The sequence below is a fragment of the Ramlibacter ginsenosidimutans genome (assembly GCF_016654015.1).
In the GTDB taxonomy this organism is placed as follows: Bacteria; Pseudomonadota; Gammaproteobacteria; order Burkholderiales; family Burkholderiaceae_C; genus Ramlibacter; species Ramlibacter ginsenosidimutans.
On record NZ_JAEPWM010000002.1, the window covers coordinates 663477 to 706482 of the forward strand.

At 69.2% G+C, this 43006-nt stretch carries 52 protein-coding genes; 28 read left to right on the forward strand and 24 right to left on the reverse strand.

The genetic code is table 11. The annotated features are described in order from the left end of the window. The first annotated feature begins 106 nt into the window (after window positions 1-106). The 3 genes from urtC (at window position 107) to urtE (ending at window position 2906) form a co-directional block, all read left to right on the forward strand. Window positions 107-1195, forward strand: a complete 1089-nt coding sequence (gene urtC / locus JJB11_RS09215) for an urea ABC transporter permease subunit UrtC (RefSeq protein ID WP_201964719.1) — start codon at window positions 107-109, stop codon at window positions 1193-1195. Then, the gene (gene urtD / locus JJB11_RS09220) at window positions 1192-2067 is read left to right on the forward strand and encodes an urea ABC transporter ATP-binding protein UrtD (RefSeq protein ID WP_201168819.1); all 876 of its coding nucleotides are present in this window, start codon (window positions 1192-1194) and stop codon (window positions 2065-2067) included. Before urtC ends, urtD begins: the two co-directional genes overlap by 4 nt. A 146-nt stretch (window positions 2068-2213) precedes the next feature. Further along, window positions 2214-2906: an urea ABC transporter ATP-binding subunit UrtE gene (gene urtE, locus JJB11_RS09225; protein ID WP_201168824.1), complete on the forward strand. Its 693-nt coding sequence runs from the start codon at window positions 2214-2216 to the stop codon at window positions 2904-2906. 201 nt (window positions 2907-3107) lie between these two features. On the opposite strand, the gene JJB11_RS09230 is transcribed toward urtE, so the two are convergent. The 6 genes from JJB11_RS09230 to JJB11_RS09255 all read right to left on the reverse strand — a co-directional run bounded on the left by JJB11_RS09230 (window position 3108) and on the right by JJB11_RS09255 (window position 7639). Further along, complete coding sequence (locus JJB11_RS09230; protein WP_201168826.1) at window positions 3108-3383, reverse strand: hypothetical protein; 276 nt, start codon at window positions 3381-3383, stop codon at window positions 3108-3110. A 108-nt stretch (window positions 3384-3491) separates the two neighbouring features. After that, a complete protein-coding gene (locus tag JJB11_RS09235; RefSeq protein WP_201168829.1) occupies window positions 3492-3989 on the reverse strand; it encodes a hypothetical protein in 498 nt (165 codons plus the stop codon). A 139-nt stretch (window positions 3990-4128) separates the two neighbouring features. Then, window positions 4129-4959, reverse strand: coding sequence for an urease accessory protein UreD (locus JJB11_RS09240; protein WP_201168841.1), 831 nt, complete (start codon window positions 4957-4959; stop codon window positions 4129-4131). A 15-nt stretch (window positions 4960-4974) separates the two neighbouring features. Further along, on the reverse strand, window positions 4975-5727 hold the full coding sequence (locus tag JJB11_RS09245) for an ABC transporter permease (protein ID WP_201169189.1): 753 nt from the start codon (window positions 5725-5727) through the stop codon (window positions 4975-4977). 14 nt (window positions 5728-5741) lie between these two features. Beyond that, window positions 5742-6611, reverse strand: a complete 870-nt coding sequence (locus JJB11_RS09250; RefSeq protein WP_201168843.1) for an ATP-binding cassette domain-containing protein — start codon at window positions 6609-6611, stop codon at window positions 5742-5744. After that, window positions 6608-7639 carry an ABC transporter substrate-binding protein gene (locus JJB11_RS09255; protein ID WP_201168859.1) on the reverse strand — a complete coding sequence of 344 codons (1032 nt, stop codon included), beginning with the start codon at window positions 7637-7639 and terminating at the stop codon, window positions 6608-6610. The genes JJB11_RS09250 and JJB11_RS09255 overlap by 4 nt, the downstream gene beginning before the upstream one ends. Before the next feature lie 333 nt (window positions 7640-7972). Here JJB11_RS09255 and JJB11_RS09260 point away from each other — a divergent pair, with 333 nt between their 5' ends. Continuing rightward, window positions 7973-8239 (forward strand): GlsB/YeaQ/YmgE family stress response membrane protein, encoded by a 267-nt coding sequence (locus JJB11_RS09260; RefSeq protein ID WP_201168861.1) that lies wholly within the window; start codon window positions 7973-7975, stop codon window positions 8237-8239. A gap of 266 nt (window positions 8240-8505) precedes the next feature. Here JJB11_RS09260 and JJB11_RS09265 read toward each other — a convergent pair whose 3' ends face one another. After that, window positions 8506-10806, reverse strand: coding sequence for an NADP-dependent malic enzyme (locus JJB11_RS09265; protein WP_201168863.1), 2301 nt, complete (start codon window positions 10804-10806; stop codon window positions 8506-8508). Window positions 10807-11103: 297 nt separating this feature from the next. Between JJB11_RS09265 and JJB11_RS09270 the strand changes: the two genes are divergently transcribed. Further along, complete coding sequence (locus tag JJB11_RS09270; protein ID WP_201168876.1) at window positions 11104-11445, forward strand: DUF2917 domain-containing protein; 342 nt, start codon at window positions 11104-11106, stop codon at window positions 11443-11445. Here the strand turns inward: JJB11_RS09270 and JJB11_RS09275 are convergent, their stop codons facing one another. After that, window positions 11446-12585 (reverse strand): YeeE/YedE family protein, encoded by a 1140-nt coding sequence (locus JJB11_RS09275; protein ID WP_201168879.1) that lies wholly within the window; start codon window positions 12583-12585, stop codon window positions 11446-11448. It abuts the gene before it with no gap. A gap of 480 nt (window positions 12586-13065) precedes the next feature. On the opposite strand from JJB11_RS09275, the gene JJB11_RS09280 reads away from it, so the two are divergent. The 12 genes from JJB11_RS09280 to JJB11_RS09335 all read left to right on the forward strand — a co-directional run bounded on the left by JJB11_RS09280 (window position 13066) and on the right by JJB11_RS09335 (window position 23447). Next, window positions 13066-13494, forward strand: a complete 429-nt coding sequence (locus tag JJB11_RS09280; protein WP_201168882.1) for a DsrE family protein — start codon at window positions 13066-13068, stop codon at window positions 13492-13494. Between the two features lie 70 nt (window positions 13495-13564). Then, window positions 13565-13906, forward strand: coding sequence for an ArsR/SmtB family transcription factor (locus tag JJB11_RS09285; protein ID WP_201168885.1), 342 nt, complete (start codon window positions 13565-13567; stop codon window positions 13904-13906). A 133-nt stretch (window positions 13907-14039) separates the two neighbouring features. Next, window positions 14040-14978 (forward strand): MBL fold metallo-hydrolase, encoded by a 939-nt coding sequence (locus JJB11_RS09290; protein ID WP_201169192.1) that lies wholly within the window; start codon window positions 14040-14042, stop codon window positions 14976-14978. Continuing rightward, window positions 14975-15442, forward strand: coding sequence for a thioredoxin domain-containing protein (locus JJB11_RS09295; RefSeq protein WP_201964723.1), 468 nt, complete (start codon window positions 14975-14977; stop codon window positions 15440-15442). Before JJB11_RS09290 ends, JJB11_RS09295 begins: the two co-directional genes overlap by 4 nt. Before the next feature lie 229 nt (window positions 15443-15671). Continuing rightward, a complete protein-coding gene (soxC, locus tag JJB11_RS09300; protein WP_201169198.1) occupies window positions 15672-16976 on the forward strand; it encodes a sulfite dehydrogenase in 1305 nt (434 codons plus the stop codon). Beyond that, window positions 16960-18057 (forward strand): c-type cytochrome, encoded by a 1098-nt coding sequence (locus JJB11_RS09305; RefSeq protein ID WP_201168888.1) that lies wholly within the window; start codon window positions 16960-16962, stop codon window positions 18055-18057. Before soxC ends, JJB11_RS09305 begins: the two co-directional genes overlap by 17 nt. Window positions 18058-18145: 88 nt before the next feature. Then, complete coding sequence (soxY, locus tag JJB11_RS09310; protein ID WP_201168892.1) at window positions 18146-18601, forward strand: thiosulfate oxidation carrier protein SoxY; 456 nt, start codon at window positions 18146-18148, stop codon at window positions 18599-18601. A gap of 41 nt (window positions 18602-18642) precedes the next feature. Further along, a complete protein-coding gene (gene soxZ / locus JJB11_RS09315; RefSeq protein WP_201168895.1) occupies window positions 18643-18954 on the forward strand; it encodes a thiosulfate oxidation carrier complex protein SoxZ in 312 nt (103 codons plus the stop codon). A gap of 58 nt (window positions 18955-19012) precedes the next feature. Continuing rightward, window positions 19013-19816 carry a sulfur oxidation c-type cytochrome SoxA gene (soxA, locus tag JJB11_RS09320; protein WP_201168898.1) on the forward strand — a complete coding sequence of 268 codons (804 nt, stop codon included), beginning with the start codon at window positions 19013-19015 and terminating at the stop codon, window positions 19814-19816. Between the two features lie 14 nt (window positions 19817-19830). After that, a complete protein-coding gene (gene soxX / locus JJB11_RS09325) occupies window positions 19831-20502 on the forward strand; it encodes a sulfur oxidation c-type cytochrome SoxX (RefSeq protein ID WP_201168901.1) in 672 nt (223 codons plus the stop codon). Window positions 20503-20563: 61 nt separating this feature from the next. Continuing rightward, window positions 20564-22297 (forward strand): thiosulfohydrolase SoxB, encoded by a 1734-nt coding sequence (gene soxB / locus JJB11_RS09330; protein ID WP_201168905.1) that lies wholly within the window; start codon window positions 20564-20566, stop codon window positions 22295-22297. A 31-nt stretch (window positions 22298-22328) separates the two neighbouring features. Next, window positions 22329-23447 carry a YeeE/YedE thiosulfate transporter family protein gene (locus JJB11_RS09335; protein WP_201168907.1) on the forward strand — a complete coding sequence of 373 codons (1119 nt, stop codon included), beginning with the start codon at window positions 22329-22331 and terminating at the stop codon, window positions 23445-23447. Between the two features lie 62 nt (window positions 23448-23509). Here the strand turns inward: JJB11_RS09335 and JJB11_RS09340 are convergent, their stop codons facing one another. From JJB11_RS09340 to JJB11_RS09350, 3 genes are read right to left on the reverse strand one after another with little or no spacing between them, the layout of a single operon-like run. Then, complete coding sequence (locus JJB11_RS09340) at window positions 23510-24184, reverse strand: DUF4286 family protein (protein ID WP_201168910.1); 675 nt, start codon at window positions 24182-24184, stop codon at window positions 23510-23512. A gap of 20 nt (window positions 24185-24204) precedes the next feature. Continuing rightward, window positions 24205-24525, reverse strand: a complete 321-nt coding sequence (locus JJB11_RS09345) for a hypothetical protein (protein WP_201168912.1) — start codon at window positions 24523-24525, stop codon at window positions 24205-24207. After that, window positions 24525-24746 carry a DUF433 domain-containing protein gene (locus tag JJB11_RS09350; RefSeq protein ID WP_201168914.1) on the reverse strand — a complete coding sequence of 74 codons (222 nt, stop codon included), beginning with the start codon at window positions 24744-24746 and terminating at the stop codon, window positions 24525-24527. The genes JJB11_RS09345 and JJB11_RS09350 overlap by 1 nt, the downstream gene beginning before the upstream one ends. A gap of 121 nt (window positions 24747-24867) precedes the next feature. Between JJB11_RS09350 and JJB11_RS09355 the strand changes: the two genes are divergently transcribed. Together JJB11_RS09355 and JJB11_RS09360 are read left to right on the forward strand one after the other, a co-directional pair. Further along, entirely contained in the window at window positions 24868-25761 is an 894-nt protein-coding gene (locus tag JJB11_RS09355) for an RNA polymerase sigma-70 factor (protein WP_201168916.1), read from the forward strand. A gap of 75 nt (window positions 25762-25836) precedes the next feature. Then, window positions 25837-26301, forward strand: a complete 465-nt coding sequence (locus tag JJB11_RS09360; protein WP_201168918.1) for a carboxymuconolactone decarboxylase family protein — start codon at window positions 25837-25839, stop codon at window positions 26299-26301. 224 nt (window positions 26302-26525) lie between these two features. Here JJB11_RS09360 and JJB11_RS09365 read toward each other — a convergent pair whose 3' ends face one another. The 3 genes from JJB11_RS09365 to JJB11_RS09375 all read right to left on the reverse strand — a co-directional run bounded on the left by JJB11_RS09365 (window position 26526) and on the right by JJB11_RS09375 (window position 28243). After that, window positions 26526-26993 (reverse strand): DUF3237 domain-containing protein, encoded by a 468-nt coding sequence (locus JJB11_RS09365; protein WP_201168920.1) that lies wholly within the window; start codon window positions 26991-26993, stop codon window positions 26526-26528. Window positions 26994-27045: 52 nt separating this feature from the next. Continuing rightward, on the reverse strand, window positions 27046-27882 hold the full coding sequence (locus tag JJB11_RS09370; RefSeq protein WP_201168922.1) for an isocitrate lyase/PEP mutase family protein: 837 nt from the start codon (window positions 27880-27882) through the stop codon (window positions 27046-27048). 85 nt (window positions 27883-27967) lie between these two features. Beyond that, complete coding sequence (locus JJB11_RS09375; protein ID WP_201168924.1) at window positions 27968-28243, reverse strand: hypothetical protein; 276 nt, start codon at window positions 28241-28243, stop codon at window positions 27968-27970. A gap of 134 nt (window positions 28244-28377) precedes the next feature. On the opposite strand from JJB11_RS09375, the gene JJB11_RS09380 reads away from it, so the two are divergent. Beyond that, a complete protein-coding gene (locus tag JJB11_RS09380; RefSeq protein ID WP_201168928.1) occupies window positions 28378-29370 on the forward strand; it encodes a zinc-binding dehydrogenase in 993 nt (330 codons plus the stop codon). Window positions 29371-29468: 98 nt separating this feature from the next. Continuing rightward, the gene (locus tag JJB11_RS09385) at window positions 29469-29903 is read left to right on the forward strand and encodes a hemerythrin domain-containing protein (RefSeq protein ID WP_201168931.1); all 435 of its coding nucleotides are present in this window, start codon (window positions 29469-29471) and stop codon (window positions 29901-29903) included. A 15-nt stretch (window positions 29904-29918) separates the two neighbouring features. Here JJB11_RS09385 and JJB11_RS09390 read toward each other — a convergent pair whose 3' ends face one another. The 3 genes from JJB11_RS09390 to JJB11_RS09400 are packed head-to-tail and all read right to left on the reverse strand — an operon-like array spanning window position 29919 to window position 31355. Beyond that, entirely contained in the window at window positions 29919-30317 is a 399-nt protein-coding gene (locus tag JJB11_RS09390) for a phage holin family protein (RefSeq protein ID WP_201168934.1), read from the reverse strand. 52 nt (window positions 30318-30369) lie between these two features. Further along, window positions 30370-30735 (reverse strand): hypothetical protein, encoded by a 366-nt coding sequence (locus JJB11_RS09395; RefSeq protein ID WP_201168937.1) that lies wholly within the window; start codon window positions 30733-30735, stop codon window positions 30370-30372. Next, window positions 30735-31355, reverse strand: coding sequence for a M15 family metallopeptidase (locus JJB11_RS09400; RefSeq protein WP_201964725.1), 621 nt, complete (start codon window positions 31353-31355; stop codon window positions 30735-30737). The genes JJB11_RS09395 and JJB11_RS09400 overlap by 1 nt, the downstream gene beginning before the upstream one ends. Window positions 31356-31460: 105 nt before the next feature. On the opposite strand from JJB11_RS09400, the gene JJB11_RS09405 reads away from it, so the two are divergent. Continuing rightward, on the forward strand, window positions 31461-31757 hold the full coding sequence (locus JJB11_RS09405; RefSeq protein WP_201168939.1) for a hypothetical protein: 297 nt from the start codon (window positions 31461-31463) through the stop codon (window positions 31755-31757). 18 nt (window positions 31758-31775) lie between these two features. Further along, on the forward strand, window positions 31776-32534 hold the full coding sequence (locus tag JJB11_RS09410) for an RNA pseudouridine synthase (RefSeq protein WP_201169214.1): 759 nt from the start codon (window positions 31776-31778) through the stop codon (window positions 32532-32534). 16 nt (window positions 32535-32550) lie between these two features. Here JJB11_RS09410 and JJB11_RS09415 read toward each other — a convergent pair whose 3' ends face one another. Next, the gene (locus JJB11_RS09415; RefSeq protein WP_201168942.1) at window positions 32551-33027 is read right to left on the reverse strand and encodes a BON domain-containing protein; all 477 of its coding nucleotides are present in this window, start codon (window positions 33025-33027) and stop codon (window positions 32551-32553) included. 231 nt (window positions 33028-33258) lie between these two features. Next, on the reverse strand, window positions 33259-34350 hold the full coding sequence (locus JJB11_RS09420) for an AbrB family transcriptional regulator (RefSeq protein ID WP_201168945.1): 1092 nt from the start codon (window positions 34348-34350) through the stop codon (window positions 33259-33261). Between the two features lie 120 nt (window positions 34351-34470). Between JJB11_RS09420 and JJB11_RS09425 the strand changes: the two genes are divergently transcribed. Then, a complete protein-coding gene (locus JJB11_RS09425) occupies window positions 34471-34851 on the forward strand; it encodes a nuclear transport factor 2 family protein (protein ID WP_201168949.1) in 381 nt (126 codons plus the stop codon). 6 nt (window positions 34852-34857) lie between these two features. On the opposite strand, the gene JJB11_RS09430 is transcribed toward JJB11_RS09425, so the two are convergent. From JJB11_RS09430 to JJB11_RS09440, 3 genes are all read right to left on the reverse strand, one after another. Next, window positions 34858-35439 carry a CBS domain-containing protein gene (locus JJB11_RS09430; RefSeq protein ID WP_201168957.1) on the reverse strand — a complete coding sequence of 194 codons (582 nt, stop codon included), beginning with the start codon at window positions 35437-35439 and terminating at the stop codon, window positions 34858-34860. Between the two features lie 289 nt (window positions 35440-35728). Further along, the gene (locus JJB11_RS09435) at window positions 35729-35956 is read right to left on the reverse strand and encodes a hypothetical protein (RefSeq protein WP_201168960.1); all 228 of its coding nucleotides are present in this window, start codon (window positions 35954-35956) and stop codon (window positions 35729-35731) included. Between the two features lie 43 nt (window positions 35957-35999). Continuing rightward, on the reverse strand, window positions 36000-36395 hold the full coding sequence (locus JJB11_RS09440) for a response regulator (protein ID WP_201168962.1): 396 nt from the start codon (window positions 36393-36395) through the stop codon (window positions 36000-36002). A 280-nt stretch (window positions 36396-36675) separates the two neighbouring features. On the opposite strand from JJB11_RS09440, the gene JJB11_RS09445 reads away from it, so the two are divergent. The 4 genes from JJB11_RS09445 (at window position 36676) to dbpA (ending at window position 40782) form a co-directional block, all read left to right on the forward strand. Further along, window positions 36676-37512 (forward strand): phytanoyl-CoA dioxygenase family protein, encoded by an 837-nt coding sequence (locus tag JJB11_RS09445; RefSeq protein ID WP_201168976.1) that lies wholly within the window; start codon window positions 36676-36678, stop codon window positions 37510-37512. A 74-nt stretch (window positions 37513-37586) separates the two neighbouring features. Then, window positions 37587-38675, forward strand: a complete 1089-nt coding sequence (locus JJB11_RS09450; protein WP_201168979.1) for a mandelate racemase/muconate lactonizing enzyme family protein — start codon at window positions 37587-37589, stop codon at window positions 38673-38675. A gap of 24 nt (window positions 38676-38699) precedes the next feature. Then, window positions 38700-39347, forward strand: a complete 648-nt coding sequence (locus JJB11_RS09455; protein ID WP_201168980.1) for an RraA family protein — start codon at window positions 38700-38702, stop codon at window positions 39345-39347. 40 nt (window positions 39348-39387) lie between these two features. After that, complete coding sequence (dbpA, locus tag JJB11_RS09460; protein ID WP_201168982.1) at window positions 39388-40782, forward strand: ATP-dependent RNA helicase DbpA; 1395 nt, start codon at window positions 39388-39390, stop codon at window positions 40780-40782. A 174-nt stretch (window positions 40783-40956) separates the two neighbouring features. Here dbpA and JJB11_RS09465 read toward each other — a convergent pair whose 3' ends face one another. After that, the gene (locus JJB11_RS09465) at window positions 40957-41952 is read right to left on the reverse strand and encodes an aldo/keto reductase (RefSeq protein WP_201168984.1); all 996 of its coding nucleotides are present in this window, start codon (window positions 41950-41952) and stop codon (window positions 40957-40959) included. Window positions 41953-42010: 58 nt separating this feature from the next. Then, window positions 42011-42790 carry a hypothetical protein gene (locus JJB11_RS09470; protein WP_201168986.1) on the reverse strand — a complete coding sequence of 260 codons (780 nt, stop codon included), beginning with the start codon at window positions 42788-42790 and terminating at the stop codon, window positions 42011-42013. Window positions 42791-43006 lie beyond the last annotated feature (216 nt).

Consider the following 43006-nt stretch of genomic DNA (forward strand, 5'->3'; position numbering starts at 1 on the left):
GGAACCCTCCCCCTCTGGGGGAGGGCAGGGTGGGGGCGCTTCGGCGCTCGCTGCGGGCGGGAGCGCCCCCACCCCAACCCTCCCCCAGAGGGGGAGAGAGGAAGTCGTGCTCCCGAAGCGCGCGTCCCTGCTCACCAGGACCGGCTGGACCGCTTTCCTCCTCGCCCTGCTCGCCGTCTGCGCGCTCGCTCCGGTGCTCAATCTCGTCGTGCCCGCGGCGAGCCCGTTCCACATGAGCGACTACGCGGTGGCACTCGTCGGCAAGATCATGTGCTACGCGATCTGCGCGCTGGCCATGGACCTGATCTGGGGCTACACGGGCATCCTGTCGCTCGGGCACGGCCTGTTCTTCGCGCTCGGCGGCTATGCGATGGGCATGTACCTGATGCGGCAGATCGGCCGCGACGGCAACTACCACAGCGACCTGCCGGACTTCATGGTGTTCCTGGACTGGAAGGCGCTGCCCTGGCACTGGACCTTCTCCGACAGCTTCCTCGCCACCTGCATCCTGATCGTCGCGGTGCCGGCGCTGGTCGCCTTCGTGTTCGGCTACTTCGCCTTCCGCTCGCGCATCAAGGGCGTGTATTTCTCGATCATCACGCAGGCCCTCACCTTCGCGGCCATGCTGCTGTTCTTCCGCAACGAGACCGGCTTCGGCGGCAACAACGGCTTCACCGACTTCAAGCGCATCGTGGGCATCGCGATCGCGACGCCGCAGACGCGCATGACGCTCTTCGTCGCGACCGGCGTCGTGCTGCTGGCCTTCTTCCTGCTGGCGCGCTTCCTGGTCGCCAGCAAGTTCGGTCGCGTGCTGCAGGCGATCCGCGATGCCGAGTCGCGCGTCATGTTCTGCGGCTACTCGCCGGTCGGCTACAAGCTCGCGATCTGGACACTCAGCGCCGTGATGTGCGGCGTCGCCGGCGCGCTCTACGTGCCGCAGGTCGGCATCATCAATCCCGGCGAGATGAGCCCGGCCAACTCGATCGAGATCGCGATCTGGGCCGCGGTCGGCGGCCGCGCCACGCTGGTGGGCCCCATCGTCGGCGCCTTCATCGTGAACGGCGCCAAGAGCTGGCTCACGGTGACGGCGCCGGAGTTCTGGCTGTACTTCCTGGGCGGCCTGTTCATCGCGGTCACGCTGTTCCTGCCGGAAGGCGTCGTCGGCCTGGTGAAGAAGCTGGGGAAGAAGGCATGACGCCGGAGCTGATGGAAGAAGGCGCGCGGCGCGTGTCCGCCTATGCGGCGCTGGCCGCGCGCGACAAGACCGAGTCGGGCGGACGCGCCGCCGCGGGCGGCCGGCCCGTGGTGCCCGGCGAAGTGGACGTGGCGCACGGTCGCATCCTGTACCTGGACGACGTGAGCGTGAGCTTCGACGGCTTTCGCGCCATCAACAAGCTCTCGCTGGACATCGCGCCCGGCGAGCTGCGCTGCATCATCGGCCCCAACGGCGCGGGCAAGACCACGATGATGGACATCATCACGGGCAAGACCCGGCCGGACGCGGGCAGCGTCTTCTTCGGCAGCACGATCGACCTGCTGCGCTACAAGGAAGCCGAGATCGCCGGGATGGGCATCGGCCGCAAGTTCCAGAAGCCCACGGTGTTCGAGCAGCTCACGGTGTTCGAGAACCTGGAGCTGGCGCTGAAGACCGACAAGCGCGTGCCGGCGTCGGTCTTCTTCCAGGCCTCCTCGGAGGACCGCGACCGCCTCGCGCAGGTGCTGCGCACGATCCACCTCGCCGACAGCGTGAACCGCCAAGCCGGCAACCTGAGCCACGGCCAGAAGCAGTGGCTGGAGATCGGGATGCTGCTGATGCAGGACCCGAAGCTGCTGCTGCTCGACGAGCCGGTCGCCGGCATGACCGACGAAGAAACCGAACGCACGGCCGAACTGTTCCTGTCGCTCAAGGGCAAGCACTCGCTGATGGTGGTGGAGCACGACATGAGCTTCATCCAGGCCATCTCCGAGAAAGTCACCGTGCTGCACGAAGGCTCCGTGCTCGCGGAGGGCACGCTGCAGCAGGTACAGGGCGATGAGCGCGTGATCGAGGTGTACCTCGGGCGTTGAACGAGCAAGGGAACGCAGAGTGCGCAGAGGTTACGCAGAGGACGCAGAAGAAACCATGAAAGGATGTTCCTCTGCGTCCTCTGCGAAACCTTTGCGTCCTCTGCGTTCTCCTGCCCCATCACCGCCCAAGCTTCACAAGGCCACCCATGCTGACCATCAAGAACATCAACCAGTACTATGGCGGCTCGCACATCCTGCGGGACGTGAGCCTCGAGGCGAAGACCGGTGAGGTGACGGTGATCCTCGGGCGCAATGGCGTGGGCAAGACGACCTTGCTCAAGTCGCTGATGGGGCTCGTCCCGATCAAGGACGGCAGCATCGCCCTGGAAGGCCAGGCGATCCAGGGGCTCACACCTTACCAGCGAGCCCGCGCAGGCATCGGGTTCGTGCCGCAAGGCCGCGAGATCTTCGCGCGGCTGTCGGTGGAGGAGAACCTGCGCATGAGCCTCGCGACGCAGCCGGCGGGCACGCCCATTCCCGCGGAACTGTTCGAGCTCTTTCCCGTGCTGAAGCAGATGCTGCACCGGCGCGGCGGCGATCTCTCCGGCGGACAGCAGCAGCAGCTCGCCATTGCGCGCGCGCTCGCTGCGAAGCCCAGGCTCCTCGTGCTGGACGAGCCGACCGAAGGCATCCAGCCCAGCATCATCAAGGACATCGGCCGCGTGATCCGCATGCTGGCCGACCGCGGCAGCATGGCCATCCTGCTGGTGGAGCAGTACTACGACTTCGCGCAGGAGCTCGCGGATGCGTATGCGGTGATGCAGCGCGGCGAGGTCATCGCGCGCGGCCGCGGCAAGGACATGGAAGCGGACGGCGTGCGGCAGCTGGTGGCCATCTGAGCCCCGACGGCGGCTTCCTACCGCAGCAAGCTCCTCCGCCCGTCATGGCCGGCGAGGGGACTCCCCTAAGGTGGAGGCAGTTGTTCACCAAGGGAGAAAACCATGCCTGTCATCCTCTGGCTCCTGGGCGTTCCGCTCGTTGTCGTGGTCCTGCTGATGCTGTTCCACGTCATCTGAGGCGCCGCAGCCAACCCGGCCCGATCAGGCCTTGCGCGGCGACTGCTGCACGGGCCGATCGGGCTTTTCCTTGACCTCGCGCAGCTGTTCGACGTTGCGCCCCGCCACGTCACCCTCGTTGCCCGCCTCGGCCTCCGGCAGCGCGTCGGCTCCCTGTTCGACGTCACCGCGGTTCGTGTAGGGCTGCCGGCCCTCGCCGCCGTCCCAGCTCACCTCGTTGCGGTAGCCATGCCTGGCCTCGCCGTCGCCCTGCGCCTCGCCGGGTCCCTTCTTGCGTCCTTCGTCTTTCGTCGTGTCCATGTGCGTTCTCCATCAAAGCGAAACGACCCGCCCGAGCTTCGCAGCTCGCGCGGGTCGTCGCGGTAGGACGAGCGCCAGTCCGCAGCGGCGGCTGGCGGAAGAGGCCGTTCAGTTCGCCGGCACCAGGATCAGCGGGTTGTCGGTCTTGGGTTCGATGATCACGGAGTCCTTGCCGGGTGGCAGCACCACGGTCTCGGACTCGCGCACCAGGCCGCCGCCGGCGACGGAGCCCTGCACGTTGCCGTAACCCAGCACACGCGCTTCGCAGGCCGCCTTGTCCTCGCCGGACTGGAACACCTCGCAGCGATTCATCGCGTTCGCCTCCAGGTTGTTGCCCTGGGTCTCGAGCACGCCGCGCTGCTTGTCGGCGCGGGCATTGCGCGCTTCCTTCAGGCAGGTGTCACGGTCTTGCTGGGTCTTGCCGCTCATGCAAGCCTGCACTTCCGACTGGTAGTTGCCGCTGCTGTCGATAGCCGACGCACCGGGGAACGCCGCGTCGCTGGTACCTGCAGCGAAGGCGACCTGCGCGGTGGCGGCACCGACGGCCAGCAAGGCGGCGGCGCCGAAGGACATCAGGCTCGTGAGCGACCGGTCCGTCTTGATCATGATCTGGCTCCTTGGAATCCGTTGAACTGGGATCAGTGTGGGCGAGCGGGCACCTGCGGGCTGCCGGAGAGAGACGCTGCAGGGGGATCCCGGCCTCCCAAGGCCGGGTAGGACGTGACCTAGATGCGCGTAGCCCGCGCTAGATGGTCCAGCCGCGCGGCTCGTCCGCAGGTAGTTGCCAGGCCAGCGGGCGCCAGGCGCGGCGCACCGCACGCAACAACTGCAGAGCCGGCTCGACCAGCGGGGCGAGCACGCGGACCACGACCACGCGCGCGGCGGGTGCGGTTGCGCCGGCGCTGGTGGCCAGCGGGTGCCCTTCGATGGCGGCGCGCGCAGCATCCAGCAGAGCTTCCCGCCGGGCACGCGGGATCTCCTCGCCACTGGCGAAGAAGAGGCTCGCGAGGCAGCGATGCCCCGCGAGGCCCAGCGGTCCGTCGAGCAGCCGCGCATCCCCTGCCGCGATGCGGCCGCGCTCCAGCCAGGCGTCCTGCAGTTCGATGTGCTGCAGCACATTGCCGCGAACGAAGGGCAGCCGCGCCTGCGGCAAGCCCAGCGCGGCGACATCCCAGCCGATCAGCTCGGCGCCGCGGTCCAGCTGCATGCGCAGCCGGTTCTCCGCCTGGCAGCCGCTGTAGTAGAGCGCTTCCAGCGGCAGCCACTCGAGGCGCGCGCCGCCCTCCACGTGGATGCGCACGTCCTGCACGGCCGCTGCGCCCTCGCTGCGGTAGAAGCGCGACGCGCCCGGCGTGGTGACCAGGCCGTGACTGCCTGCGCCCGCACGGACCTCGACCTGCAGCGTGTCCCCCGCCACGAGGCCGCCCGGCGGATGGACCAGCACGTTGTGGCAGACGCCATCGCCCTCGGGCCAGAGGCTTTGCAGGATGCGCAGCGGCCCGTCGTGGCGGAAGCGCGCGACGCTGCGCTCGCCTTCACGCGTGTAGTGGAGCGACAGGCGCGCGTGCCAGGACATGGCGGGTGTGTCGGGCTACTGCGCCTGCGAGCCGCGATGCGCCCAGCCGGTCGTGCGCTTCTCGATCGCGCTGAACAACTCGTACATCGCCATCGCCATGATGCTGATCACCACCAGGCCCGCGAAGGCCAGGGGCAGGCGCTGCTGGCTGCCCGCGGTCTGGATGAGGTTGCCGATGCCGCTGTCGCCGGCCGTCATCTCCGCCAGCACCGTGCCCACGAAGGCGAGCGTGATGGCGATCTTGAGCGAGCCGTAGAAGTACGGCATCGACCGCGGCAGCCCGACCTTCAGCAGCACGTCCCAGCGGCGCGCACCCAGCACGCGCAGCACGTCCTCGAGCTCCGGCTCCAGCGTCGCCAGTCCCGTGGCGATGTTCACCATGATCGGGAAGAAGGAGATCAGGAAGGCCGTGATGATGCCGGGGCCGAGCCCGATGCCGAACCAGACCACCAGGATGGGCACGATGGCCGCCTTGGGCACCGCGTTGAAGCCCACCATGAGCGGATACACGGCCGCATACGCGACGCGCGAGGACCCGATGAGGAAGCCGAGCAGCACGCCCACCACGATCGCGATGGCGAAGCCCACCATCGTCACCCAGAACGTGGCCCAGGAAGCGACGAGCAGCGGACCGCGGAATTCCACCATCTGCTGCGCGATCTGCCACGGGCTGGGAAACAGGTAGTCTGGAATGCCGAAGGCCAGCACGATCACCTGCCAGAGGATCAGGACCGCGAGCAACAGCAGCACGGGTGCCCAGCGTTCCATGCGGCGCCGGCTGTTCACTGCGCCACCTCCGCGCCGGAATCTTGGCCGCCCACGCTCCCGGCGGGCGACCCGTCGGAGCTGCGGCGGATCGCGCCGATGTGTCCGCGCAACTCGTGCACGATGTCCGTGAACTCGCGCGTGTAGGTGATTTCCAGCTCGCGCGGACGCGGCAATGCGATGTCGCGGCGCACGACGAAACGTCCCGGGCTCTTGCTCATCACGTACACCTTGTCGGCCAGAAACACCGACTCGCGCAGGTCGTGCGTGACCAGGACGACGTTGAAGCGCTGCTCGGCCCAGAGGTCCCGCAGCGTGCACCACAGCTCTTCGCGCGTGAAGGCATCGAGCGCGCCGAACGGTTCGTCGAGCAGCAGCATCTTGGGCTCGTGGATCAGCGCGCGACAGATGCTCGCGCGCTGCTGCATGCCGCCGGAAAGCTGCCAGGGGAACTTGTCCTCGTAGCCGGCGAGGCCCACCTTCGCGAGCAGGACGCGGGCGCGCTCGGCATATTCGCGCCGCTTCTGCTTGAACTGCTGCCGGTACGGCTCGACGATCTCCAGCGGCAGCAGCACGTTGTCCAGCGTCGTGCGCCAGGGCAGCAGCGACGGCGCCTGGAAGGCCATGCCCGAGATCTTCAGGGGACCGTTCACGGGCTGCCCGTCGATCAGGATGCGGCCGCGCGACGGCGGCCGCAAGCCGGTGGCCAGTTTCATGAAGGTGGACTTGCCGCAGCCCGACGGCCCCACGATCGCGATGAACTCTCCCTGCTGCACCTGCAGGTCGATCGCCTCCACCGCGAAGTGACCCTCGCGCAGGAACTGGTCGTTGTAGGCGAGCCAGACGTCGCGGAAGTCGATGAAGGCCGTGGCGGCAGGCGCGCTCACTTCTTGGTCGGCAGCACGTTGAGGTCCGCCTTCGCGGGCAGGAAGGAGCCGTTCCACACCGCGTCGGGGTTCACGCGCGTCTTCGTCCCGAAGGCGTCGGAGACCTGCGAGGCCATCAGCGACAGGCGCGCGGGGTTCACCTGGCCGAAGCCCTCGGCGTAAGCGTCGGGACTGGCCACGACGTCGTTGATCGCCATCTTCAGCCGGCGGTCTTCCAGCTTGGTGTCGATGATGCCGTCACGCTGCTTCAGGTACTGCACGGCGTCGCCGGGTTGCGCCAGCACCTCCTTCGCGCCGCGGGCGAACGCGGTGAGGAACGCCTTGATCGCTTGCGGGTTCTCCTTGATCAACTTCGGGCTCGCGATGATCACGTTGCCATACAGCTTCACGCCGTACTGCGGGTACATGAAGGTGACCACGTCCTGTGGCTTCACGCCGCGCGCCTCCAGGTTCAGCAGCGACGTGAAGGAGAAGCCGGTGATCGCGTCGACGTCCCCGCGAGCCAGCATGGTCTCGCGCAGCGGCGGGTCCATGGACACCCAGGTGACGGGGCCGATCTGGTTCGCCTTCTGGAAGATGGGGAAGCCGCGGCGTCCGGCGTCGAACACGGGCGCGCCGAGCTTCCTGCCCTGCAAGTCCTTGGGCGTCCTGATGCCGGACTTGCGCAGCGCCATCACCGCGGCCGGCGTGTTGTTGTAGACCATCATCACGCCCACCGGCTTGTTGGCCGCATCGGGGTTGTTGGCGTGGAACTCCATCAGCGCCGCCATGTCGGCGAAGCCCATGTCGTAGGCGCCGCTGGCCACCCGCTGCACGGCGGCGCCGGAGCCGGTGCCGGCATCGACCTGCACGTCGAGACCGGCCTGCCGGAAGTAGCCCTTCGCCGCGGGGAGCAGGAACAAGGCGGCGGGTCCCTCGAAGCGCCAATCGAGCTGGAACTTGACCGGCGTCGTGCCCTGCGCGCGCGCGGCAAGGCTGGGCGCGAGTGCCAGCGTGGTCATGGCCTGCAGGAAGGACCTCTTGTGCATTGCGTACTCCGGAGTGCTCGTGAATGAAGACCGGCCAGCCAAGCAAGTTTGGTGCCGCAGAGCAGAAGTATCACTCAACCGTCGGCACGACCTGCCCGACCGGAAGCCCGCAATCCGGCATAGCGCGCTGCCGGGCTGCGCGCGTGGGGCTTTGTCCGACGCTCCCACAAGCCGGCCCCGCACCCTCTCGCTTTACGGGCGACTACGCCCGCGCTTGAACCGCTTGCCCATAGTGAGCAGCACCGGCCCTCCCGAGGGCAGGTGGACGTGGCCCAGGTTGGGTCGCGGCCCGACCTTCAACAACACGCCGTTCGCGGCAATAGGAGTGCAACTATGGGTTTTCTGATTTGGTTGATCATTGGCGGTATCGTTGGCTGGTTGGCGAGCCTCGTGATGCGTACTGACGGCCAGCAGGGCATCCTGCTGAACGTGGTCGTGGGTATCGTGGGCGCCTTCCTCGGTGGCTGGCTCATCTCCCCGCTGGTGGGCGTGGGCACCATCAACCAGGGCATCAGCATCGGCTCGATCGTGGTTTCCCTGGTCGGCGCGATCATCCTGCTGGCCATCGTGAACCTGTTCCGCCGCGGCCGCGTGCGCTAAACGGAACCACAAGAATCGAATTCGCGGACCCTCGGGCCCGCACCACTGGAGCGCCTCTGGCGCTCCTTTTCTTTTTGGGACATCAAACCGGCATCAAACCGGAATACCGGACGCAGAGGTCGCGAAAGAGGGAAAGGGCGCAGAAGACATCCGTCAAAGGTAAAACCGCAGAAGGACGTCACCCCTTTGATGGCTGTTCTTTTGCGTCCTCTGCGCAACCTTTGCGTCCTCTGCGTCCGGCTGTTGGGTTTGATGGTCGTGCGCTCTCACGCGTCCCCGCCCCGCGCTGAAGTCGCTGCGACCAGCGCGGTCATGTTCACCACGCGGCGGACGGTGGCTGAGGGGGTGAGCACGTGCACGGGCGCCTTGGCGCCCAGCAGCATCGGGCCCACCGTGATGCCCGAGCCGCCGGTGGTCTTCAGCACGTTGAACAGGATGTTGGCGGCGTCGAGGTTGGGGCAGATCAGCAGGTTGGCTTCGCCGGTGAGCGTGCTGTCCATCAGGCTGTCGCGGCGCACCTTCTCCGACAGCGCGGCGTCGCCTTGCAGCTCGCCGTCGCACTCCACGTCCGGCGCCATGCGCATGAAGAGCTCGCGCGCCTGCCGCATCTTGAGCGCCGAGCCGCGCCGGGACGAGCCGTAGTTGCTGTGCGACAGGAAGGCTACCTTCGGCGGCAGGCCGAAGCGCTGCACCTCGGTCGCCGCCATGCGGGCGATGCGGGCCAGCAGCTCCGCGTCCGGGTCTTCGTTGACATAGGTGTCCGCGATGAAGAGCGTGCGTTCCGGCAGCAGCAAGGCATTGAGCGTCGCGAAATGTTCCCCGTCCCGCGCGCCGATGACATCGTGCACGTGGCCCAGGTGCTGCTCGAAGCGGCCGACCAGCCCGCACAGCATCGCGTCGGCATCGCCCAGGTGCAAGGCCAGCGCGCCGATCAGCGTGTTCGAGCGGCGCACCGCGGCCTTCGCCGCTTCCGGCGTGACGCCGTTGCGCCCCATCAGGCGGTGGTAGGTCTCCCAGTACTGGCGGAAGCGCGCGTCGCTCTCGGGATTCACGCAGGTCACGTCGGCGCCGAGGCGGATGCGCAGGCCGGCCTTGGCGATACGGGTCTCGATGACGCTCGGCCGGCCGATCAGGATCGGCTGCGCCAGTTTCTCGTCCACCACAAGTTGCGCGGCACGCAGCACCCGGTCGTCCTCGCCCTCGGCAAAGACCACGCGCTGCGGCGGCGACTGGCGCGCAGCCACGAACACCGGCCGCATGATCATGCCGGTCTGGTAGACGAAGCGCGTGAGGCCCTGGCCGTAGGCGTCGAAGTCCGTGATCGGGCGCGTGGCGACGCCCGACTCCGCCGCCGCCCGCGCCACCGCCGGTGCGATGCGCAGGATGAGGCGTGCGTCGAAGGGCGTGGGGATGATGTAGTCGGGGCCGAAGGCGAGCTCCTTGCCGGCGTAGGCATTCGCCACTTCCTCGCTGATGTCGGCCTTGGCGAGCTGCGCGATCTCGCGCACGGCGGCGAGCTTCATCGCCTCGGTGATCTTGGTGGCGCCGCAGTCCAGTGCGCCGCGGAAGATGTACGGGAAGCACAGGACGTTGTTCACCTGGTTGGGATAGTCCGAGCGACCCGTGGCGATGATGCAGTCGGGCCGCGCCTGCCGCGCGAGCTCGGGCCGGATCTCCGGTTCCGGATTGGCCAGGGCGAGGATGATCGGCTTGTCGGCCATGCTCTTGACCATCTCCACGCTCAGCACGCCCGCGGTGGAGCAGCCCAGGAACACATCCGCGTTCTTCACGACATCGGCGAGCGTGCGCGCCGAGGTGTCCTGCGCGTACTTCGCCTTGGACGGATCGAGCCCGCCGGGCCGGCCCTGGTAGACGACGCCCTTCGAGTCGACCACATGGATGTTCCTGGGCTGCACCCCGAGCCCCACCATCAGGTCCAGGCAGGCGATCGCCGCGGCGCCGGCACCCGAGGCCACCAGCCGCACCTCGCCGATCTTCTTGCCCACCAGTTCGAGGCCGTTCAGCAGCGCCGCGCCCGAGATGATGGCCGTGCCGTGCTGGTCGTCGTGGAAGACGGGGATGTTCAGGCGTTCGCGCAGCTTGCGCTCGATGTAGAAGCACTCGGGCGCCTTGATGTCCTCGAGGTTGATGCCGCCCAGCGTCGGCTCCAGCGCGGCGATGATGTCGACGAGCTTGTCCGGGTCGTGCTCCGCGAGTTCGATGTCGAACACGTCGATGCCGGCGAACTTCTTGAACAGGCAGGCCTTGCCTTCCATCACCGGCTTGCCCGCCAGCGGGCCGATGTCGCCCAGGCCCAGCACCGCGGTCCCATTGGTGATCACGCCGACCAGGTTGGCGCGCGAGGTGTACTCCGCGGCCTTGGACGGGTCTGCCTGGATGTCGAGGCACGGGTAGGCGACGCCGGGAGAATAGGCCAGCGACAGGTCGCGCTGGTTCGACAGCGGCTTGGTCGGCGTCACGGAGATCTTGCCGTGGCGCGGCAGGCGGTGGTACTCGCGGGCCGCGTCGCGCAATGCACGTTCGGCGTCGGAAGTGGGCTCTTTCATGGCGGCCTCCTGCTTGGCTGTTGCAACGCTACGCCCGCTGCGTGTCCGTGGGAAGAGTGGCAAGCCCCCGGGCCCGTGCATTTGCGCCCGGCGGTCGTGCGGGCGCGTTCCCTGCCACGTCCCAGGGCTGCCTCAGCAGGCTTGGAACCCCGTCGATCCCGGGCAAGCGGGCCGGCGGCCGCTCGGATGAGGCGGCATGCCTGACTCGGGTCGAAGCGGCGGTCCCACGCGCGCTGCCGGACCGTGGCGGGCCAGCCATTGCCCGGCCTTGCCGCATCCTGCAGGCAAGGAGCGATCATGAACAAAGACGACTCTCTGGCTTTCGTGCACGAACGGCTGCGCTACAACCGTGCACCCACGGGGCGCGCATCCGGCCTGCGCAGCCTGCCGCGCGTGACGCGCCGCTTCGTCGTGGAACTGGAACAGGGTGAGGCGCACGTGTTCGAACACGTTGACCGGACCGTGGTCCTGCGCTGCGACCGGGGCGGCGCCTGGGTGACGCACGATGGCGACCCGAAGGACGTCATCCTGATGGCGGGCGAGGAATATCGGGCCGAACGCGAGGACCCGTTGCACGTCTACGCGCTGGTCGCGTGCGTCCTCGAAATCGAATTCGAAGACGACGTGACGCAGCACTGATCAGGTTGCGGTGGCGGCGAGGGTGGGGGAGGCCGCCGGGGCGCGCTGCTGCCGGCCCAATGCAAGGCGGGCGCCGGCGCAGATGCCGGCGACAGCCAGCAGGGACCCGGACGAGAGGAGGGCCAGCCCCGTCACCCCGTTGCCCAGCGAGCAGCCCAGGGCCGTCACGCCGCCGAAACCCATCAGCACCGCGCCTGCCGCATGCGCGCCGAGTTCGCGCGGGGTCTGGAAGGACTCCAGGCGGAAGTCGCCGCGCAGCTTGGCGCTCGCGAACGCGCCGAGCAGCACGCCCAGCGCCAGCGTGACACCGAAGGTCGCGACCGTGGACTTGTCGGTCCACAAGGTCAGCAGGTCGAGCGCATGCGCGAGCGGAGCCGCGAACGACAGGCCTTCCGGCCGCTTCGATTGCGTGCCCAGCCAGGCGGGCTCCAGCGTTTCCGGATGCTCCGCGATGTAGCCGATGTGTCCGGTGAGGTAGAGCGCGGCCGCCACCAGCAGGCCCACGGCGATGCCGCCGATCCAGTGCGCGGGCTTGAGCTGCGCGCGCACCTTCCAGGCCAGTGCCAGCACGCCCACGGTGACCGCGACAGTGATGAGCCAGCGCAGCAGCGTGGCGGGCAGGGCGAGGCCGCGTGCGAGCACGGCGCCCAGGTCCTGCGAGCCGGCCAGCGTGTTCGCGAAAGCATCCAGTCCGCTCGCGCGCAGCGGTGCGAAGGCGCCGCGCAGGGTCATCAGCGAGGCGATGGCGACCAGCACCAGCGTGAGCAGCGCCTTCAGGTTGCCCGAGCCCGCCTTCACCAGGCAGCGCTGGGGGCAGCCGCCGGCCAGGATCATTCCGTAGCCGAACAGGCCGCCACCCACCAGGTAGGACAGCCACGGGAACCGCTCGCCCCAGCCGATGGTGCGCGTCGCGTCGAAGGCACCGGCGCTCACCAGGCCCTGCACGGCGATGGCGCCGACCGCGACGGCCAGCATCCACGAAACGAGCCGGCCCGGGCTGCGCAGTTGCACCCAGTCGGCGATCGCGCCTCGCACGCAAAAGCGGGTGGACTGGCCGACGACGCCCAGCGCGAGGCCCAGGACGAGGCCGCCCCAGACGACGGCTTGGGCGAGGGTGGCGGGGGCTGCGGCTGTGGGCATGGCTTCGGAGGGGCAGTGGAGGCGCTGCGGCGCGCCAGGCAAAGCCGCGAATTTTACTGCCCGGCGGGCGAGCCCCCCTGCTGGCGGGGTCAAGGCGCGGTGTGCGGGTGCTGGTCCAGCATGCGGTCGGTGAGCGCCGCGCAGGCAAAAGCCCGAGCGCTGCGCACAGAACCCGAACGGCAAACCCAGGGCGAGACCTCCCGCGGCGAAGCACGGTCGGTTCGCCCCAGGCGTTCCAGCAGCGGCGGGAGGTCGAAGGAGAGCATCAGTCGAGGCTGATGTTCCCGCGTCCGGCGGTGTCGCGACTTGCGCCGCATAAGCACTGCGCCGGAACGCATTTGGTCGGCGCACGAGGCGCACCGGACGCGCGGTGGATATCGGAAAAGAAGCAACTAGCGATATTACTGAGCGAGCCTGGCGCGGCGCTGCGGTATCGTGCGGGGCGGGCCGGAGTCCCGGCCCCTCTTGCGAGGACGCTCCATGAACAGGTTTGCGCGGCTGCTCGCCGCATTCGTCGCCCTCTGGGTGTTCGCCTTCGCCGCCCAGGCGCAGGACAAGGTCGTCTACCACATCGACGACGCCAAGCTCCAGGCCACCAAGGCCTTGCGCAACGTGCGCAACCACCTCGACGTCGCGCCCGACACCAGGATCATCGTGGTAACGCATGCCGAAGGTGTCGACTTCCTCATGGAAGGCGCCAAGGATCCGAAGAACCCCAACATCGACTACGCGTCGCTCGTGAGCGCGCTCAAGGCGCGCGGCGTGCGCTTCGAAGTGTGCGAGATCACGCTGCGCAATCGCGGGCTGAAGAAGGAGCAGTTCATCATGGACGCGGACTTCACGCCGTCGGGCGTGGTCCGGATCGCCCAGCTCCAGTCCCGGGAACATTACGCGTACATCAAGCCGTGATGGCCGGGCCGGCTGCCGGCCGGCCGGGGACTTGCTAACATGGTGATCGAGTGAATCAGCAGGGGTGCGGATGGCGAAACGTCAGGTAGCGGTGGCAGAAGCGAACGGCGTGGAAACCGACGAGGTCTTCGAGATGGCCGCGGAGGTGTTCCGCGTCATGTCCGCGCCCATGCGCCTGAAGATCATCAGCCGCCTCTGCAACGGCGAGAAGAACGTGAGCCAGCTGCTCGAAGAGATCGACACCACGCAGCCCAACATGTCGCAGCACCTCAACACGCTGTACCAGGCCGGCGTGATCGGCCGGCGGCGCGAGGGCGTGCAGATCTTCTATCGCATCATCAACGACCGCGTGGTCACGCTGTGCCGCGCGGTCTGCACCCAGATCGCTATCGAGAGCGACATGAAGGGCTAGCCGCCGGCTGGCGCGTCGGGCCGCCGCCCGCGCGGCCACCCTATAATCAGCCATCACTTATTTGTTGCGGGGTCGCTGGATGGCGCTGCGCTCGTGGTGGAAATTCCTGCCGGCCTTGCTCGGCGCCCTGGTGATGCTCGCGTCGCATGCCGAAGGCGAGCCCATGCAGGATGACATGCCCGCCGCTCCTTCGGCCGCGCCGCGTCAAGTGGTGCCGCAGCAGGTCTCTGCCTCGGCCTGGTTCGTGCAGGGCGACACGGCCCTGGGCAGCAAGGCCAACCGCAACTTCATCTCCAACGCCGGGTTCGTCGTGACGCCCGCCGGCGTCGTCGTCATCGACGCGCTCGGCTCGCCGCAGCTCGCCCGCGAGCTGATCGCGGCCATCCACGGGATCACGCCGCAGCCGATCACGCACGTGATCGTCACGCACTACCACGCGGACCACATCTACGGGCTGCAGGAATTCAGGAAGGTGGGCGCGCAGATCATCGCCAACCGCCATGCGGCCGACTACCTCCACTCCGAGACCGCCACCAACCGGCTGGCCGCCTCGCGCGTGGACCTCGCGCCCTGGGTCGACGTGGACACGCACATCGTGCCGCCGGACCGCTGGCTCGACGGGTCCGAGGACCTGGAGGTGGGCGGCGTGCGCTTCATGATCCGGCCCGTCGGCCCTGCGCACACGCCCGAGGACCAGGTGATCTTCGTGCCCTCGGAAGGCGTGCTGTTCGCGGGCGATGTCGTGTTCCGCGGCCGGGTGCCCTACGTCGGCCAGGCGGACAGCCAGCACTGGATCGCCGCGCTGGACGAACTGCTGAAGCTGCACCCCCGGGTGCTGGTGCCCGGCCATGGGCCGAAGTCGACAACGGCGCGCGAGGACCTGGAGCTCACGCGCGACTACCTCACCTACCTGCGCCAGGCGATGCGGCAGGCGGCGCTGGACATGACGCCGTTCGAGGAGGCGTACGCCGCGACCGATTGGTCGCGCTTCGAGCACCTGCCGCTGTTCAAGGCGGCCAACCGCATGAACGCGTACAACACCTACATCCTGATGGAGAGCCAGGTCAAATGACGGGGCTCTCGCGTCGTGCCTTGCTGCTGGCGCCGGTGCTCGCCACGGCCGCCGCCTCGCTGCGAGCCGCCCAGCCGGCGCTGCCGATGCCGGGTTCGCTTGCGTCGGCGCTGGAGGCGGCCCTCATGCGCCGCCGTGCGCTCGTGATGATGGTGAGCCTGCCCGGCTGCCCCTGGTGCAAGCTGGTGCGCCAGTCCTACCTGGCCCCGCTGCTCGCAGACGGCCAGCCGGTGATCGAGCTGGACATGCAGGACCAGCGCGGCATCGCCGGCTTCGACGGCGCGGCGACCACTCCGATCCGGCTCGCCGACACCCTGCGGGTGCGCGTCGCTCCCACCGTGCTGTTCCTCGGCCGCCGCGGGCGCGAGCTCGGGCCCCGTCTCACCGGCGTGAGTTCCGAGGATTTCTACGGCGCGTACCTGCAGGAACGCGTAGACGCAGCCAACCGCGCCGCGTCTTCCTGAAGCCGCCGCGCTGGCGGCAAAGCGTCGGCCCTGTTCCTCTCGCGTCCGGGTTTGTCCTGACCGGATCCGCTTTGGTCTATCCGAAGAATTTGCGTATCCTTATATAGCCAGTGGGTGATGTAATTGTTGGCCGCTGCAAGCTGCTGCTCTCGCGCAGCGCGCCGAACGAGGAGACGAAGTGACATCGCAACCAGCCTCCGGACGGCTGCTGAAGGCCCCGGAAAACTTCATGGACCCTGCCGGCGTGCGGCGGGTGTTCGCGGAGGCCAAGGAGGGCCGGCGCGACTTCCTGCGCAGCGCGTTCGCCGCGGCTGCGGCCGGCGTCGCGGCCGCGGGCGTGCGGGCGGCGCCCGCCCCCGCGGATGGCGACCCCAACATCCTGCAGCTGCCCGAGCACTCGCGCGCGCTGGGCCAGGCGGTGGCCTTGAACGACGGCTATGGCAAGCCGTCGAAGTACGAGTCCAACGTCCGCCGCCGCCAGAGCCCCGGACTCACGCAGACCGACCAGGCATCGGTGTCGTTCGCGCCGCTGCAGTCGCTGTTCGGCATCGTGACGCCCAGCGGCCTGCACTTCGAGCGCCACCACCAGGGCTGGTGGGACATCGATCCCTCGAAGCACCGCTTCATGATCAACGGAAATGTGAAGACCCCCAAGGTCTTCGACATGGACGAGATCATGCGGCTGCCGTCGGTGTCGCGCTTCCACTTCATCGAGTGCGGCGCGAACACCGCCATGGAATGGGGCAATGTCGCCGTGCCGACGGTGCAGTACACGCACGGCATGCTGTCGTGCAGCGAGTTCACCGGCGTGCCGCTGATCACGCTGCTGCAGATGGCTGGCGTCGACACCAGGAAGAACCGCTTCGTGCTCGCGGAGGGCGCCGACGGCGCCGCGCAGACGCGCACCATCCCGATGGAGCTGGTCGAGTCGGGCGAGGTGCTGGTCGCCTACGGCCAGAACGGCGAGATGCTGCGTCCGGAGCAGGGCTACCCGCTGCGGCTGGTGGTCCCCGGCGTGCAGGGCGTCAGCTGGATCAAGTACCTGCGCCGCGTGAAGGTGGGCGACATGCCGTTCGGCGCGCGGGACGAAACCATCGGCTACGTCGACCTGATGCCCGACGGGCAGCATCGCCAGTACTCCAGCATCCAGGAGTGCAAGAGCGTGGTGACGACGCCCTCCGGAGGCCAGGTGCTGCTGGACAAGGGCTTCTACAACATCACGGGCCTGGCCTGGTCGGGCCGCGGGAAGGTCTCGCGCGTCGACGTCTCCGTGGATGGCGGCCGCAACTGGCGCACCGCCCGCCTGCAGGGCCCCGTCATGAGCAAGTGCCTCACGCGCTTCAGCCTGGACTGGGTGTGGGACGGCAGGCCAGCCATCATCCAGAGCCGGGCCATCGACGAGACGGGCTACGTGCAGCCGACGCGCCCGCAGCTGCGTGCGGTGCGCGGCACGCGCTCGACCTATCACAACAACGGCATCCAGTCCTGGCTGGTGCAGGAAAACGGCGAGGTGAAGAATGTCCAGGTTTCGTGAGCCGCGGGTGCTCGGCGCCATCGCCGTGATCACCGTCGCGGCCGCGACGGTCGCGGCGCATGCGCAAGGCACGGAGGCCTATCCCGGCATCGGCCGCGACGCCACGCCCGCCGAGGTGAAGGCCTGGAACATCGACGTGCGTCCGGACCTGCAGGGGCTGCCCAAGGGCTCGGGTTCGGTGAGCAAGGGCCAGGCGATCTGGGAAGGCAAGTGCGCCAGCTGCCACGGCGTGTTCGGCGAATCCAACGAAGTGTTCCAGCCCCTGATCGGCGGCACGACCGCGGACGACATCAAGACGGGCCACGTCGCCGCGCTCAAGCGCAACGACGTCGAACGCACGATGCTCATGAAGCTGCCCACCGTCTCGACGCTGTGGGACTACATCAACCGCGCCATGCCCTGGACCGCGCCCAAGTCGCTGTCGACCGAGGAGGTCTACGCCGTCACTGCCTACCTCCTGAACATGGGGGGCGTGGTGCCGGACGACTACGTGCTGTCCGACCGGAACATGGCCGAAGTGCAGGCCCGGCTGCCGAACCGCAACGGCATGACGACGCAGCACGCCATGTGGCCGGGCCAGGAGCTCGGTGGCGCAGCGAAGCCGGACGTGCACAACGTCGCGTGCATGAAGGATTGCCCCGTGGAAGCCAAGGTAACATCCATCCTGCCGGAGCACGCCCGCAACGCCCACGGTAACCTCGCGCAGCAGGTGCGGCTGATCGGGCCGGCGCGCGGTGACGACACGAGCGCGCCCGAGCCGGCGCACCTGGGTGACCGGACCAAGGCTGGCGCCGACGAGGCGCAGGCATCCGCGAAGACGGTGACAGCCGCGGCCGCCGCGCCCATGGACCTGCTGCAGAAGAACGGCTGCGTGGCCTGCCACTCGGTCGCGAGCAAGCTGGTCGGCCCGGCTTTCATCGATGTCGCGAAGAAACACGCTGGCCAGGCCGATTACCTGGCGGGCAAGATCAGGAGCGGCGGCTCCGGCGTCTGGGGGAACATCCCCATGCCGCCGCAGTCCATCGCACCGGAGGACGCAGCGAAGATCGCCGGCTGGCTGGCATCGGGCGCGTCGCAATGAGGCAGGACGGAGCTTCCCGCCCGGGAACTCCCAGCGGCGCCGCCACCGCGGCGCATGAGAGTCGGCTTGAATTTTTTGGAGAGCAGCAATGCAGAATCGACGTGAAACCCTCAGGCAGTCGCTGGCCGTTGCGGGACTGCTGGGCGCCACCGGCCTGTTCCCGCAGTACGCGCTGGCGTTCAACAAGACCGCCTTCGATGCCAAGAGCATCGCGGACGCGCTGAAGGCCTACGGCGCCTCGGCCCCGGTGGAGAGCAAGGACGTGACGCTCACCGCACCGGAGATCGCCGAGAACGGCGCCGTGGTGCCGGTGGCCGCAGCGTCGTCGCTGGCCGGCGTGAAATCCATCCTGCTGCTGGTGGAGAAGAACCCGAACGCGCTGTCGGCCAAGTTCGACGTGACGGACGCCGTCGAGCCGAACTTCGCCACGCGCGTGAAGATGGGCCAGACGTCCGACGTCTACGCCGTGGCCATCACCGCCGACGGCAAGGCCCACTACGCCAAGAAGGAAGTGAAGGTCACCCTCGGCGGTTGCGGCGGCTGATCGTCCGCACCCGTTCCACCTTATTCCAGGAGCAATTCATCATGGCAGATCCGATGCGCATTCGCGCGCAAGCCAGCGGCGACAAGGCCGTGGTCCGCGTCCTCATGGCCCACGAGATGGAGACCGGCCAGCGCAAGGACAGCGCCGGCAAGATCATCCCGGCCTGGCACATCACCGACGTGACGGCGTCCCTCAACGGCAAGCAGGTGCTGGCCGCCGAATGGGGCCCGTCGGTGTCGAAGAACCCCTTCCTGCAGTTCACGATCAAGGGAGCGAAGGCCGGCGACAAGGTCGCTATCACCTGGAAGGACAATCACGGCGATTCGCGCACCGACGAAGCGACCGTGAGCTGAGCACCCTCGTGCGTGGGAAGTCGGGGAGCAGTACACCAACGAGCAAGGAGACACGAGGATGAGAACGATCCACCTGCTGGCGGGCCTGGCGCTTGCCGGCGCGGTCGCCGGAGCCTGGGCCCAGAAGAACGCCACGGAGGCGGCGATCGACGAGTACCGCGCCATGCTGGCCGACGGCAACCCGGCCGAACTGACCGAGGCCAAGGGCGAGGACCTCTGGAAGCGCAAGCGCGGACCCAAGAACGCTTCGCTGGAGACCTGCGACCTGGGCAAGGGCCCCGGCGTGGTGAAGGGCGCCTTCGTGCAACTTCCGCGCTACTTCCCGGACACGGGCAAGGTGCAGGACCTGGAGACGCGCCTGGTCACCTGCATGGAGCGCATCCAGGGCTTCGACGCCGCGCAGATCATGAAGACGCCGTGGGGCAAGGGCGAGAAGGAGAACGTCGACGCGCTGGCGACCTACGTCGCCGGCCAGTCCAGGGGCATGGCGATCAAGGTGCCGCAGGACCAGCCGATGGAGCGCGAGTACTACGAGGTGGGCCGGCGCATCTTCTTCACGCGCGGCGGCACGCACGACTTCTCGTGCGCGACCTGCCACGGCCAGGACGGCAAGCGCATCCGCCTGCAGGACCTGCCCAACCTCACGAAGAACCCCGGTGACAACGCCGGCTTCCCGGCCTGGCCCGCATACCGCGTGTCCACGGGCGACATGTGGACCATGCAGCACCGGCTGAACGACTGCTTCCGCCAGCAACGCTTCCCCGAGCCGAACTACGGCAGCGACGCGCTCACGGCCTTGTCCGTCTACCTCGGCGTCAACGCCAACGGCGCCAAGTCCACCGCGCCCGCCCTCAAGCGCTGAACGGGAGAAAAGCGATGAAGAAGACTGCATGGATCCTTTCCGCGGCGGCCGTGGTGGCCGCCGCCGTCGCCGGATGCGCCGCGCTGCCCTCGGCTGGCGGCGCGGGCAGCGCCAGCCTCGACCAGGAAACGCAGCGCATGCTGAGCACCGGCTTCCACGACCACGGCATCGCGAAGATGGACCGCATCACCGACGTCGACGACACGGTGAAGGCCTGCAACGCCGCGGACATCGCCGGCAAGCCGCTCGACGAAGCGACCGCCAAGCGCATCGAGCAGGAGAACTTCAAGAGCATCCAGTGGCCGAGCGATGGGAAGTTCCTGGGCGACTGGAAGAAAGGCGAAGCCATCGCGCAGAGCGGGCGCGGCCAGACCTGGAGCGACGACGCGAAGGCGGCCAGCGGCGGCAACTGCTACAACTGCCATCAGATCACCAAACAGGAGATCTCCTTCGGCACGCTGGGCCCGAGCCTCTACAACTACGGCAAGCTGCGCGGCGTGGCCGACCCGAACAGCGCGGCGGCCAAGCCGGTCGTGGAATACACGTGGGGCAAGATCTGGAACGCCAAGGCCTACAACGCCTGCTCCAACATGCCGCGTTCCGGCCACATGGGCAACCTGAACGAACAGCAGGTGCGGGACATCATGGCCCTGCTGCTCGACCCCCACTCGCCCGTCAACCAGTAACGTGCGCCTGCGGCGGCCCCGCGGGGGCCGCCTTGCCCCATCCCTCGGCGATCACTGAATCATGAATCTCTCCAAGCGCGAGTTCCTGCAGGTGCTGGGTGCCGCCTCCGTGGCCGACATGGGGCTGGGCCGCTGGGCCTACGCCGACGCCGCCACCGCAGGCGACGCGCTGTACGACGTGCCGCGCTTCGGCAACGTCTCGGTCCTGCACATGACCGACTGCCACGCGCAACTGAAGCCCATCTACTTCCGCGAGCCGAACGTCAACCTCGGCGTGGGCGCCATGAAGGGCAAGCTGCCGCACCTGGTGGGCGAGCAGCTGCTGAAGGCCGCGAACATCCCGCCGGGAAGCGCCGAGGCGCATGCGCTCACCTATCTCGATTTCGAGACGGCGGCGCGCCGCTACGGCAAGGTCGGCGGCTTCGCGCACCTGGCGACGCTGGTCAAGCGCCTGAAGGCCAGCCGCCCCGGCGCGCTGCTGCTCGATGGCGGCGACACCTGGCAGGGCTCCGCCACCGCGCTCTGGACGAAGGGCCAGGACATGGTCGACGCGGCGAAGCTGCTGGGCGTGGACGTGATGACCGGCCACTGGGAGTTCACGCTGGGCATGGACCGCGTGAAGGAGATCGTCGCCAAGGACTTCGCCGGCAAGGTGGACTTCATTGCGCAGAACGTCAAGACCGCCGACTTCGGCGACCCGGTGTTCAAGCCTTACGTGATCCGCGAGATGAACGGGGTGCCGGTGGCCATCATCGGCCAGGCCTTCCCGTACACGCCGATCGCCAACCCGCGCTACATGGTGAAGGACTGGGAGTTCGGCATCCAGGACGACAACATGCAGAAGATGGTCGACGAGGCCCGCGCCAAGGGCGCGAAGCTCGTGCTCGTCCTCAGCCACAACGGCATGGACGTGGACCTCAAGATGGCCAGCCGCGTGTCGGGCATCGACGCGATCCTCGGTGGCCACACGCATGACGGCATGCCTGTCGCGTCCATCGTCGCCAACGCGGGCGGCAAGACCATCGTGACCAACGCGGGGTCGAACGGCAAGTTCCTCGGCGTGCTCGACTTCGACGTGAAGAACGGCAAGCTGGCGGACTTCCGCTACCGGCTGCTGCCCGTGTTCGCCAACATGCTGGCGGCAGACGCGGCGATGGATGCGCTGATCACGAAGATCCGCGCGCCCTACGACGCCAGGCTGGCCGAGCGCCTCGCCGTCACCGAAGGCACCCTGTACCGGCGCGGCAACTTCAACGGCTCGGGCGACCAGCTGCTGCTCGATGCACTGATGGACGTGCAGGGCGCGGAGATCGCGTTCTCGCCCGGCTTCCGCTGGGGCACGACGCTGCTGCCCGGCCAGGACATCACCCGCGAGTGGCTGATGGACATGACCGCGACCACCTACTCCTACGCCACCGTGACGCCCATGACGGGCGAGACGATCAAGACGGTGCTGGAGGATGTCTGCGACAACCTGTTCAACCCGGACCCGTACTACCAGCAGGGCGGCGACATGGTGCGCGTGGGCGGCCTCGAATACGCGTGCGATCCCAACGCGAAGATGGGCAGCCGCATCCAGGACATGCGCCTGAACGGCAAGCCGATCCAGGCCTCGCACACCTACAAGGTCGCGGGCTGGGCGCCGGTGGCGGAGGAAGCCGCGCATGCCGGCAACAAGCCGGTGTGGGACGTGGTGGAGCAGTGGTTCAAGGCGCAGGGCGGCAAGGTCGCTGCGCGCAAGGTGAACGTGCCGCGCCTGATCGGCGCCGTGCCCAACGCGGGTTACGACGCCTGAGGGCCCGTCGCACGGTCCTAGAATCGGCGGCATGACGTCCGCCGAGCTGAACGCGCTCACCACCGAAGTGCTGTGGGCCGCGTTCGGCGTGTCCCTTGCCTTCGGTGCGCTGGTGCAGCGCACCGGCTTTTGCACCATGGGTGCGGTGAGCGACGCGGTCGCCTTGGGCGACTTCACGCGCCTGCGCCAATGGGCGCTGGCGGCCGCGGTGGCGACCCTCGGCTTCGGCGTGCTGGCCACCCTGGGCGTGCTGCGGGCGCCGCAGACCCTCTATGCCTCGACCCGCTGGCTGTGGCTCTCTGGCCTCGTCGGCGGCGGGCTGTTCGGATTCGGCATGGTGCTATCTTCCGGCTGCGTGAGCAAGACGCTGGTGCGCGTCGGCGGCGGCAGCCTGAAGTCGCTGGTGGTGCTGCTGGTGGCCGGCATCGCGGCCTTCGCGACGCTGCGGGGCGTGACGGCGGTGTGGCGCGTGGACACGGTGGATCGCGTAGGGCCCGACTTCGGCGTGAATGCCGACGTCGCGACGCTGCTGGCGCAGGGGACGGGCCTGTCTCCGGCATCCGCTTCGCTGCTGGGCGCGGTGGCCGTCGGCGGTGCGCTGCTTGCCTTTGCGCTCGCCTCGCGCGAGTCGCGCCGGCCGATCAACCTGCTCGCGGGCGCGGGCATCGGCGTGCTGGTGCTGGCGATGTGGTGGATCACCGGTCACCTGGGCCACCTCGCCGAACATCCGCAGACGCTGGAGGAAGCCTGGCTCGCCACCAACTCGCGCCGCGCCGAAGGCCTGAGCTTCGTGTCGCCCACGGCCTTCGCGCTCGACTGGGTGATCTTCTTCAGCGACGCCAGCAAGCGGCTCACGGTGGGCGTCGTGACGGTCGTGGGGGTGATCGTGGGATCGGCGGCGATGGCGCTCGCGCGGCGCAGCTTCCGCTGGGACGGCTTCGCCGGCACGCCGGACCTGGGACATCACCTCGTGGGTGGCGTGCTGCTCGGCGTCGGCGGCGTCACAGCGCTGGGTTGCAGCATCGGGCAGGGCGTGACGGGCTTGTCGACGCTGACGCTCACGAGCTTCGTCGCCGCCGCGGCCATGATCGCCGGCGCGGTGCTCGGCGTGAAGTACCAGGAGTGGCGGCTGGAGCGAGGGACTATCTGAGCGCCGCATAGCGGCAATGACGGCCCTTCTTCATGCGTCGGCTGACCCGCTTCGGCTGCGCCTCAGGCCGTGAGTTCCGAAGCGACCAGCGAATAACTTTCCATGTAGGTCGCGCGGGTCATCTCGCGCGCGCCTCGGTCCGCCATGCCGCGTTCCAGTTTCACCGCGATGCCGTGCACGGCCTCGCTCTCGTACCCCGTGACGATCAGCGCGGAGTCGACGCTCGCATCCGCGCCGCGGATGCGCTGCTCGTTCGTCATGGCGGCAGCGGCCGCGCCTTGCAGCAAGTGCGCGCTGCCGAGCCCCGTCATCGTCGGAACGCCGCCAAGCGCATCGCGCAACAACCATTCCTGCAACTCCGCTGCGCGACCCTCGTGCGCGGAAAAGCGCAGCAGGCACGCCGTGCCGCCCTGGCCGAAGCCGAAGCTGCCCACCACCTTGCACAGGCCCCGTTGCATGCCACGGTAGTGCGGCATCATCTTCCGCGTCCAGGGGCTCGGGCTGTTCAGCCGCGCGAGATACGCTTCGGACGCCAGCACCGCGAGGTGCTGCACCTCGTACAGCACCATGTAGCGCGGCTGGCCTTCGCTCGCGACCCAGCGCGTGCCGCGCAGAAAGCCGGGAATCGACAGCCGCTCGGGCAGGTGTTCGTGCGTGTGCCAGCGGTCATGCTCCTCGACGGCGCCGTCTTCGACGTCGAAGGAAAGGAGCATGGCGGCGGATCCGAGGAGGGGCATGGGAGTAGAGGGAGAACGGATCAATCCACAGCAACTTCGACGTAAATGCCACGGGTTGCGGTGTCCAGCGCCGCCAGGATTTTCGTGGTGGCGGTTCGGATCCGCGGCCAGCTGGTCGTCGAGAGAACGACGACCGCCAAGCGGCGGCCGGTGAGGTTCTGCTGGTACTGCAGGTTCTTGTCGGTGGTCACCAGGATGTCGAAGCCACCCTGGTCGGCGGCCGCGATGAGAGCGCCATTCTGCAAGGTGCTCCAGCCCAGCTCGTAGGCGGTCTCCACCGAATGGTTGGCCAGTGCGTGTCGCAGCGGTGCAGGCGTGCCCTGGTCGAACAGGATGCGCACTAGACGACCGCAGCAGAACCGCGCGCAGCGTGCTCCAGTACGGCACGAGCCTGTTCCAGGGACACCCCCGGGAACCACTGGACGAACTCCTGGATGGAAGCGCCGTCCTCCAGGTTCTGGAACAGCGCGGCAACGGGAACGCGCGTGCCTCGGAACACCCACGCACCACTCACGCGGCTCGGGTCCTGTTCCACGGCAGGACAGGCGGACCAATCGATCATGCGATCGATGCTAGCACTTGGCCGCTGCGCGTCAATGCACCCAGCATGCGTTGGCTCACACCGCCTTGAGTCGGCAGCAGCGCCCCTGTCACAATCCCGCCCTCTCGTTCGTCTTCATGGCATGAACCCTCCTGCCCAGGCGGCGGATGCCCGCCACGATGGTTTCGAGGCCCTGCGGCCGCGCCTGTTCGGCATCGCGTATCGCATGCTCGGCCTGCGCGCGGATGCCGAGGACGTGGTGCAGGATGCCTGGTTGCGCTGGCGTGACACGGACCCGGCTTCGCTGCAGTCGGCCGAGGCGTGGCTGGTCACCGTGGTCACGCGGCTCGCGATCGACCGCCTGCGCGCCGCGAAGCTCGAGCGCGAACACTATGTCGGCGAATGGCTGGCCGAGCCGCTGGTGGCCTTGGACGAGCACTCGCCCGAGCGCATCGCCGAGCGCGCCGACGAGCTCTCCCTGGCCTTGCTGCACGTGCTGGAACGACTCGGCCCCGAGGAGCGGGCCGCCTACCTCCTGCGCCAGGCCTTCGACTACGAGTACGCGGAGATCGCTGCCATCCTCGGCAAGACGGAGCCGGCGATCCGGCAGTCCGTGCACCGCGCGACCGAGCGTGTGCGGCTGGAGCGGCCGCGCTTCGAGGTGTCGCGCGACATGCACGTCCAACTGCTGCAGCGTTTCGTCGCTGCGGCGAGCTCGGGCGATCGCGCGGCCATCCGCGCGCTGGTCGCGGACAACGTCGCGACGATCGGCGACGGCGGCGGCAAGGTGCCCTCGGTGCGCGGCGGCATGCATGGCGGCGAGCGCGTGACGAACCTGTTCTGGGCGCACTACCTGCGCCTCGGTCCGCGCATCGCCTGGCGCATTGCCGACATCAATGGCGCGCCGGGCCTGCTGCGCTTCATCGACGGCCAGCTCGAATCGGCGCAGCAGGTGGAGACCGACGGCGAGCGCATCGTCGCGATCTACTCCGTGCGCAATCCGGACAAGCTGGCGCGCATCGCTGCGGCGCCTTAGCCTGTCACAACCGCGGCGCCCTGGCCGTCTTGTCTACGGAAGCGCCGTGCTTCCATCCGAACAGGAGTGATCAGAATGTCCCAGCAAGCCCGCCTGGCCTACCAGGCGCTCGCCCCGCAATCCACCCAGGCGCTGGTCGCCTTCTCCCGCGCCGCCGCGCCGCACATCGATGCGCGGCTGCACGAACTGGTGAACCTGCGCATCTCGCAGATCAACGGCTGCGCGTTCTGCATGGACATGCATGCCGCCGCGCTGCTGAAGATGGACGTGCCCCCGCGTGCGCTGCACGTGCTCGCCGGTTGGCGCGAAGCGGGGCGCCTCTTCAGCGACCGCGACCGCGCCGCGCTGGCCTGGGTCGAAGCCGTGAACGCCGTACCGCAGCGCGCGCCGAGCGACGCGGAGTTCGAGGAAGCGCGCAAGCAGTTCAGCGACCAGGAACTGGCCGAACTCACCTTCGTCGTGGGTGCGATCCGCGCGTGGAACATGCTCAATGCGAGCTTCCACATGCCGGTGCCGCAGCAGCCGTACGAGGCGCACTAGCGATCAGAAGCTGTGAATGAATTGATCGCGCCCACGACGGTACGCCTCAGGGCGCAGGCGTAGGCGCGGCCCGCCGTCCAGGCTGGCCGCCCGGACAAGGGGCGCAACACCCGCATGTGCCCTGAGGCGTGCCGGCCCGAAGGGCGAGCCTGGGGCTGCGAGCGTCAACGAAACTCTGCCGCCAGGAAGGCTCGCGTGGGTGTGAGCAATTCGTTCGCAGCTTCTTAATCCATCTGGAAGAACGTCATGCGCACCTCGTCGGGCCGGCGCACGCCGGTGCCCACGAAGACGCGCTCGTTGATCCAGGCCAGCGAGGGTGCCGAAGTTTCGAAGCTCGGCACGCAGCGGAAATACACGTCGGCGGGATCGACCGGCTCGCCGCGAACGAGCCTGGCCGTCACCTCGGGCGCGGCCACGCGAATGGCGCGATTCGCCACGAACACCAGCTCGCCGGCCTCGGTCTCGATCACGTAACGCGCATCGAGCTGCGCGAGCGTGGGTGACACGATGGCCTGGAAGTCCGCGCCGCCGGACAGCACGCGGCCCGTCCAGCCCTCGCCCTGCACCTCGCCCCCGACGATGGGGATGACGCGCCGGTTGCCGGCAGGTGTCGAGCCGATCTCGTGGGGCGTGCCGACGCGCACCGACAGGTCGGCGAACCAGCGCAGTTGGGGAGGGGCCAGGGGAGTCATGCGGGCAGGTCCGTTGGGAAACGAAGCGGCACGATACCCGAACCCGTGCGGATCAGCGCGCCGCCGAGCCGAACAGTGCGTTGAGCTCGGCGCCGGAGGCCGCGTCGGCTAAGGCGTCGAAGCGCCCTTCGTGCACGATGCCCTGCACCGCCCGCTGGAAGCCACCCCAGGCACTGCGCGCGAGTGCCCCGCCGAGGCTGATGCGCCGCACGCCGAGCGCCGCGATGTCCTGCACGGTCAGTTCCGTGGCGGACCCGACCAGCAGGTTCACCGGCTTGGGCGCCACTGCCGCGACGACCGCGGCGATCTGCTCGCGGGTGCGGATGCCGGGTGCGTAGAGGCAATCGGCGCCGGCATCGGAGTAGGCACGCAGGCGGCGGATGGCGTCGTCGAGGTCGGGCCGGTTCACGAAGAAGTTCTCCGCCCGTCCCACCAGCAGCGTGTCGCCGCCGGCCGCATCGATCGCCGCGCGCGCCGCGCGCATGCGCGCGACGGCATCGGGGAGGTCGCGCAAGGGCGCATCGGGGTTGCCGGTGGAGTCCTCGATCGAGAGCGCGGCCACGCCAATGTCGATGGCGCGGCGCACGTTGCGCGCGACGCCGTCGGCATCGGTCGCGAAACCCGCCTCGAAGTCGGCGTTCACCGGCAAGCTGGTGGCGTCCACCATCTCGCGCAGGTGGAGCAGCTCCTCCTCCAGCGTCATCTGGCCGTCGGCCTTGCCGTGCCGCCACGCCGCGCCGGAACTGGTCGTGGCGAGTGCGGGAAAGCCCGCGTGCTGCAGGTACTTCGCGCTGCCGACGTCCCAGGGGTTGGGCAGGACGAAGCAGCCGGCGGCATGCAGTTCGCGAAAGCGGCGGCGGCGCGCAGTCGGGTCGGAAGCGGCGGACATGGGACCTCCAGGCAGTGGCTCGCCATTCTGCCCGCGTTGCGGGGGAACTGTCGCGGGGGCGCGTGCAGTCCGCCGGCCCGCGTGGTCACTGCGGCGGCGGACCGCCGAAGCCGCGCCGCGTGAACCGGCGCAGCACGCGCCACGCGTCGAGCGTGACGAAACCCGACCAGACCAGCGCCATCACGAACAGCACGCCCGCCATCGCCGTCACCGCCGGTTCGTCGGAGGTGAACGTGAACCAGCCGATGACGACCACGGCGGCCCAGGGCGCCGCGTTCATCACGATGGCGGCGAACCAGGTCCGGCCCGGACGCGCCAGGGAGGCCGCGCCGCGGATGCGGTGCTCTGTCTGCTTTCGCATGCGTTTGCTCGGGGTGAGAAGCGAATCATGCAGCACCTTCGTCGCCCGAACGCCGCCCCGGGTTTCCTGCATGGACACGGCGGGATCGCGCGCTTAACTTGGCGCCTTCCGCAAGCGAGACCCACGGGGATGCCATGCAGTCGTACTGGATGCTGATGAGCGAAACCGCGACGCAACTGGAAGTGCGCGAGGTGCCGGTGCCGGCTCCCGGGCCGGGGCAATTGCTGGTGCACGTGCGCGCTGCCTCGCTCAACCGCGGCGAGTTCGTGGTCGGCCACGGCCTGCACGGCAAGGCCGGGTCGTGGAAGGCCATCGGCGGCGAATCGGCCGGTGAGGTCGCCGCGCTGGGGCAGGGCGTCGCGGGCTGGCGGGAAGGCGATCGCGTGATGGGCCGCTGCGCCGGCGGCTTCTCGGAATACGCGCTGATGGATGTGGGCGAGGCGATGCCGGTGCCGGCCAGCTTGTCGTGGGAAGAGGCGGCCTCGATTCCGCTGGTGTTCCTCGTCACCTTCGACATGCTGGTGCTGCAGGGTCGGCTGAAGGCCGGCGAGTGGGTGCTGGTGAACGGCGTGTCCTCCGGTGTCGGCGTGTCGTCGCTGCAGCTGGCCAAGGCGCTAGCCGCAAAGGTGATCGGCACCTCGGGCTCCGCCGCCAAGCTGGAGGCGCTCAAGCCCCTGGGGCTGGACGTGGGGCTGGCCACGCGGGCAGCGGACTTCGCGCCACGGGTGATGGAGCTCACTGGGCAGCACGGCGCCGACCTCGTGATCAACACCGTCGGCGGCACGGTGTTCGCCGAGGACATCCGCGCGATGGCGTTCGAGGGGCGCCTGGCCACCGTCGGCTACCTCGACGGCGTGCTGGAGGCGCCGCTGGATCTCGGCGCCTTGCATGCGAAGCGGCTGGTCCTGTTCGGCGTCTCCAACAAGCTGCGCACGAAGGCGCAGAAGGCGGCCTCGGTGCCGCGCTTCGTCGCGGAGGTCCTGCCGCATTTCGCTGCCGGCCGCATCCGGCCGCACATCGACCGCGTCTACGCGTTCGGGCAGCTCGAGGAGGCGAAGGCGCGCATGGAAGCGGGCGGGCACGTGGGCAAGATCGTCCTGCGCGCCCCGGCCGCCGGTCACGGCTGAGCCTCGCACCAGCGTAGTCCTACATCAATGCGCGGGCGCCGCTCGATGGCGTCCGTGCCCTCGTCGCGTACCTTGGTGTGCTATCCAAGGAGAACACGATGGCTCAACAAGATGCTTGCACCCTGCTCGATGCCGACCACAACGAAGTGATCGGGATGTTCGAACAGTACAAGGCCGCGCACGACGCGCGCCGCCACGAACTGCTGGCGTCGCAGATCGCGCAGAACCTGGTGGTGCACATGCAGATCGAGGAGGAAATCTTCTATCCCGCGTTCCAGCGCGCCACCGGCGACGAGGCGCTGCTGCAGGACGCGATCAGGGAGCACAACGAAGCGCGCGAGCTGATCGCGCAGATCGACAAGGACCGGCGGAACGCGAAGCTGATGCTCGCCCTGGAGGACAACATCCTCGACCACGTGAACGACGAGCGCGAGAAGATGTTCCCCAAGGCGCGCGCGACGCCGGGCATGGACCTCATGGCACTGGCGGACCAGCTCGAGGCCCGCAAGTCGGAGCTGATGGCGGCCGCCTGAGCGTCGGCCGGGGGATCAGAGCCAGACGGTCCCCTGCGGCATCTGCACTTGCGAGCCGGGGTCGCCCAGGCTGACCAGCGCACCGACCACGAGGCTCACGAACGCGATGAAGAGGCTCGCCCAGAAGGCGGTGCCGAAGCTCGCGATCGTGAAGCCGCGCACCAGGCGCGCCACCAGCATCAGCACCAGCGCATTGATCACCAGCAGGAACAGCCCGAAGGTGATCAGCGTCAGTGGCAGCGTCAGCACCACCAGCACCGGCCGCACGATCGCATTGGCCAGTCCGAGCAGCAAGGCCGAGATCCATAGCGATCGGGCATCGGCGAAGTGCAGGCCCCGGAACACGCGATCCGCGAGCCAGAGGGAGAAGGCCGTCAGGGCCCAGTGCAGGAGGAAGGTGACGAGGTGCGACATGGTTCGCGCGGAGCATAGCGGCTCCGCGCCCGGGCCGCCGGCGCGCCTCGCCTTACTTCGACCGATGGTCGCCCGGCTCGGGCAGCGGCGGGCGGCGCGCCAGCGCATCGCCCGCGGGCGGGATCCGCGCCCAGGCATTTGCTCCCGGCGGCAGGCTGGGACGCAGCAGGCGCCAGCCCTTGGCCTCCATGCACCTGCGCACCTCCGGTGCGACCGGCTGGCTCGCCTGCGCCGGCGTGGCGGCCGCGCTGGCGCAGGCCTGGTAATCCGCATCGGCGCGCTGGCAGCCAGCGAGCGACAGCAGGACGGCGCAGCCGGCGGCAAGGGCGAATGCGCGGATCCGGCGCGACGCTGGGGGCGTGGCGGCGCCTGGCTGCACGCCGCACGCACGGGCGATGGACGCGGCCGCGCGTGCCATCACTCCACGCGGGTGAAGTGCTGGCGCACGTGCTGCCGGTCCAGCATCTCGAAGTGCCACCATTCGTTGGCGATCCCCTGGAAGCCGCTGCGCAGCATCACGCCGCGCAGCAGTTCGCGGTTGCGCACCTGCTGCGGCGTGAGCCTGCCGGCTTGGAGGTGCTGCGCCTCCAGCCGGGGATGCGACAGCTCGTTCATCTCGTCGTAGCCGCTGCCCATGTCCAGCTCGCGGCCCTGCGCGTCGACGAGCGTCGCGTCCAGCGCCATGCCGAAGGAGTGGATGGACCCTTGCGCCGGATCAGCCACGTACTGGCGCAGGTCCGTGCCTTCCAGGTGGTCCCACAACAGGATTTGCACGCGATGCGGCCGCAGCGCGTCCAGCACCAGCAGCCGGTGGCCCGGGGCTTCGCGGTCCAGCAGCGTCACCGCGCTTTCCAGGCCGCGGGCCGCGAGATGGTGCAGCCAGGCGCAGTCCATGCTGCCGTACAGGTTGTGGCCGACGAAGTTGTCTTCGCCCGCATAGCGCAGGTCCACCGCGAGGCCGGGCAGGGTCGGGAGGTGACGGAAATCGGGGTGGGAAGCGATGTCTTCGCAGCGCATCGGTGGGGTGGGAATCTCCAATCCTGCGAGGATAGCCGCTCCCCCGCCGGGCCGGGCAGGGACTGTGGTGCCGATGCGAAGGCCGCTCGTACAATGCCCCTGGCAGCACCACCCGCGACGCACACCATGACCTTCATCCTCTCCCACCAGCTGCTGGACGAAATTCTGCAGAATCAGCGCATCAAGTCCAACGATCTCGCGGGCATCGACAAGCTGTTCGGCGGCGCCGACGGTTACTACTGGTACCACACGCTGCGCCACATGTGCCCGAAGAACGAGGTGCTGGTGTGGAACAGCGCGGAAGACCTGCGCGCCGCCGTGCAAGGCCACGAGAACCGGACGGCGGAGGAGGACGAGGTGAAGCCGCAGCAACTGCAGGACGCGCACTTCGCCGCCATGACGGGCCTGCTCGCGGTCCGCTGACATCGCATGGGCGCCGGCATGGCCGGCGCGGCATTTCCGGAGCGCGCATTGGAACAGCAACCCGAGACGCAACCGCAGCGCCTCTCCCGGATCGTGGCCGCCATCGCTGCGTGTTCGCGCAGCCAGGCCGAGCAGTACATCGTGGAAGGCTGGGTGCGGGTCGACGGCAAGGTCGTGGACGTGCCGCAGGAGCGCGTGCGACCCGGACAGCGCGTGGAGCTCGCTCCGAACGCGCGCCTGCAAGCCGCCGGACCCGCCACCCTGCTCGTGCACAAGCCCGCGGGCATGCACGGCGCACAGGCGCTTGCTTCGGTGGGCGCGGCGACGCACTGGAGCGGCGATGCTTCCGGCATTCGCCGCATCAAGAGCCATGGCGTCGGGCAGGTGGAACTGCTCCCGCTGCCGCCGCCGGCAAGCGGGTTGGCCGTGTTCAGCCAGGACGGGCGCATCGTGCGCAAGCTCACCGAGGACGCGCTGCTGGTCGAACAGGAGCTCGTCGTGGAGGTCACGGGCACCATCGTGCCCAATGGTCTCGAGCGCCTGGGCCGCGGCTTCGTACTGGAGGGCCGCACGGTGCCGCCCGCGCGCGTGAGCTGGCAGAGCGAGGCGCGCCTGCGTTTCGCAGCCAAGGGCATCGCGCCGGACCGGGTACCCGCGATCTGCGCGCACGTGGGGCTCACCGTCACGGCCATCCGGCGCCTGCGCATCGGCCGCGTCGCGCTGGCCGGCCTGCCGCCAGGGCAGTGGCGCTACCTGGCGCCGGCGGAGCGCTTCTAGGGAGCCTGCTCCTGGCTCAGGGCCTCTCCACCGCGTAACGCGGGGGCGCCTGCGTGCCCACCGAGAGCAGGTTGACCACGCCCATCACGTCGTCGACCAGCAGCACCGATTTCTCCATCGCCTCGGCCTGCGCCGGCGTCTGCACGCAGCCCATGAGCGTGACCAGCCGGCGCTCGCCCAGCACCCACACGCTGGTGTCGTCGAAGCGGCCATCGCGCTGGATGTACTGCTTCACGCGCGGGATGATCTCCTTGTCGTACAGGTAGGAGTTCGGCAGCCGGCAGCGGCCCGAGTAGTAGCAGCTCGTGCCGTGCTGCGCGCGCACGTGTTCTGCCTTGCGCACCTCTTCTTCCGTATAGCCGGGCGGCCGCGGAACCGGACAGCCCGGCAGCGCGGAGGTCACCTGCAGGAACGGGTCGTCGAAGGCATTGCGGCGCTCTTGCGCGCAGGCCGCTGTCGCGAGCAGGAGCGTGGCGAGGAGGACGGTTCGCATGTAGCTTCGGTGCAGGGCAATGGAATGGGCCCGATCTTCGCACTGCGGCGCAGAAGCTGGGGTTCGCCTGCGGCTCACCACCAGCCTACGGTTCGCCTGCGCCTCACCACCAGCCTACGGTTGGTGCGGCTCACCACCAGCCTACGGTTCGCGGCGCGGCCGGCCTTCGTAGGCTGGCGGTGAGCAACGCGAACCCCAGCGATCCTGCGGCCCGCCGCATGCCCGCCCCGCTCAGACCCGGTGCTTGCGCCGGTGCAGGTGGCTCGCCAGCGTGCGCGCAATCGTCGGCCCCGTGGCCATGACGAACAGCATGCGCAGCACCTGCATGGTCAGCACGAAGGGGACGTCCACCGGCGTGGACGCCGCGATGATCGCCACCGAGTCGGCGCCGCCGGGGCTGGTCGCGAGGTAGGCGGTGAGCGGGTCCACGTGCGCCCAGCGCACCAGCGCCGCGGCGAAGGCGCCGCAGGCGAGGATCAGCAGGAAGATCGCCGCCAGCACCTGGGGCAGCGACTTCAGCGTGACGCGCAGCACCTCCCGGTTGAATCGCATGCCGATGGTCCAGCCCACGAAGGCATAGGCCACCGCGAGCATCAGCGGCGGCAGTTCGATGTGGATGTGGGCGAAGTCCTGCAGCACGAACCCGGCGAGCATCGGCAGCAGCAGCCCGCCCGCGGGCAGGCGCAGGCGCGCGCCGATGACCGCGCCGCCCAGCGCGACCGCGAGCGTGGCGAGCAGGCCGCCCCAGTCGCCCGGCGGCTGCAGCAGGGACGCGCTGACGGCCGCGGCGGGCGCGGCCCCGCTGCTGCGCATCCACCAGTGGGCGACCAGCGAAGCCGTGAACGAAACGCACACCACCCGCAGGTATTGCATGAAGGCGACCAGGCGCACGTCCGATCCGTGCGCCTCCGCCATGATCATCATCGCGGAGGCCGCGCCGGGCGCCGAGCCCCAGACCGCCGTGTCGCCGGGCAGCACGTTCCAGTGCGACAGCGCCCAGCCGAGCGCGTTCGCCAGCACCGTGACCGCGAGCACGCCGACGATGAAGACCAGCCAGTGCTCGGACAGCGTGGAGAGGATGGACACCGGCACGCCGCGCGCGATGAGGCAGCCGATGACGCCTTGCGCGCCGACGAAGCCCAGCCGCGGCACGGACACATCCGAGCCGGAGAGCGCCATCAGGATCGCGGCGACCATGGGTCCCAGCAGGCGGGCCGCCGGCACGCCGGTCGCGTCGAAGGCGATGGAGAGGACGATGGACAGCAGCACCAGGACGGTCCACCGCAGTTGTTGTCGGGTGGGCGTCAGTCGGCGGCGGTGCATGCGGATTCCTGCACCGATTATCCCTGCTGTGCCGGTGGGCCATGACCCGCGACGTCATGGACCCGCGTGCACGCACTGCGAAGAATCGTGTCCATCGATTCCCAACCCAAGGAGCCCACGATGGAAACGCTTGCCGCCTACGAACGACTGGTCGACGCGCATCTCGCAGCCTATTGCGAGCCGGACGCCGCGCGCCGCCTTGCGCTGGTCCGCGAGACCTGGAGCGTGGAGGGCCGGCTGGTGGACCCGCCGCTGGAGGCGCGCGGCCACGCCGGCATCGCCGACCAGGCCGCGACGCTGCTGTCGCAGTTCCCCGGCCACCGCTTCGAGCGCACCAGCGCGCTCGACCTGCATCACCAGTTCCTGCGCTACGGCTGGCGGCTGTGCAATCCCGCGGGCGAGACCGTTCTCGCCGGCGTGGACTTCATGGACCTGGACGTGGACGGGCGCATCGCCCGCGTGGTCGGCTTCTTCGGCGCGGAACCCGCCGTGAAAGCCTGAGGCGCCTCAGAGCAGCGCGGCCTCGATCTCGGCGAAGGACTTCGCCTCGGAGGGCAGTTGCAGCGGCATTCCGAGCTGGCGCGCGATCTGCGACAGCGAGATGATGCCGCGCACCTCGCGCTGCCCGTCGGGGCCGACCTGCACGACCAGGGCATGGTGCCGGCGCGCGCGCTGCAGGCTCGCCACCACCTGGCCGACGCGGGCCGATTGCACGGCGTGCATGTCGAAGGCTTCCAGCCGGTCGGCCGGCGTCATCACGTCGGAGACGAGGATTTCGTCGTGGCGGATGCGCCGCTCCTGCGCGACCGCGACCGGCTTTTCGCCGAGGATGTCGTTGGTGGTGATGATGCCGGCCAGCGACTGGTAGTCGTCCATCGCCAGCAGCATGCGCACCCCGCGCCGCATCATCAGCGCGTGCGCACCGTCCATGGTCTCGCGCGGCGACACCACGGCGGCGGAGACGCGCTTGAGGTCGGTCATCACGAGCACGGCCGGCGAGTCGAGCGTCACGCCGGGTTGCCCCTGTTCGGGACGACACACGCGGATGGTGCCGATCTTCGGCAGGACGGGCAGCGCGCTATAGGCCATGGAAAGGACCTCCTTGTCCCATGGACGCCATGATGTCCCCAATGGTTCCCCGCGGCAAACCCTTGCGTCCGCAAACCTTGCTGCCTGCGCGGAAATTACCTCGCAGGACGATAAAATGGGTTGCGCATGCACCAGGATGGCTTCGCAGCCGATGCCGGTCGCAACGGATCAGCAGGCGCGTGGAAGCAGCCGGTGGCGAGCTGCGCACCGGCAGCATGCGTGCTCGACCGTAGTACTCGTCGACGATGTCGAACGCCGCCGCGCCCGTGGCGGCGTCGCGCAGCGCGGGTCAGGGCGAGCGATGCAGGCGCGGCGCGGACAGGGCCTGCAGGCTCTGGGCGATCGCCACGTCGACATCCGGCCACCGGCCGGCGAGCTGCGCGGCCGCCAGGGCTTTCTGCAGCGCCTGCAGCTCCCGCACGCCGGGGGCGACCTTCACCTGCGCGATCGCGGCCGCGGGATTGCCGGCGCGCAGCAGCGCCATCACCTTGTCGGGCCAGGGAGAGGGGCGGGCCACGGGACTTCCAGGAGTGGAGGAACCGGCATTGTGCCGTCCGCGCTCAGTCCGCCGCGTCCTTGTCCGCAGCCGACGCTGCGACCTGCGCCAGCCAGGAGATGAAGCCGGCGGTGTCGGCCTTGTCGAACGCCGCTTCCGCGCCGAGGCGCAGGCAGTGCGCGCGGATGCCCTCGCTCATGTAGCCGCTGAAGCCGACGATGCGCGCCTGCCCGCGGTTGGCCGCCGCGTGCGCAATGACCCCGAAGCCGGAACCCTGGTCCAGCATCAGGTCCGCGATGCACACGTCCCACTCGCCCGGGTGTTCGGTCAGCCAGAGCTTCGCTTCCGCCTCGGTGGCGGCTCTCCCGACCAGCCGCAAGCCGCCGATGGAGGACAGCAGCTCCCCGATCAGCGCGTGCATGCTGGCCAGGTCTTCGGCGAGAAAGACCCGGAGCTCCATGGCTTCAATGACGACTAGGGAAATTGTTGCGCAGCGGCGTGCCGACCCGACATCGACGGGGTGTAACTGCGGTCCCGGCCCACACGGGCCGTCGGCATCCGCCGGCCGGGGATACGGCGTGGTTCGCTTGACACAGCCATGGCACCGTGCGCGACGACGGGCGGCAAGCACCGTCGTGGCTGGGCGCGGGCGAGGCCGGCCGTGGCATTTTCACGCATGCACCGCGAATGCTTCCACGGCCGAGCTCGCTGCAGTGCGCAGCCTGCTACGTTCCGCGCCCATGATCGAGCAGAAGGAAGCACCGCTGGTGCAGGTGGAGGCGAGCGTGGCGGCGCTGCGCCAGGACGGCATCACGGCCTGCCGGGGCGCGTTTGCGCGCGAGTGGGTCGAGGCGCTGCGCGAAGACATGATGACCTGCTTCTGGGACGCGATCCAGCGTCCCGGCGGGGCAGTCGGCCGCGGTCCGCGGCGCTGGTACGTGGAGGCGCATCCGCAGTCCTTCCGCGGCTTCGCGGACCTGGTCACGCACCCCTGGGTCGCGGCGATGTGCGAAGCCGTGCTGGGCCCGCGCTACGAGATCGTGGAGATCGGGCTGGACGTGCCCTTCCAGGGCGCGCAGTACCAGCCCTGGCATCGCGACTTCCCCTCCCCGCGCGAGACGTACGAGGACAGGCGCATCACCTCGCTGGCCTTCAACGTCAGCGGCGTCGACGTGACGCCCGACATGGGCCCGCTGGAAGTGGCGCACGGCACCCAGTGGGAGCGGGGCCGCGACTGGCAGGCCGGCATGTTCCCGCCGGCCAGCGAGCTCGCGCGCTACGACGGGCTGGCCGTGCGCAAGTTCCCGCAGGCCGGGGACATCAGCTGCCGCTCGGCGCTGACCATCCACCGCGGCACGGCGCACGCTTCGCCCATCTGCCGGCCCGTGCTGGTCCTGGGCGTGGATGCGCCGGGCGCCGGCCACGCGGCTTTGCATGACGTGATGGTCACGCGGGAGTACTACGAAGCACTGCCTGTGCTCGCGCGCGAGCACCTCGTGTGCCGCGTGGTGGACCAGCTGGTGCCGATCGTGCAGAAGCACCAGATCGAGGGACTGGTGATGGGCGCGCGGCCCTGAAGCAGCGGCGCGCTGTCGCGCGCTCAAGGTAAACCACGTTGGCGCGCGGGCGGCCGTTCGCATAATAGCCGTCCATGGCTGTCCTCACTGCAATCGAGCCGGGCTACTACCGGCTTCCCCTTCCCACTGCCCTCACCGATTCCATGCACGGTGAGATGCTGGCCTTCGAACTCAATACGGTGCGCGTGCGCGATGCCGACGGGCAGGAGGGCGTGGGCTACACCTTCACCTGCGGCCGCAATGGCGCGGCGATTGATGCCGTGCTGCGCCGCGACTTCCCGGAAGTCGCGCTCGGCCTCGATGCCGATCGCATCGAGTTCCTGTGGCAGCGCCTGTGGTGGGCTTCGCACTACGGCGGCCGCGGCGGGCCCACGGTGCTGGCGCTCTCGGCGCTGGACATCGCCTTGTGGGACCTGAAGGCGCGCCGGCTCGGCCAGCCCTTGTGGAAGCTGCTGGGCGGCCACGACCCGCGCGTGCGCTGCTACGCAGGCGGCATCGACCTGCAGCTGAGCACGCAGGACCTGCTGCGCCAGACCGATGGCAACCTGGAGCGCGGTTTCCGCGCGATCAAGATGAAGGTGGGACGCGAGCGCCTGTCGGAAGACGTCGCGCGCGTCGCCGCGATGCGCAAGCACCTGGGGGAGGGCTTTTACCTGATGGCCGACGCGAACATGAAGTGGAGCGTGGACCAGGCGATCCGCGCGGCCCGCGCCTTCCAGCCTTACGACCTCACCTGGCTGGAGGAACCCATCATCCCCGACGACGTGGCGGGCCACGCGCGCGTGGTGCGCGAAGCCGGCATCCCGATCGCCGCGGGCGAGAACCTGCGCACGCTGTGGGAGTTCAAGCAGCTGGTCGCCGAGGGTGGCGTCACCTTCCCGGAGCCGGACGTCACCAACTGCGGCGGCATCACCAGCTTCCTGAAGATCGCGCACCTGGCGGAGGCCTTCAACCTGCCGGTCACCTCGCACGGCGCGCACGACGTCACCGTGCACCTGCTGGCCGCCGTGCCGAACGGAGACTTCCTCGAAGCGCACGGCTTCGGGCTCGACGCGTACATCGCCGAGCCGCTGCGCATCGAGGAGGGCTGCGCGATCGCGCCCGACCGGCCGGGCCACGGCATCGCGTTCGACTGGGACAAGCTGCAGGCGATCCGCGCCTGAACCACCATGACAGGAGAAGAAACGATGGATCGCTGGAGCGAACGCCTGGGCCGCTGCTACACAGGCGTCGTGCACGACGTGATGCGTGCAATGGGACTGCGCGACTTCACCCTGCCGCCCGAACTGCGGCCGCTGTTCCCCGAGTTGCGGCTCGCCGGGCCGGCCTTCACCATCGACGGCCGCGTGGACCCGCGCGCCGATGCGCACGAGACGCTGCTCGCCTGGACCGGCCTGCTGTCGAAGGCGAAGCCCGGGCACATCTGGGTGTCACAGCCGAACGACCGCGTGGTCGCGCACATGGGCGAGCTCTCGGCCGAGACGCTCAAGAACAAGGGCGTGCTGGGCTGCGTCGCGGACGGCTACGTGCGCGACGTGGAGTTCCTGATCGCGATGGGCTTCCAGACCTGGTCGCGCGGCTTCACGCCGCGGGACATCGTCGGCTACTGGCTGCCGCGGGCCGTCGACGTGGACATCCGCATCGGCGACGTGATCGTCGCGCCCGGCGACTACCTGCTGGGCGACCGCGACGGGCTGGTGCGGATTCCGCGCGCGCGCATGGACGACGTGCTGGACGAGGCGGAGACCGCGATCGCCACCGAGAACAAGGTGCGCACCGCGATCCTCGCCGGCGTGGACCCGCAGAAGGCCTACCTGGAGTTCGGGAAGTTCTAGCGCCGGGCGTGCGCACATCGGCGCTGTGGAATGATGCGGGATGCCCGCCCCGCACCCGACCGCCTTCGACACGCTTCCGCTTGCCCCCGCCACCCTGGAGAACCTGAAGCGGCTGGGCTACCTGGAGATGACCGCCATCCAGGCCGCAAGCCTGCCGCCCGCCCTGCTGGGCAAGGACCTGATCGCGCAGGCGAAGACCGGCAGCGGCAAGACCGCGGCCTTCGCGCTGGCGCTGCTCGCCAACCTCAACACCCGCCGCTTCGCGGTGCAGGCGCTGGTGCTGTGCCCCACGCGGGAGCTCGCCGACCAGGTCACCACCGAGATCCGGCGGCTCGCGCGTGCCGACGACAACATCAAGGTGGTCACGCTGTCCGGCGGCGTGCCGCTGCGTGGCCAGACCACCAGCCTGGAGCACGGCGCACACATCGTGGTAGGCACGCCCGGCCGCGTGATGGACCACCTCGATCGCGGCAACCTGCAGCTGGACGCGCTGAACACGCTGGTGCTGGACGAGGCGGACCGCATGCTGGACATGGGGTTCGTCGATGACATCGCGAAGGTGGCGCGGCAATGTCCGCCGCAGCGTCAGACCCTGCTGTTCTCCGCGACCTATCCGGAAGGCATCGCGAAGCTGGCGGCGCAGTTCATGAAGAACCCGGTCACCGTCAAGGTGGAAGCGCAGCACGGCGGCGAGCAGATCGAGCAGCGCTGGTACGAGGTGCGCGAGTCCGAGCGCCTGACCGCCGTGGCGCGCCTGCTGGACCACTTCCGTCCCGCGAGCGCGCTCGCCTTCTGCAACACCAAGGCGCGCTGCCGCGAACTCGCCGAGCTGCTGCAGGCCCAGGGCTACAGCGCGCTGGCGCTGCACGGCGACCTGGAGCAGCGCGACCGCGACCAGGTGCTGGTGCGCTTCGCCAACGGCAGCTGCACGGTGCTGGTGGCCACCGACGTCGCCGCGCGCGGCCTCGACGTCGCGGGACTCGCGGCGGTCATCAACGTGGACGTGACGCCTGACCCCGAGATCCACGTGCACCGCATCGGCCGCACGGGCCGCGCGGGCGAGAGCGGCCTGGCGCTCAACCTCGCGAGCCTGGACGAGATGGGCGCGGTCGGCCGGATCGAGCAACTGCAGGGGCGGCCTTCGGAGTGGCACGCGGTGTCGGAGCTCACGCCGGCCGCGGGCGGGCGCCTGCTGCCCGCTATGGCGACGGTGCACATCCAGGCCGGCCGCAAGGAAAAGATCCGTCCCGGCGACGTGCTGGGCGCGCTGACGGCGGACCTGGGCTACACGCGCGAGCAGGTCGGCAAGATCGACATCAACGAATTCGCCACCTACGTCGCGGTGGCGCGCGACATCGCGAAGGACGTGGTGGCGGGGCTGAACGCGGGCAAGGTCAAGGGCCGCAGCGTCAAGGCGCGGTTGCTGAACGATTGAGGGATTGGAAGCTTGGGTGGTGACCGAGGCAGGAGAATGCAGAGTGCGCAGAGGTTACGCAGAGGACGCAAAGGAAAACCTTGAAAGGAACACCTTTCGATGTCTTCTCTGCGTCCTCTGCGTAACCTTTGCGTCCTCTGCGTTCTCCCGCTCGAACAAGCACTAGCTGCCGCCCTACCGCTCGCTATCCAGGTGCGCCAGCTGCGCCTGCGGATAACGCCCGCCTTGCGCCGACCCCTTCGGCACGGCCTGCTCGATCGCGGCGAGGTCCGCATCGCCGAGGCGCAGCGCCAGTGCGCCGATCGCCTCCTGCAGCCGCTCGCGCTTGCGCGCCCCGATCAGGGGCACGATGTCCTTGCCTTGCGCCAGCACCCAGGCGATCGCGACCTGCGCCACGGTTGCATCGAGTCCTTGCGCGACCTTGCGCAGCGCTTCCACGAGTTGCAGGTTGGCTTCGACATTGCCTTGCTGGAAGCGCGGCGAGGCGTTGCGGAAATCGCCTTGCGCCTTCTGCGCCGGGTCCCAGTGCCCGCTGATGAGGCCGCGCGAGAGCACACCGTAGGCGGTGATGGCGATGCCCAGCTCGCGGCAGGTCGCGAGGATGCCGTTGTCCTCGATGCCGCGCGAGATCAGCGAGTATTCGATCTGCAGGTCGGCGATGGGGTGCACGGCCGCGGCGCGGCGGATCGTGTCGGCGCCCACCTCCGACAAGCCGATGTGGCGCACGTAGCCCGCCTTCACCATGTCCGCGATCGCGCCGACCGTGTCCTCGATCGGCACATCGGGGTCGAGCCGCGCGGGCCGGTAGATGTCGATGTGGTCCACCCGCAGGCGCTGCAGCGAGTAGGCGAGGAAGTTCTTCACCGCGTTGGGCCGAGCGTCGTAGCCGTTCCACTGGTGCGCCGGGTCGCGCAGCGCGCCGAACTTCACGCTGATGAGGCAGTCCTCGCGCGAGCGGCTGGCGAGCGCCTCGCCGACCAGCATCTCGTTGTGGCCCATGCCGTAGAAGTCGCCGGTGTCCAGCAGGTCGATGCCGGCGTCCAGCGCGGCGCGAATCGTCGCGATGCTCTCCGCGCGATCGGCCGGCCCGTACATGCCCGACATGCCCATGCAGCCGAGTCCGAGCACCGACACCGAGGGCCCGGTGCGGCCGAGATTGATCTTGTCCATGGCGTTTTCAGGATAGCAAAGGCGCACGCAGCCGGGGGCTCGCCGCGCCCGCCGCGCTTCACGTCGCCAGCGCGGCCGTCCACTCGAGCAGACTGGGCAGGGCCGCGCGGGGCGCACTGAAGTGATCGCCCGGTACGGCCACGAACACGCTCCTGGCGTTCTTCGGCGCCGAAGGAAAGAGCGTGCCGCGTGCGTATGCGAGGATGTTCTCCGATTCGCCCACCGCCATGAACAGCGGCAGGCCGGCGGGCAGCTCGCGGCACGAACGTGTCATCGAGCCCAGGCCTTCCGCGTCGAAGTACGAGAGGTACGCGTTCGCGCTGGTGCGCACCTGGCGCGAGCGGCCCTGGTTCGTGTCGGGGAACGAGGCCTTCTCCTCGCCTGCACCGCGGGCGATCATCTCCCGCGCCTTCTGCACGCCGGGTGCCACCTCGCGCTGGAAGCCGCGCGCCTCGGGCACGTGTCCCGGCGACAGCGCGAACACGCCAGCCAGCGGCCGCCGGCTCGCGGCATAGGCGAGCGCCGCGTTCGCGCCCAGGCTGTGGCCACCCACGACGAGACGGGTCGCGCCATCGGCCTGCAAGTCCTTGCACGCCGCGGCGATCTCTTCGAGTGCGGCGGGATAGGGGATGTCGAACTCGCGGCGCTGCGACCATGCCATCTCGGGCGTCGCCACCTTGCAGCGGGCGGAGCGCAGTCCCTGCGCGATGTCGTACACGCCGTTCGGCCGCCCCTGCTTGCCGTGCAGCACGACCACGCCCGTCACGCCGTCCGCGGCGCGCGTCGAAGGGAAGGCGCCCAGCGAAGACAGCCAGGCCAGCAGATCGCGTCGTTTCATGGCGGCTCCTGCGAGAACAGGCGCCACGATAGCCGCTCCGGCTGTGCGGCGTCGAGAAGCGATTTTGCACGGGAGCACGAACTCGTTGCCTCGTCGGAGGGCGGGGGCGTCGCGGCAGGCGGCGTGCGGTGCAGGCCCGCTGGGCATCGGTCGGCGCTGCGCGCCGACTCCCCTGGAAGCCGGTCCGGGCGGCGTCGCGCGGCACAACTCGCAGAG

Excerpts from the sequence above, each read along its gene's own strand:
- urtD (WP_201168819.1), top strand. The coding sequence starts at position 1,192 with ATGACGCCGGAGCTGATGGAAGAAGGCGCGCGGCGCGTGTCCGCCTAT.
- urtE (WP_201168824.1), top strand. The coding sequence starts at position 2,214 with ATGCTGACCATCAAGAACATCAACCAGTACTATGGCGGCTCGCACATC.
- JJB11_RS09230 (WP_201168826.1), bottom strand. The coding sequence starts at position 3,383 with ATGGACACGACGAAAGACGAAGGACGCAAGAAGGGACCCGGCGAGGCG.
- JJB11_RS09235 (WP_201168829.1), bottom strand. The coding sequence starts at position 3,989 with ATGATCAAGACGGACCGGTCGCTCACGAGCCTGATGTCCTTCGGCGCC.
- JJB11_RS09240 (WP_201168841.1), bottom strand. The coding sequence starts at position 4,959 with ATGTCCTGGCACGCGCGCCTGTCGCTCCACTACACGCGTGAAGGCGAG.
- JJB11_RS09245 (WP_201169189.1), bottom strand. The coding sequence starts at position 5,727 with ATGGAACGCTGGGCACCCGTGCTGCTGTTGCTCGCGGTCCTGATCCTC.
- JJB11_RS09255 (WP_201168859.1), bottom strand. The coding sequence starts at position 7,639 with ATGCACAAGAGGTCCTTCCTGCAGGCCATGACCACGCTGGCACTCGCG.
- JJB11_RS09260 (WP_201168861.1), top strand. The coding sequence starts at position 7,973 with ATGGGTTTTCTGATTTGGTTGATCATTGGCGGTATCGTTGGCTGGTTG.
- JJB11_RS09265 (WP_201168863.1), bottom strand. The coding sequence starts at position 10,806 with ATGAAAGAGCCCACTTCCGACGCCGAACGTGCATTGCGCGACGCGGCC.
- JJB11_RS09270 (WP_201168876.1), top strand. The coding sequence starts at position 11,104 with ATGAACAAAGACGACTCTCTGGCTTTCGTGCACGAACGGCTGCGCTAC.
- JJB11_RS09275 (WP_201168879.1), bottom strand. The coding sequence starts at position 12,585 with ATGCCCACAGCCGCAGCCCCCGCCACCCTCGCCCAAGCCGTCGTCTGG.
- JJB11_RS09280 (WP_201168882.1), top strand. The coding sequence starts at position 13,066 with ATGAACAGGTTTGCGCGGCTGCTCGCCGCATTCGTCGCCCTCTGGGTG.
- JJB11_RS09285 (WP_201168885.1), top strand. The coding sequence starts at position 13,565 with ATGGCGAAACGTCAGGTAGCGGTGGCAGAAGCGAACGGCGTGGAAACC.
- JJB11_RS09290 (WP_201169192.1), top strand. The coding sequence starts at position 14,040 with ATGCTCGCGTCGCATGCCGAAGGCGAGCCCATGCAGGATGACATGCCC.
- JJB11_RS09295 (WP_201964723.1), top strand. The coding sequence starts at position 14,975 with ATGACGGGGCTCTCGCGTCGTGCCTTGCTGCTGGCGCCGGTGCTCGCC.
- soxC (WP_201169198.1), top strand. The coding sequence starts at position 15,672 with ATGGACCCTGCCGGCGTGCGGCGGGTGTTCGCGGAGGCCAAGGAGGGC.
- JJB11_RS09305 (WP_201168888.1), top strand. The coding sequence starts at position 16,960 with ATGTCCAGGTTTCGTGAGCCGCGGGTGCTCGGCGCCATCGCCGTGATC.
- soxY (WP_201168892.1), top strand. The coding sequence starts at position 18,146 with ATGCAGAATCGACGTGAAACCCTCAGGCAGTCGCTGGCCGTTGCGGGA.
- soxZ (WP_201168895.1), top strand. The coding sequence starts at position 18,643 with ATGGCAGATCCGATGCGCATTCGCGCGCAAGCCAGCGGCGACAAGGCC.
- soxA (WP_201168898.1), top strand. The coding sequence starts at position 19,013 with ATGAGAACGATCCACCTGCTGGCGGGCCTGGCGCTTGCCGGCGCGGTC.
- soxX (WP_201168901.1), top strand. The coding sequence starts at position 19,831 with ATGAAGAAGACTGCATGGATCCTTTCCGCGGCGGCCGTGGTGGCCGCC.
- soxB (WP_201168905.1), top strand. The coding sequence starts at position 20,564 with ATGAATCTCTCCAAGCGCGAGTTCCTGCAGGTGCTGGGTGCCGCCTCC.
- JJB11_RS09335 (WP_201168907.1), top strand. The coding sequence starts at position 22,329 with ATGACGTCCGCCGAGCTGAACGCGCTCACCACCGAAGTGCTGTGGGCC.
- JJB11_RS09340 (WP_201168910.1), bottom strand. The coding sequence starts at position 24,184 with ATGCCCCTCCTCGGATCCGCCGCCATGCTCCTTTCCTTCGACGTCGAA.
- JJB11_RS09350 (WP_201168914.1), bottom strand. The coding sequence starts at position 24,746 with ATGATCGATTGGTCCGCCTGTCCTGCCGTGGAACAGGACCCGAGCCGC.
- JJB11_RS09355 (WP_201168916.1), top strand. The coding sequence starts at position 24,868 with ATGAACCCTCCTGCCCAGGCGGCGGATGCCCGCCACGATGGTTTCGAG.
- JJB11_RS09360 (WP_201168918.1), top strand. The coding sequence starts at position 25,837 with ATGTCCCAGCAAGCCCGCCTGGCCTACCAGGCGCTCGCCCCGCAATCC.
- JJB11_RS09365 (WP_201168920.1), bottom strand. The coding sequence starts at position 26,993 with ATGACTCCCCTGGCCCCTCCCCAACTGCGCTGGTTCGCCGACCTGTCG.
- JJB11_RS09370 (WP_201168922.1), bottom strand. The coding sequence starts at position 27,882 with ATGTCCGCCGCTTCCGACCCGACTGCGCGCCGCCGCCGCTTTCGCGAA.
- JJB11_RS09375 (WP_201168924.1), bottom strand. The coding sequence starts at position 28,243 with ATGCGAAAGCAGACAGAGCACCGCATCCGCGGCGCGGCCTCCCTGGCG.
- JJB11_RS09380 (WP_201168928.1), top strand. The coding sequence starts at position 28,378 with ATGCAGTCGTACTGGATGCTGATGAGCGAAACCGCGACGCAACTGGAA.
- JJB11_RS09385 (WP_201168931.1), top strand. The coding sequence starts at position 29,469 with ATGGCTCAACAAGATGCTTGCACCCTGCTCGATGCCGACCACAACGAA.
- JJB11_RS09390 (WP_201168934.1), bottom strand. The coding sequence starts at position 30,317 with ATGTCGCACCTCGTCACCTTCCTCCTGCACTGGGCCCTGACGGCCTTC.
- JJB11_RS09395 (WP_201168937.1), bottom strand. The coding sequence starts at position 30,735 with ATGGCACGCGCGGCCGCGTCCATCGCCCGTGCGTGCGGCGTGCAGCCA.
- JJB11_RS09405 (WP_201168939.1), top strand. The coding sequence starts at position 31,461 with ATGACCTTCATCCTCTCCCACCAGCTGCTGGACGAAATTCTGCAGAAT.
- JJB11_RS09410 (WP_201169214.1), top strand. The coding sequence starts at position 31,776 with ATGGCCGGCGCGGCATTTCCGGAGCGCGCATTGGAACAGCAACCCGAG.
- JJB11_RS09415 (WP_201168942.1), bottom strand. The coding sequence starts at position 33,027 with ATGCGAACCGTCCTCCTCGCCACGCTCCTGCTCGCGACAGCGGCCTGC.
- JJB11_RS09420 (WP_201168945.1), bottom strand. The coding sequence starts at position 34,350 with ATGCACCGCCGCCGACTGACGCCCACCCGACAACAACTGCGGTGGACC.
- JJB11_RS09425 (WP_201168949.1), top strand. The coding sequence starts at position 34,471 with ATGGAAACGCTTGCCGCCTACGAACGACTGGTCGACGCGCATCTCGCA.
- JJB11_RS09430 (WP_201168957.1), bottom strand. The coding sequence starts at position 35,439 with ATGGCCTATAGCGCGCTGCCCGTCCTGCCGAAGATCGGCACCATCCGC.
- JJB11_RS09440 (WP_201168962.1), bottom strand. The coding sequence starts at position 36,395 with ATGGAGCTCCGGGTCTTTCTCGCCGAAGACCTGGCCAGCATGCACGCG.
- JJB11_RS09445 (WP_201168976.1), top strand. The coding sequence starts at position 36,676 with ATGATCGAGCAGAAGGAAGCACCGCTGGTGCAGGTGGAGGCGAGCGTG.
- JJB11_RS09450 (WP_201168979.1), top strand. The coding sequence starts at position 37,587 with ATGGCTGTCCTCACTGCAATCGAGCCGGGCTACTACCGGCTTCCCCTT.
- JJB11_RS09455 (WP_201168980.1), top strand. The coding sequence starts at position 38,700 with ATGGATCGCTGGAGCGAACGCCTGGGCCGCTGCTACACAGGCGTCGTG.
- dbpA (WP_201168982.1), top strand. The coding sequence starts at position 39,388 with ATGCCCGCCCCGCACCCGACCGCCTTCGACACGCTTCCGCTTGCCCCC.
- JJB11_RS09465 (WP_201168984.1), bottom strand. The coding sequence starts at position 41,952 with ATGGACAAGATCAATCTCGGCCGCACCGGGCCCTCGGTGTCGGTGCTC.
- JJB11_RS09470 (WP_201168986.1), bottom strand. The coding sequence starts at position 42,790 with ATGAAACGACGCGATCTGCTGGCCTGGCTGTCTTCGCTGGGCGCCTTC.